The following is a 57,671-nucleotide window of genomic DNA, read 5'->3' as shown; positions in this document are numbered from 1 at the left end:
TGCCGACCGGACGGCTCCGCGCGGGAGGGGCGCTCCTCCGCGAACGCTCCCCGCCGTTCCTCCGAGCGGGGGACCTGCCACTGCCGCGGACCATCGTCCTCCTCGGACGCGGAAGTGGGATCGCCGCGGAAAGCGCCAGCGGGTTCCCGTGCCGACTCCTGGACGGCCGCGGTCTCCTCCTCCGCACTCGAAGCGGTTTCGCCCCGCTCCGGGAGAGCCGTCCAGGAATCCGCGCCCTCCTCGGCGAGGAGCTCGGGGTCCGTGACGCCCCGGCTCTCCAGCGGGGACTCCGGAACACGGTCACTCGACCGGACCGGATACCTGCGCCGCCAGTCGCTGTCGCCCTCGGTGGTGTCCGCGGTGCTCTCCTCCGGACGCAACCGGGAGTCGAACGCGGCCACGCAGTCCATGGCCATGCGCTCCACGGTTCCCCGCAGCTCCAGCTCGGCCATCCAGTCGACCGGCAGCGCCCCGACTCCCAGAGCGGCGCCGACGATGCTTCCGCATACCGCGCCCGCGGCGCTGCTGTTCCCCGAATGAGTGACCGCGGTCCGCAGGGCCGTCCGCACGTCCTCCGCGGTGAGGGCCGCGCACACGGCGATTCCGAGCGCCTCGTCGGCACGCCTGCCCTCGCCCAGCTGCTCGCCGAGCTCCTCGGGACCCGGGGGTCCGGAGGCGGCCAGTTCCGCCGCCCCCGCCAGAGCAGCGGTGGTGTCCTCGTGCCCCTGCCAGGTCTCCAGGACCTGCAGAGCCAGCCAGACCCCGTCGTCCAACCCCCTGCCGAGCACGACCTGCTGCACGATCACCGCGAGCGCCCCGGCGGGCAGGTAACCACTCGGGTGACCGTGCGTGAGCGTCGCGATCCGCACCCCCAGCTCGAAGACCTCGGCCGGTTCGGACGACCAGAACGCCGCCGGGGTGGCGCGCACCAGTGCTCCGCACCCCGTGGAGTTGTCCACCGGAGCGGACTGATCGGCGTGCCCCGAGCGCTCCCCGAAGGCCTCCAACTCCGCGTACACCGACGCACCCGGCGAGCGCGCGGCGAACAACTCGGGCTCCTCGACGAGCCAACCGTCGGGAGCGGGGTGGTCGACGCTCAGCTCGCCCACGGCCCACTGCCAGTCGACCCCCTGGGTGTACAGCCACCGCTGACTCGCCAAGCGCACCTCGCGGAAGGGGTCCGTCTCCCGAACCGAGCGCGCCTCGCGGGCGCGGATGAGCCCCTCGCAAGTGAACAACGTCGTCTGCGTCGCGGCCGTGGCCGCCCCGCGCGTTCCCGCGTACTCGGGCAGCCCGGTCGGACCGCGCGGGCCGTACCGCTCGACGATCTCCGCGGCCGAGGCCTCGGTCAGCCCCGCCCCCAGCGCGTCCCCCGTGGCGCTGCCGAGCAGGCAGCCCAGGATCCGCTCGGTCGCGGAAGGCACCTCGGCGGTGGACTCCTCCACCACCGCGTGCTCTCCCCCGGTTCCGGCGGACGCCGCCACGGGCTGCTCCTCCGCCCGCGGCGCCGGCTCCTGCTCCTGCGACTCCTCCTCCCCGTCGACGAGCCGTTCCACGGCCCCGCTCTCCATGTACGGGACCGAGGCGAACGGCTCGAAGGTGATCGGCAGGGGTGTGTCCTCAGCGCGGGAGCGGGCCCGTTCGACGGGGTCCTCGCTGCGCTCCCCGAGAGCCGCCGTCGAGCCCGCCTGCTGCTCGTCCTCCGCGCCGGGGGCCGTTTCCGCCGCTCCTCGATGCGGACGGTGCTCCGGCAGCGGAGGGAGCTCGTCGATCCCGGGAAGCTTGATGCGGGGCGGCTCGCCGTTCTCCCCGTTCGATTCCCCGGCGGAGTGCCAGCCCGGGGGCGCGGTGACGACTCCGAAGATCTCGCCGCCCTCCCCGCGCTGCACGCGCGGTTGCCGGGAGTCCTCCTGCTCGGGTTCGCCGGCGGAGTCGCCGCTGTCGGTCCCGCTTTCCGCGGAACCGCTCTCCCAGCCGCCCTCTCCCCGCGCGGAATCCCTCCGCGGGTGAATTTCCTCCGCGAACTCCTCCTCCGGAGCGCCCTCCGGAACGGCCTCCGACGCCGGGGGCTCGCCAGGTTCGGCGGCCGCGAAACCGAAGTCCTCGGGCAGCCCCTCCTCGCCCTGAATACGTCCCGGGGAGGAGGACGCGGGTTCGTCCCCTTCTCCCTCCGGAGCCGAGCGCCCCTCGGAAGGAGCAGGAACTTCACCCCCGCCCGCTGCGGTGACTTCCTCCCCGCCGGCGGGCCGGCTCAACGACGTGGTCCGCACCAGCATGATCCGATCGGTGTCCTGCCCGGTCTCCTCCGGTTCGGACTCCCGGTGCTGCTCCGCGGACTCAGCACCGGACTCCGCTGCCGGGGAGCCGCCGAACCGGCGGGGCTCGTCCCCTTCGGGAGCGGAGCTCTCCGTCTGCTCGCGCTCCCACGGGGCGGCCACTCCGCCCGCGAAGGGGACCTCGCCGCGCGGCTCGGCGTCGGCGGGTTCGGCTCGTTCGGGTTCGGCGGCGTCGCCGACGGGGGTGCTCTCCGCCGGCTCCGGCCCGCCGGACGGCTCGGCACGGGTCCCGGAAGCCTCCGCATCGTCGACCACGGCGGGCAGCACCTGGGTCGGCGGGGGTGCTTCCTCAGCGGGACCGACCTCCTCCGCCCTGCCGGTGAAAGCACCGCCACCGGCCTCCACGGTCCAGTCGGGCGAGTTCAGCTCGCGCCGTCCCCGTCCGCCCTCGGCGACGTAGCGGCGCGCCCACCTCGGTGGCGGCGGTGGCGCGAAGGCCTCCGCGGCGTCGAAGGCCAGCGTCTCCAACACCTCGCGGAGCTCGAGCTCGGCCATCCAGCGCCCCGGGATCGCCTCCGGGCCGTGAACGGCTCCGGCGAGCTGCCCGGCGAGGGCACCGGCCACAGCGCTGTCCGCCGAGTGATTCACCGCGGTGATCACGGCATCGGTGAAGTTGCCGGCCGAAGCCACTGCGGAGAAGGCGATGCCGAGCTCGCCCAGGCCTTCGGACGGGCAGAACTCGATGTCCAGCATGCGCGGGTCGGGTGGCTGTCCCTGCTGCGCGATGAACATGGCGGCGTGCACGGCCCGCAGCACGGCCGCGGGAGGTGTGCCGTTCTCCAGGTGCGAGCGGTTGACCTCCCAGGAACGCACCGCTTCCCAGAGCGGCAAACCGTTGAGCAGTCCGCCCAGCACGTCCGCGTGCAGCGCGCCCGCGGCCCGCGTCTCGTAGCGCGTGGTCAGCAACCGCGGAACGCGGGAGGCCACCCCGGCGACCCGGCGGGGGTCACCGCTCCAGACCATCAGCGGGGCGGTCCACACGAGACAGTCCGCGAAGGCGCGTTCCCCCGCGGGGGCGTCCTGAGCCGGGTGCGCTCCCGGGTCCCCCGGAACCCGGTCGACCAGGGTGGACAGCAGCCGCAGGGCGTTGCCGCCCGGATTGCGCGTGGAGAACAGTTCGGGCCGCCGCAGCAGCCAACCCGTGGGTTCGGGGTGGCTGCGCCAGTACCCGGCCATCGCGTAGGGCCAGGGAACGCCCTGGGTGTGCAGCCAGGCGAGGTGGTTCGAGCGGATGACCGGCAGCGGGTCCTGCTCCCCGGTGGCTCGCGCCCGCAGCAGGGCGTCCATGGTGAACACGGTCAGCTGCGACAGGTCCGACACGGCGCCCCTGCGCCCGAAAACCGGCAGGAAGTCCAGCACACCACGCCCGCCGAGCCACTGGCGGACAGCGGACAGACTCCACCCCCGCACACCGGATCCGAGCACGTCGCCCACCGCGCCGCCGAGCAGCGCGCCACGCAGTCGATCGGACCAGCTCAACGGCCGGGAAGCGGCGAAACCGCCGCCCACCTCGCCCGTACGGGACCGGTTGTCACTCATCGGTGGTCTCTCCTGATCGGTTCGGCACTACCGGACCGGAACCCGGAAAAGCGCGGCACGCCCCCGGTGTGCCGAGGCCGAGCGAACGTGTGCGGGCCGCCCGGCGCTCGTGCGATCACACAGGCCGTCCCCGGGGAGGCTCACCCGTTCCCGCCGTTCGTTCCGTGCGGGGCAGAGAGTACCAACCGTCGGTGCTCCGGGAGGATCACTCGGGAGGCCGGGAATCCCGCCGCGGAGGTTGCGCCCGCGAGGTGATGGCCAACCTGTTCCAGGTGTTGATGGTCGTGGCCGCCCAGACGAGCCCGGCCAGTTCCGTCTCGGAGAACACCTCGCCGGCCCGCCGCCACGTCTCGTCCGACACACCGTCCCCGTGGATGAGGGTGACCTCCTCGGACAGGGCTAGCGCGGCGCGCTCCCGCTCCGAGTACAGCTCCATCTCCCGCCAGGCGGCCAGCACGTCCAGGCGCTGCTCGTCCACACCGGACTTCCTGGCATCCTCCAGATGCATGTCCAGGCAGAAACCGCACCCGTTGAGTTGCGAGGCCCGGATCTTGACCAGCTCGTAAACCTCCTTCTCGACCCCGGCCTCGCTCAGTTCGGTGGCGACGGCCTCCTCCAGGCGCTTCATCTCCCGGTAGACCCGCGGAGTCAGCGCGGCCAGATCCATGCGTTGTTGCGTCATGGCTCCAAGCTAGCGACGACGGCGGCCGGTATATGCTCCAGTTCGATGTCCACGAACGAGTCCAGTTCGTACCGCTCCGGCTCGCTCGGACTCGACCTGCACCTGGAACTGCCCGCCCGCCCGGGAGCTCTCCGGTTGGCGTCCGCGCTCAGGGACGCCGTGCGGAAGGGCAGGCTTCCCGCGGGCAGCAGAGTTCCGTCCACCAGGGCCCTGGCCACCGACCTGGGAATCTCCCGGGGAGCGGTCACCCGCGCCCACGAGCTCCTCGCCGCCGAGGGGTACCTGGTCATCCGGCAGGGCTCTCCCACCACGGTCGCCCCCGGCCCCTTCCACGCACCGGAACCCACCGATCTGCCCGCCACCCGCAGGGGCACCGAACTGCGCTGGGACCTGCTTCCCGGGAAACCGGACCTCGGCACGTTCCCCCGCCAGGACTGGGCCGCGGCACAGCACCGCGCGCTGCGCGCGGCACCTGCGGCGGAACTCGACTACGGCAACCCCCGCGGCCACCCCGCGCTGCGCACCGCGCTCGCCGAATACCTGGGGCGTGTGCGCGGGGTGCGCACCACGCCGGAGCAGGTCGTCGTCTGCGAGGGCCACCACCGCGCGCTCCACCTGCTGAGCACCGTGCTGCGGCAGCGTGGCACGCGCTCCGTCGACTACGAAGACCCGACGCTGCCAAAACTGCGCGGGATCCCCCGCGCGGCCGGTCTGGAAGTGCGCGCCGTCCCGGTGGACGCGGAAGGCATCGACGTCACCGGGCTCGAAAGCCCGGCCGCGGTGGTCACCCCCGCGCACCAGTACCCGCTCGGATCGACCATGTCCGAGCGCCGCAGGAAGGCGCTGTGCGAAACGGCCACGTCCGAACAACGATTGATCATCGAGGACGACTACGACGGAGAGTTCCGCTTCGACCGCGAACCCGTCGGAGCCCTGCAGCGGATCGCTCCGCGCAACGTCGTCTACGCGGGCACGGCGAGCAAAACCCTCGCCCCCGGCCTGCGACTCTCCTGGTTGGTGCTGCCTCCGGCCCTGGTGGGACCGGTGGGGGAAGTCAAAGCGCACACGGACAGCAGTCCTGCGGTGTTCGATCAACTCACCCTGGCCGAAATGCTCCGCTCGGGCAGCTATGATCAACACGTGCGGCGCTGTCGCGCGATCTACCGGCGCCGAAGGCAGCAGCTCGTTTCCGCCATTCGCGAGTCGGACACGCGGCACGAGCTCTACCCCGCCGGTATCGCGGCCGGTTTGCACCTGACGCTACGCCTCGATCCGGACGGTCCCTCGGAGGAACGGATGTTGGAGCGTATGCGACGGCATTCGGTGGCGCTGGAAGGACTGGCCGAACACTGGATCGACGAAAGGCGGCGCCAGGACGGCTTGGTGATCGGCTACGCCGCCCCACCGGGGCACGCCTTCGAGAACTCCCTGCGCGCACTGTTGCGGGGCCTGGCGCAACCCCGGAACCGCGGCGCCCCCCGGGAAGCGTGACCCCCGGTCGGGTTCGTCAACGGCGTGCCGCCGCGCACGGGACTTTCGGAACAGGTGATCCGTCCCGACCTTTTTCCCTCGGTGTGATTCGAGAGAGGAACAGTGAACGAACAACAGGACACATCCGCCGACCAGTCCGTGACCGAGCAGACGGTCGAGCAAAACCCTTCCGGGACGAACTCCTCCGAGCCAACCCCGTCCGAGCAGCAGCCCGCGGGCAACACCGCCCAGAGCGGTAACGGCGGTTCGGAGGAGCAGTCGACGCAGAAGAAGACCAAGGGGCGCAAGCAGAGCTCCGCGCGCAAGACGCGCTCGGTCGAGCTCACCCTGACGGTCAGCGGCACCGCCGAAGGAGAGTGGCAGGCCGATCTGACCCACGGGGGCAAGAAGATCGTGCAGGGGCTGCCCATCTCGTCCTCCTCCGTCTCCAAGGCGGCGGGCGAGCTGCACGACGACATCTCCGAGGCGATCGAGTCGGTGATCACCGAGGCCAGGCAGCAGCACGAGGCCAGGCTGGCCGAGCTGGAGGCCGAACTTCAGCGGGTGCGCAAGACGCTGGAGGACTTGGAGAGCTGACCCCGGTCCCCTCCGCGCCGATCCCCGCCGCGGCTCACGTCTCCGCCACCGGGCCTGCCCGGCTCGCGGGGACGCACGAGAAGGGGCTCCCTGCTCTGAGGAGACGAGCAGGGAGCCCCGGCGGGTAAGAACGCGATCACGGGGCGAACCGAGCTCAGCCGGTTCGCCCCGTCCCGCCTCAGCGGTAGTCGCGTCCGAAGTCGAAGTCGTCCAACGGGACCGCGGCACCGGTTCCGGGACCGAACACGTCCGGCGCGTAGTACCCGTCGTCGTAGGACGGGATCGCGTAGGCGGCCGCACGTGCTTCCTCAGTCGGCTGAACCTGGATGTTGCGGTACTTGTTGATGCCGGTACCCGCCGGGATCAACTTACCGATGATGACGTTCTCCTTCAGGCCGATCAGCTTGTCGCTGGCGCCCTCGATCGCGGCGTTGGTCAGGATCCTGGTGGTCTCCTGGAAGGAGGCCGCCGACAGCCACGACTCGGTGGCCAACGAGGCCTTCGTGATGCCCATCAGGACCGGACGGCCGGATGCGGGGTCGCCGCCCTCGGACACGACGCGGCGGTTCTCCGACTCGAACTGGGAACGCTCCACCGGAGATCCGGGGAGGAACTCGGTCGCGCCGGAGTCGATGATGATGACCCGCCGCAGCATCTGCCGGACGATGACCTCGACGTGCTTGTCGTGGATACCGACGCCCTGGGAGCGGTACACCTCCTGCACCTCGCGGACCAGGTGCAGCTGGGCCTCCCGCGGCCCGAGAACCCGCAGGATCTCGTGCGGGTCGACAGCACCCTCCATGAGGCGCTGGCCGACCTCGACGTGGTCGCCGTCCTCCAGCTGACGCTCGGTGCCACCGACGTTGATCACCGCGAGCCGCTGCCGCTTGGACAGCTTGTCGTAGGTGATCTCGTCGCTGCCGTCGTCCGGCGTCAGCGTCATCTTCCAGTAGCGGTCGTTGTCCTCCAGGCGGATCCGTCCGGAGGCGTCGGCGATCGGGGCCTTGCCCTTCGGCAGCCTTGCCTCGAACAGCTCCTGGACACGCGGCAGACCGGCGGTGATGTCGTCGCCACCGACACCGCCCTGGTGGAAGGTACGCATGGTCAGCTGCGTACCGGGCTCACCGATGGACTGCGCCGCGACGATGCCGACGGCCTCGCCGACGTCGACCAGCTTGCCGCTGGCCATCGAACGCCCGTAGCAGTAGGAGCAGACACCGGAACCGGATTCGCAGGTGAGCACGCTGCGGACCCGCACGGTGCTCACGCCTGCCGCGAGCAGGCTCTCGATGGCCGGGTCACCCAGATCGGCGCCACGACTGAGCAGGATGTTGCCCTCGGAGTCCTTGACGTCCTCGGCGGTCATCCGCGCGTAGACGCTGGTCTCCACGTTCTTCTCGCGGATGAGCTTGCCGTCCGGGGTGGTCTCCCCGATCGGCATGCGGATACCGCGGTCGGTTCCGCAGTCCAGCTCGCGCACGATGACGTCCTGCGAGACGTCCACCAGGCGCCGGGTCAGGTAGCCCGAGTCGGCGGTACGCAGCGCGGTGTCGGCCAGACCCTTGCGGGCACCGTGGTTGGAGATGAAGTACTCCAGCACCGACAGACCTTCCCGGAAGTTGGTCTTGATCGGGCGCGGGATGTACTCACCCTTCGGGTTGGAGACCAGACCACGCATGCCGGCGAGCTGGACGATCTGGGACATGTTCCCGGCCGCGCCGGAGCGCACGATCATGCTGATCGAGTTGTCGTCCGGGAAGTTGTTCTCCATCGCCTCGGACACGTCGTCCTTGGCCGCGTTCCAGACCTTGACCAGCTCGGCGTTGCGCTCCTCGTGGGAGAGGGCACCGCGCCGGTACCTCTTCTCGACCTGGTCGGCCTTGGACTCGTAGGAGTCCAGGATCTCCTTCTTGTTCGGCGGAACGAGCACGTCGGAGATCGCGGTGGTGACACCCGAACGCGTCGCCCAGTAGAAGCCCGCGTCCTTGAGCTTGTCCAGCGTCTGCGCGACCGAGACCATCGGGTAGCGCTCGGCGAGATCGTTCACGATCGCACCCTGCGCCTTCTTGCCCAACATCTTGTTGACGAAGGGGTAGTCCTCGGGCAGGAGCTCGTTGAACATCACCCGGCCGAGGGTGGTCTCCATCGTTATCGACTGGCCGGACTCCCAGCCCTCCGGAGTGTCCTCCTTGGCCGGGACGATGTCGCGCATCCGGATCTTGATCCTGGCCTGCAGGTCCAGCGAACCGTGGTCGTGGGCCATGATCGCCTCGTCGTACGAGGAGTAGGCGTGGCCCTCTCCGGTCGCGCCCTCCTTCTCCCGGGTCAGGTAGTACAACCCGGTGACCATGTCCAGCCGCGGCATCGCCAGCGGACGCCCGGAGGCGGGCGAGAGGATGTTGTTGCTGGACAGCATCAGCACCCTCGCCTCGGCCTGCGCCTCGGCGGACAGCGGGAGGTGCACGGCCATCTGGTCACCGTCGAAGTCGGCGTTGAACGCCTCGCAGACCAGCGGGTGCAGCTGCACCGCCTTGCCCTCGACCAGCTGGGGCTCGAAGGCCTGAATACCCAGCCTGTGCAGCGTGGGAGCACGGTTGAGCAGCACCGGGTGCTCGGAGATGACCTCTTCGAGCACGTCCCAGACCTGCGGGCGCTGCCGCTCGACCATCCGCTTCGCGGACTTGATGTTCTGGGCGTGGTTCAGGTCGACCAGCCGTTTCATGACGAACGGCTTGAACAGCTCGACCGCCATCTCCTTCGGCAGCCCGCACTGGTGCAGCTTCAGCTGCGGACCGACGATGATCACCGAACGGCCCGAGTAGTCCACACGCTTACCGAGCAGGTTCTGCCTGAAGCGGCCCTGCTTGCCCTTGAGCAGGTCGGACAGCGACTTCAGCGGACGGTTGCCCGGGCCGCTGACCGGGCGGCCGCGCCTGCCGTTGTCGAACAGCGCGTCCACCGACTCCTGCAACATCCGCTTCTCGTTGTTGATGATGATCTCGGGCGCACCGAGGTCGATCAGTCGCTTGAGCCGGTTGTTGCGGTTGATGACCCTGCGGTACAGGTCGTTGAGGTCGGAGGTCGCGAAGCGGCCACCGTCGAGCTGGACCATCGGGCGCAGGTCCGGCGGAATCACCGGGATCGCACCGAGCACCATGCCCTGCGGGCTGTTCTTGGTGGTCTGGAAGGCCGCCACGACCTTGAGCCGCTTGAGGGCACGCAGCTTCTTCTGGCCCTTGCCGTTGCGGATGACCTCGCGCAGGCTCTCGGCCTCGGCGTCGATGTCGAAGTTGGCCAGCAGCGCATCGATGGACTCGGCACCCATGCCGCCGGTGAAGTACTCGCCGTAGCGGTCGTAGAGCTCGCGGTACAGCGACTCGTCCGAGATCAGCTGCCTCGGCTCGAGCTTGGTGAAGGTCTCCCAGATCTCGTCGAGCCTGTCGATGTCGCGCTGCGCGCGCTCGCGGATCTGGCGCATCTCGCGCTCGCCGCTCTCCTTGACCCTGCGGCGAACGTCGCTCTTGGCGCCCTCGTTCTCGAGCTCCGCGAGATCGGACTCCAGCTTCTGCGCCCGCGACTCCAGGTCCGAGTCGCGCTGGTCGGCGATGTTCTTGCGCTCGACCCCGATCTCGCTCTCCAGGGTCGGCATGTCGTTGTGCCTCATCTCGGTGTTGACCGAGGTGATCACGTACGACGCGAAGTAGATGATCTTCTCGAGGTCCTTGGGCGCCAGATCGAGCAGGTAGCCCAGGCGGCTGGGCACGCCCTTGAAGTACCAGATGTGGGTGACCGCGGCGGCCAGCTCGATGTGGCCCATCCGCTCACGCCGGACCTTGGCACGAGTCACCTCGACACCGCAGCGCTCACAGATGATGCCCTTGAACCGGACACGCTTGTACTTACCGCAGTAGCACTCCCAGTCCCGGGTAGGGCCGAAGATCTTCTCGCAGAACAGCCCGTCCTTCTCCGGCTTCAGCGTGCGGTAGTTGATGGTCTCCGGTTTTTTGACCTCGCCGTACGACCACTGGCGGATCTCATCGGCGGTCGCCAGTCCGATACGGAGTTCGTCGAAGAAGTTGACGTCAAGCACGTCGGGTCTTCTCCCTTGGTTGGGTGTGTGCCGGGTGGACGTGGGGCCGGTTCGCGGGGACCACGCGGGATCCCCGCGAACCGGCGACGAGGTCAGTTGACAACGTCGTCGACCGAGGGGGCCTCGTTCTTGGACAGGTTGATGCCGAGGTTGGCAGCTGCCCTCTCGAGGTCCTCGTCGTCACCATCGCGCATCTCGATGGCGGCGCCGTCACTGGAGAGCACCTCGACGTTCAGGCACAGCGACTGCAGCTCCTTGAGCAACACCTTGAACGACTCCGGAATACCCGGCTCGGGAATGTTCTCGCCCTTGACGACCGCCTCGTAGACCTTGACGCGCCCGAGCACGTCATCGGACTTGATCGTAAGCAGTTCCTGCAGCGTGTAGGCGGCGCCGTAGGCCTGCATGGCCCAGCACTCCATCTCACCGAAGCGCTGGCCGCCGAACTGGGCCTTACCGCCCAGCGGCTGCTGGGTGATCATCGAGTAGGGCCCGGTCGACCGTGCGTGGATCTTGTCATCCACCAGGTGCAGCAGCTTGAGGATGTACATGTAGCCGACCGCGACGCGGTGCGGGTACGGCTCCCCGCTGCGTCCGTCGATCAACATCGCCTTGCCGTCGCCGTCCACGATCTGCTCACCGTCGCGGTTCGGCTTCGTGGACCCCAACAGCCCGGTGATCTCCTCCTCGCGGGCACCGTCGAACACCGGGCTGGCCGTCTTGGTTCCCGGCTCCACCTCGTAGAGCTCCTCCGGGATCTTCGAGGCCCAGTCCGGATCGCCCTCGATCGACCACCCCTGCGAGGCGATCCAGCCGAGGTGGGTCTCCAGCACCTGGCCGATGTTCATACGACGCGGCACACCGTGGGTGTTGAGGATGAGGTCCAGCGGGGTGCCGTCCTTGGTGAACGGCATGTCCTCGATCGGCAGGATCTTGCCGATAACACCCTTGTTGCCGTGCCTGCCCGCGAGCTTGTCACCGTCCTGGATCTTGCTCTTCTGAGCCACGTAGACCCGGACGAGCTCGTTGACCCCCGGCGGGAGCTCGTCGTCCTCCTCGCGGTTGAACACGCGGACGCCGATGACCTTGCCGGTCTCGCCGTGCGGAACCTTCAGCGAGGTGTCCCGGACCTCCCTGGCCTTCTCACCGAAGATGGCCCGGAGCAACCGCTCCTCCGGGGTCAGCTCGGTCTCACCCTTGGGCGTGACCTTGCCGACCAGGATGTCGCCGCCCTGGACCTCGGCACCGATGCGGACGATGCCGCGCTCGTCGAGGTCGGAGAGCACGTCCTCGGAGACGTTCGGGATGTCCCTGGTGATCTCCTCGGAACCGAGCTTGGTGTCCCTGGCGTCGACCTCGTGCTCCTCGATGTGGATCGAGGTCAGCACGTCGTCCTGCACCAACCGCTCGGAGAGGATGATCGCGTCCTCGTAGTTGTGGCCCTCCCAGGGCATGATGCCCGTCAAGAGGTTCTTGCCCAGGGCCATCTCGCCGTTCTCGGTGGAGGGGCCGTCGGCGATGACCTGGCCCGCCTCCACCCGGTCGCCCTCGTCGACGATCGGCTTCTGATTGATGGAGGTTCCGTGGTTGGACCGCGCGAACTTCTGCAACCGGTACGTGCGCCGGTTGCCGTCGTCGGCCATGACCGTGATGTAGTCGGCGCAGGAGTCCTCGATCACCCCGGCCTTCTCCGCGGTGATCACCATGCCCGCGTCCACGGCCGCACGCAGCTCCATGCCGGTTCCGACCAGCGGGGAGTCGCTCTTCAGCAGCGGCACCGCCTGGCGCTGCATGTTGGCGCCCATCAACGCACGGTTGGCGTCGTCGTGCTCGAGGAACGGCAGCATCGCCGTGGCCGCCGAGACCATCTGCCGCGGCGAGACGTCCATGTACTCGATCTCGGTCGGAGCGAGCAGCTCGACCTCGCCGCCCTTGCGCCTGCCGAGCACGCGGTCCTCGAGGAAGTTCCCGTTCTCGTCGATCGGCGTGTTCGCCTGCGCCTTGGTGTAGCGGTCCTCCTCGTCGGCGGTGAGGTAGTCCACCTGCTCGGTGACCACACCGTCCACGACCTTGCGGTACGGGGTCTCGATGAACCCGAAGGGATTGACCCGCCCGAAGGTGGCCAGCGAACCGATGAGGCCGATGTTCGGCCCCTCCGGCGTCTCGATCGGACACATCCGACCGTAGTGCGAGGGGTGCACGTCGCGGACCTCGACGCCGGCACGCTCCCTGGAGAGACCACCCGGCCCGAGCGCGGAGAGCCGCCGCTTGTGCGTCAGCCCGGCCAGCGGGTTGGTCTGGTCCATGAACTGGGACAGCTGCGAGGTGCCGAAGAATTCCTTGATCGCCGCGACCACCGGCCGAATGTTGATCAGCGTCTGCGGTGTGATGGCCTCGACGTCCTGGGTGGTCATCCGTTCCCGGACGACCCGTTCCATCCGGGAGAGCCCCACGCGCACCTGGTTCTGGATCAGCTCACCGACGGTGCGGAGCCTCCGGTTGCCGAAGTGGTCGATGTCGTCGAGCTCGACCGGGACCTCGTTGCCCTCCTGGCCCATCGAGCTCTCACCCGCGTGCAGCCGCACCAGGTACTCGATGGTGGTGGCGATGTCGTCCTCGGTGAGCACGCCCGTCGTGAAGGGCAGCTCCAGACCGAGCTTCTTGTTGACCTTGTACCGGCCGACCCGGGCCATGTCGTAGCGCTTCTCCTTGAAGAAGAGGTTCTCCAGGAGGGTCTGCGCACTTTCCTTGGTCGGCGGCTCGCCCGGACGAAGCTTGCGGTAGATGTCCAGCAGGGCCTCGTCCTGACCGGCGGTGTGGTCCTTCTCCAGGGTCGAGAGCATGGTCTCGGAGAAACCGAACCGCTCGCGGATGCCCTCCGCCGTCCAACCGAGCGCCTTGAGCAGCACGGTGACCGGCTGACGACGCTTGCGGTCGATCCGCACACCGACGGTGTCACGCTTGTCGACGTCGAACTCGAGCCAGGCGCCCCGGCTCGGGATGATCTTCGCGCTGTAGACGTCCTTGTCCGTCGACTTGTCGACGGTCTGATCGAAGTAAACGCCGGGGGAGCGAACCAGCTGGGAAACGACGACACGCTCCGTGCCGTTGATGATGAACGTTCCCTTGTCGCTCATCACGGGGAAGTCCCCCATGAAGACGGTCTGGCTCTTGATCTCGCCGGTCGTCTGGTTTATGAACTCCGCTGTGACGAACAGCGGAGCCGCGTAGGTCATGTCCTTGTCTTTGCACTCCTCGATGGAGGCCTTGACCTCGTCGAAACGCGGGTCGGAAAAGGACAGCGACATGGAGCCCGAGAAGTCCTCGATCGGGGAGATCTCGCTCAGAACCTCTTCCAGCCCGCCGACGGGCGCTTCCTCGCCGGCATCGACCCGGCGCTGGAACCAGGCCTCGTCACCGACGAGCCATTCGAAGGATTGTACCTGCAGATCCAGTAGGTCGGGTACTTCCAGCGGCTCACGGATCTTCTCGAATGAGACGCGCCTGGGGGCCCCAGGGATCCCCCTCGTGAAGTTGGAAGCTGCAGAGACCTTGGTCGCGCGGGAGACTGCCAAGATGCGTCCTTCCGGGACTCTGAACTGGCTGCAACCGCCTTCGGACCCGGTGGTCCGAGTAGCACGGCTGTCAAGGGTGCAATGGCGCCCACGTTCCAAAGCCCCAGCTCAGGATCACCAATGATTGGTCCTCGAGCGGGGAACAGGGAAAGCGGGCAGCGCAACGTAGTAGTCTAGCTCGCGTATAGCTCGCTGTCGAGAGGGGGCCTTCAGCATCCCTCTCCGCGGTCACCGCATCGCCCGCTTGGTCTTCCGCTTCAGCGTGTTCGCGAATAAGCCTGACCGTCCCGCGCCCGTGAGTCAAGGGATCAAAGTTGCTTCACCCTCGTGGTGGAGAACACGGTCACCCGCAGTGACTGCCCACCACGCCGTGCGCTCCTGTCGTTACTCTACGCCCCCGAACGGCGATCCGCTCACGGAGTTCGTGTGCCCCTCGCCACGAAAGCGCGGCCGCCCTCGCCCACCCGCGGTCGCGCGCACCGGACGTACGGTGTTGGCGAACTACGGACGTCGCGCGCGGATTTTCCACCGATACCCCGGCGAGCCGCCGGAGGGCGCTCGTATCGTCTCCCCCGAGCCGGTGAAGATCCGCGAGCGCGGACCGAACGCGGGGTCACGATCTTACGCGACACCGGCTGCCACCCTCGAAGAGCCAGCCTCGGTTCCGCACCAGCGGTGACACGGGAGAACAAGGATGGACAACCAGGTGCACCAGCAGAATCAGCCGTTCCACGGGAGCGATCAACCCTCCGGACCACCTCCCGAGCACTCCGCGGGCACCGGCAACAGCTGGTTCAACAACGTGGAGGAGACCGCACCCGTGCGGACCGACCAGCCCGGTCCCCCCGCCCCCGAGAGCCGGCCCACTCCCGAGGAGCAGACCCCCGAGCAGCGCTACGCCGACGCGCTGGCCGCGCTCAACCACATGATGGCCACCTTCGACTTCAAGGCGCTGTCCTGGGTGACCGAGGTGCTGCGCGCCACGGCCGGCGCGCTGCCGGAAAACGACCCCTCCCGGCCGAGCGTGCTCAACAACCTGGGCAGCGCCGCCCAGCTCGCCCACCTGGCCTCCGGCGACCTGGCCCACCTCGAGGACGCCGTCGCGTACTACCGCTCGGCGGCGGACTCCGCGCGCCGCGACGACCCCGACGCGGTGCTCTACCTGTGCAACCTCGCGCTGGCGCATACGGACTGCGCCACCCGCAAGGGCTCCGCCGAGCAGGCCGCCGACGCCGTGCGGGCCGCCAGGCGCGCCACGGAGCGCCTGGACCGGATCCCCACCACCGGCGGGGACACCGAGGGCAACGGACGGCACCGCACCACGGCGCTGGTGCGCCTGGGCAACGCGCTCAAGGCGCACGCACGGCTGGCCTCCGACAGCAACTCGGACGACGAGTCGGTCGACGCCTTCCGCGCGGCGCTGCGCGAAACGGCCGGCGGGGACGGCGCCCAGCGCGGCGGAGACCCGGAGCTGCTGGTCAGCCTGGGCACGGCTCTGCTGCGCAGGCACGAGCGCAACGCCGAACCCAGCGACCTCGACGAGGGGATCAAGTACCTGAGCAACGGCGTGGAGTCGCTGCCGGACGGACAGCACCGGAGGTCCACGCTGCTGCGCTTCGCCGAGGCGCTGCGACTGCGCTACCGCCAACGCGGTGACCTGAACGACCTGCAGTCGGCCGTCGACGAGCTCTTCGGCACGCTCGACGCCCTGGACCCGGGCAACCCGCTGCTGGGCAAGCTGGTCTGGAACCTCGCCTCGGCCACCGTGGAGCACCTGGACAGCAGCGGGGAGCCCGACAATCTCTACCGGGCGCTCCGGGTGATCAGCCCGTGGATGCGCGACCTCGCGGGCGACGACCCGAACCGCGCCGTGGCGCTGGCGGGGTACGGGGCGCTCGCCCGCCGCCACTACCTGCACGGCGGCAACACGGCGGCGCTGGACACGGCCGTGGCCGCGGGCGAGGCGGCGACGGAGGCCGAAGTCCCGGAACCGAAGCAGTGCGCGGTGCTGAACTCGCTGGCTTCCACGCTCATCACCAGGTTCGAGCGCGCGAACGAGCAGGAGGACCTCGACCGCGCCACCCAAACGGCGCAGCAGGCGCTGAACGCCTCCGAGGCCCGCACCGCCCCGCAGTACACCGCCTACGCCCAGCTGGGTGTGGTCGCGGTCCACAGGAACCGGGTCAGCGGCCGCAACGAGGATCTGGAAACGGCCATCGAGATGTTCGACCGGGCGCTGATCGCCATGCCCGATTCGGCTCCGGAACGGGTGTCGGTGTCCACGCACCTGGGGCGCGCGCTGCAGACCCTCTACCGCCGCACCGGCAGACGGAAGCTCTACCGCTGGGCGCGCAGGACGTTGACCGAGGCGGCGACCCTTCCCACCGGACCCGCCGATCAGCGGCTCCGGGCGGCCAACCTGTGCGGGAGGTTGGCGGCCCACGCCCACCGCTGGTCGGAAGCCCTCGAGTCGTTCACGCTCGCGGTGGAACTGCTCCCGCTGGTCACCCAGGGCAAGCGGACGGTGGCCACCTCGGGCGTGCAGCGCCGCTGGGCCCACGTGACCGCCGACGCGGCCGCGTGCGCGCTGGAGGTCGGCAAACCGGAGCGGGCCGTCGAGCTGCTGGAGCACGGTCGCGCTGCGCTGTTCTCCGAGCTGCTCCCCGGCAGCGGGGAGCTCGGCAGGCTGAACCACGCCCACCCGGAGCTGGCCACCGACGCCGTGCGCCTGCGCAGGTTGCTGGACCGCCCGAACGAGGAGCCCGTCCTGAGCGGGCCGGACATCGTCGAGGACGTGGAGCGGCGACGCTGGTTGGCCGAGACCTGGGACGACCTCCTGCAGGAGATCCACGCCGAACCCGGCCACGAGCGGACCATGACCCCGCTGCCCTTCTCCAGGCTGGCCGAGGCCACCGATCAGGGCGCGGTGGTGCTGCTCAACCTGAGCAAGTACCGCTCGGACGCCATCGTCGTCTTCGGCGGGCGCGCCCTGGTGGTCGGCCTGCCCGCGGTCTCACCCGAGCTGGCGGAAAGGCACGCCGAGACGATACTGAACTCCACGCAGCAGGGACAGCGCAGCGCGGAGAGCGAGAACGCCCTCTCCGAGGCCCTGGACTGGCTGTGGCGGAACGTCACCCGCCCCGTGCTCGAGCGCATGGGCTACACCCGCACTCCCGCGCAGGGGGTGCGCTGGCCGCGGCTCTGGTGGAGCCCGCAGGGCGCGGCCGCCTTCCTGCCGCTGCACGCGGCCACCTCCTCCGAGGGCGAGTCGGCGCTGGACAGGGTCGTCTCCTCCTACACCCCGGGACTGCGCACCCTGCTGGACACCGAGCAGCGGGAGGAGCTCGACAACGGCCCGGGACTCATCGTGGGACCACCCGATCAGCACGCCCCCGAGCACCCGACCAGGATCCCGGCGCGCCACTGGCCGTCGGCACCCGTGCTGTCCAGCGGGGAGCACCCCACCGAGACTGCGCTCACCGCGATGCAGCAGCACCCCTGGATGCACATCTGCGAACCCAGCACCCAGAACGCCGCGCAACCCGCGGCGAGCCTGGTGCTGGACCGGGAGGACCGCGAGCGGTCCCTGGGGCTGCTCGAGCTGGGGCAGCACGACTTCGGCAAGGCGCGGTTCGCCTGCCTGGCCCGCTGCCGCACCAGGGAGACCCCCTCGGCAGCCACCTTCACGCTGGCCGACGCGTTCGCCTTCATCGGTTTCGCCCACGTGGTCGGCACCCTCTGGGCCGTTCACCGCGGGGCCTCCGAGGACGTGATCTCGGCCCTGTACACGGAGATCTCCCAGGACGGGAAGTTCAACGCCACGTGGACCCCCGCTGTGCTCAACTCGCTCGTCAGACGGCTGCGGCGCCGCTACCCGGACACCCCGACGCTGTGGGCGGGATACGTTCACGCGGGGAGTTGAGCCACGCGGAACGGACGAGCGCCCCGCCTCCCGCGCGGGGGCAGCGGGGGCAACGGCACACGGGAGACGACACGTGAACACTGCAGATCCGCGGGACCGAGCAGCGGGGCTGCTGCTCGGCGCGGCGCTGGGGGACTCCCTGGGATCCCGGTTCGAGGGCATGTCCGCGGTGCGCGCCGACCAGCTGGACGAGGTCGAGACCTCCGAGGGGGAGCTGCGCTACACCGACGACACCGTGCTGACCCTCGTGCTGGCCGAGCACTTCGCCGAGCGCTCCCCCGGGAGCGGGATCCAGCAGCAGGACCTGGCGCTCGGCTTCGCGCGGGCCTGGCGCGCCGAACCGGGTCGGGGGTGGGGCGGCGGGATCGGCGACGTCTTCTGCGCGGTGCTGTCCGGCTCGGAGTGGAGCAGCGCCGCCCGGAACTCCTTCGGCGGGCAGGGCTCCTACGGCAACGGCGCGGCCATGCGCGTCTCCCCGGTGGCGCTCGCGGCTCCGACCCAGCCGGAGGCAGCCACCCTGGGACTCCGCAGCGGAGAGGTCACCCACGCCCACCCGGACGGTGCGCACGCCGCCGCCGTGCAGGGGTGCGCCGTCCACCTCGCGCTGTCCACGCCCGCCGACACCGCTCTCGACCCGGACCGGTTCCTCGACCGGGTGGCCGGCTGCTGCCCGGGCTCGCGCTGGATATCCCTGCTGGAGCGGACGCGCGCGGTCCCGCGTTCCAGCCCACCCGCCGAGGCGGCCGAGCGGCTCGGCAACGACGTGACCGCCCCGGGTTCGGTTCCGCTGGCCCTGTTCTCCTTCCTGCGCCACCCGGACTCCCCTCGGGAGGCCGTCCGCTTCGCCATAGCCGCGGGCGGGGACACCGACACCATCGGCAGCATGGCCGGTGCGCTGGCCGGGGCGCGTTGTGGCGCCACGGCGCTGCCCCCGGAGCCGCTGCGGCGCCTGGAGGGCGCGGGCCGGTTGCGGGAGCTGGGGACGCTGCTCGCGGGCTGACGGCCGGTGGCACGGCCGCGCCGTGCCTCCCCGGGGGGCGCTCCCGCGGTGACGCCCTCCCGCCCGGATCGCCCAGCGGGAGGTCTCCGCTCCGGCCACCCGCGCGGACCGGGCCGCCGGAGCTCTCCGCTACCGGGCGAACTGCGACATGCCGGAGATCTTCCACTCCCCGGAGCGCTTCTCGGCCTGCACCGTCAACTGGGCGGGGTACATGCCGCCCTCGTCGCTCTTGGCGCTCGTGGCCTCCTGGTTGACGAACACCAGGACCTCGGCGCGGTCCCCCTCGAGCAGGGTCACCCCCGACCTGGCGACGGTGCTGGTGAGCTTCATCTTCTGCTTGGGCGCCTGCTCGCGCACCGTTTTGAACATCTTGTCGTACTGCTCCACGGCCTCGCCCACCAGCAGGTTCTCGGCCGCCTTGTCGGTCTTGCCCACGTTGGAGTAGTCGTAGGAGAACAGCTTTTCCACCGCGCTGCCGATCTGCCCCTTGACCTCACTGGTGGTGGCCTCGTCCACGAGCGCCGCGTTCGCGGAGGGGCCTTCGTGCCGCAGCGCGTGGGCCGTCTGGTGGAACCAGTACGCGAGCCCGCCGAAGCCGAGGGCGAGCACCAGCAGCACCGCCGTCAGCACGGTCCTCACGTGTCCGGAGGAGAGTCCGGACCGGCTCCCGGAGTCCGAGGCGCGCCTCCACGAGCGCCTGCCCCGCCCACCGGAGGACTCGGCTGGAGAAGCCGCGGGCTCCCGCTGTCCGTCCGCGCTGCCGGTAGCACCGGAACCCCGCCCCGGTGCGACTTCGCCACGGGACCGTTCCGGTTCCTCGCCCCGTTCGGAGTCCTCGTCGGAACCATCGTCAACGGTGCTCGTGCTCTCGGCGGTGTCGGCCTCCGCAGTGCCGACCTCCGCAGCGCCGGCCTCCGCAGCGCCGGCCTCCGCAGCGCTGTCCTGCTCCGATGGGCCGTCCTCACCCGAAGCCGGACCCCCCGTGGTCGCGTCCTCCGCCGCATCCGCTGCCGCGGCGGTCGCAGGCTCGGTCCCGTCCACCGCCCCGGCTTCCGCTGCCCCGGTCTCCTCCGCGGCGGTCTCCGCGGAATCCTGCCCGGCGACCGTGCTCGTGTCCTGACCGGCGTCCTGCTCGGCCGGCGCGTCCGCCCGCGGGGACGCGCCCGCGGCAGTGCTCGCGCGGTTCCTCGTCCCGGCGACACGCGGCTTGCGTGCCGGGGAACCACTCTGGCGGCGGCGTGGAGTACTGCGGGAAACGCTCACGACGCTCTCCTTCTGACCGACCGGTTGCGCGAAGTTCTGCTGCGAGATTGCGTGGACTGGTTTGCGCGTGGCCCGTTCCTCGGGGAGCTCTCACCTGAGCCCGCTCCGGGTGGGTACGATGTCGAGTGGCGGCGTTCGCCGCGGGCACCACCAGCGCTAGATAGCGGTGGGCTTCATCCGGCTCATCTTCCACCCCTGCCCGGTTCTGGTGAGCTCGGTGCGAACCCGCCAGCTGGTGGTGGACGGTTTCCCGTCCTTGGACTCCTTGGTGATCTTGTAGCTCGCGATCATCCGCGCCTTGCCCTCGCGGGTGTTCAGCTCGGTCAGCGCCGAGTCCATCACCTCCGCCCGCATGACCACCTTGTTCTTGGTGATTCGCTCGATCCGCTGGTCGCGGCTCCCCTCCAGCACGTCGTGCAGCGGACCGGTGGTCCCGTCGAGGGCCTGGTCCACGTCCTGCTGCGCCTGCCGGTGGTCGATCGAGTTGTAGTTGATCACCGCCTGTCGGCCCGCGCTCAGCACCCGATCCCGGGTAGCGGCCAGCTCCACGGAGGGATCGTTGGCCGCCAGCGCCCAGGAAACACCGAATCCCCCTGCCGCGAGCACGCTCGCGGCCAGCAGCACGGACGCGGTCACCAGCGGCCACCTGCGCCCGGAACGATTCCGCTTCACACCTGCCGTGTTCATGACGATTCCCCACACCCCCGACAACTCGGACGCAAAATTTCACTCACCCTGACCACCCGGAGCGCCCCGACCGCCCGGAGCGTTCCGGCTCCCGCGCACCGCGGTCGGGCTGTCCTCGGGCACCTCGCAGCGCGCGTCGCTGTTCAACGGAACCGGAGTCAGCTCGTCGCCCGCTCTTCGCTCGGTGCCCTCGTACACGCAGGGCATCGGGTCGAAGGCGTTGAGCACCAGGCCGAAGTGCGCCGAACCGTCCCCCGGGGCCACGGTGAAGCCCCCCGCGGACACGGCCGGGTAGGTCACGAACATCTGCTCCAGCCCGGCCGCGTTGTCCTCCAGCGCGCGGGCCGTCGGTATCCCGTTGGCCATGAGCGAGGAGAGCTTCGGCCCGGTCCGCCGCAGCGCACCACCGACCTCCTCGGCAGCCGGGGCGCCGCGGTCCAGGACCGCTCGGATGTCGCCGTCGGACTTCTCGAGCTGCTCGGCGACCAGCCGGAGGTCCGCGCTGAACGACCGCACGGCCGAGGCCTGGTCGTTCTGGGTGTCGAGCACGGTGGTGGTGTCCGCGAGCAGTTTCCTGGTCTGGGGCAGGTGCTCCGCGGCCTCCGCGGTGAACTCGTCGGTGGTGTCCAGCACCCGCTGGAGCTCGTCACCGTTGCCCTCGAAGGCGGTGCCCAGCTCGCGCACCACCGTGCGCAGCGAGTCCTCGGGAACGGACTCGACGAGGTCGTTCACGTTGCCCAGCAGGTCCTCGACGGGCAGCGGAGTGGTGGTGTCCGGCTTCCGCACCACCGAGCCGTCGTGCAGGTACGGCCCGCCGGAGCTCTTCGGGCGCAGGTCCACGTACTGCTCGCCGACGACCGAGCGGTTGGCCACGACGGCCCGCACGTCGGCGGGGATCCGCGGAGCGGACGGTTCGATGTCCAGGGGGACCTCGACCCCCTCCCGGGTCAGTTCGAGTTCGCCGACCCGCCCCACCTGGACGCCCCGGTAGGTCACCTCGGCGTTGGGGAAGATCCCGCCCGAGCTGGCCAGCTGGACCGTGACCACGTACCCCCTGGGGCCGAACAACCGGTCCAGCCCCGCGTACCTGGCCCCGGCGTAGCTGACCCCGACCAGCGCCACGGCGAGGAAGGCCGCGATCTGCACGCGAACTTTGCGGGTGAGCATCAGTCACCTCCGAACAGGAAGCCGAGCGGGCCTCCGTCGTCGGACGAACCGTCCTCGGACGAGGAGCCCTCCTCCGGCCGGTCGTTCGCCCCGCCACCGGATCCGCTCCCGGATCCCTCGGGAGCGACGGGGTCGGGTGGATCGCCCCCGGAAAGCGGCAGGGGCAGGTCGGGCAGCTGCGAGCTCTCGGACTCGTTCGGCAGGTCGAGCAGGGGCTGCCTGCTGCGCCCCAGGTTCTCGGTCACCCGACTCAGGTTCAGATCGGCGTCGATGTGCAGGTTGGTGTAGTCGCCCTTGATGCCTTCGACCGCCCCGTCCGTGAACGGATAGGTGAACAGGATCTCCAGCGACTTCGGCAGGTCCGAACCGGCCGCGGCGAGGTTGCGCAGCACTGGTTGCAGGTTCCGGAGGTTGTGCAGGACGTCCTTCCTGGTGCTGTTGACCACCTCGGTGGCCACCCCGGAGAGCTCGTCCAGCGACTCCAGCATCGTCACCAGCTGCTCCCGCTGGTCGTTCAGCACTCTCAGCCCGGGTTCCAGGTCGCTCAGCGCCGTGTCGATGTTCGCGCGCTGCCGGCGCAGCTCGGCGCTGAGCTCGTTGACGCTGTCCAGGGCGGACGTGATCTCGTCCTTGCTCCCGTCGAGCTCGGACACCAGGTGATCCATTCTGGACAGCAGGTCGCGCACCTCGCCCTCCCTGCCGTCCAGCGCCTTGTTGAGCTCTTCGGCTATGTTCTGCACCTTCCCGATCGCACCGCCGTTGAGCAGCATGGAAAGCGCCCCCAGGACCTCCTCCACCTCGGGACCGCGCCCCGTGCGCTCCAGCGGGATCAGATCTCCCCCGCCCAGGCGTTCCGCGGAGGCCTCCGATTCCGGGGGCTTGTACAGCTCCACGTACTTCTCCCCGAGCAGGCTGGACTGCTCGATCTTGGCCAGGGCGTTGCGCGGCAGGTCCACCTCGTCGTTGACGACCATGGTCACCTCCGCCTGCCAGGACTCGTCGGTGAGCTCGACGTTCGAGACCCGGCCCACCGGCACGTCGTTGACCCGCACGCCGGCGTTCGGGACGAGGTCAGTCACGTCGTCGAACCGCGCCTTGACCGTGTAGGGCTGCTCGCCCACATCCGCCCCGCCGGGCAGCGGAAGGCCGTGCACGCCTTTGAAGCCGCCCAGCCCGCATCCCGCGGTGAGCAGCAGCGTGCCGAACAGCGCCAGCAGCACCCCGGGGAGCCGGCGGCGCGCGGAGGTTCGCCCGCGCTCGTGGCTCGCCCGTGCGATTCCATCGGTTCCCGACATCAGCCCTGTCCCCCCGATCCGGACCCGTCCGAGCCGCCGAAGACCCGGTCACTGCTGGTTTTCAGCGGAACCGGGAGATCGGGGCGCTGGCCGCGCTGCAGCTTGGAGATCGTCTCCGCCGGGTCGGGCAGCTGCCCTCCCGCGTCCAGGAAGTTCCGCACGGACTCGCAACCGGAACGCAGCCCCGCCGGCGCATCGGTCCGCTGCGAGGGACCGTTCCCGCTGCCGGGGCGGGCCTGCTCGAGCAGCTTGCACAGCAGCACCAGCGGAGGCTGGCGCAGCTCGTTGAGATTCGCCCTGGTGTCCAGGGTTCCCGAGGCGGCGTTGTACGAGTTCTGCAGGTTGCCCAGGGCCAGCGGCGCGTTGGTCAGGGTCTCGCGCAACGCCTCGTTCTGCCGGGCGACCACCTTGGCTATCGAGTCGAGCTGTTCGACGTTGCTGTGCAGCTTGTCCTCGTTGGTGCGCACGAAGTTCTTCACCTTCCGCAGCGCCAGGGCCAACTCGGACAGCGCGGTGTCGAGGTCGTCCCGCTGGGAGGCGAGCAGGTCGTTGATCTCGCGCATCCGGCTGTTGAAGCGGCGCACCTCGCCGTCGTTCTCGGCCAGGTTCGAGGTGACCTTCTGCAGTTTGTCCACAGTGGCGAACAGGTCCTCGCTGCTCCCGGACAGCGTGCTGCCCGCCTCGCCCAGGTCGCGCAGCGTGCGCGAGATCAGCTCCCCGTTGCCCTCGAGGTTCCGCGCTCCGGTGTCGAGCAGTTCGCTCAGCTCGCCGTCGGAGTTGGCCCCCTTCGGACCGAGCGCCTCGGACAGCTCGTTGAGGCTGTTGTAGACCTCGTCGATCTCCACCGGGGTCACGGTGCGCCCCTTCGGGATGACCGCCCCGCTCTCCAGCGTCGGCCCGCCCTCGTAAACCGGGGTCAGCTGCACGAACCGCCCGCTGACCACGCTGGGCGAGATCACGGCCGCCCCCGCGTTCGCCGGGATCTTCAGCTCGCGCCGCACGCTCATCTCCACGCGGACGCGCTCCGGCTGCGGTGTGACCGCGTCGACGCTGCCCACCTTCACCCCGAGCACCCGGACCTCACCGCCCTCGTACAGGCCGACCGCGTCGTCGAAGTAGGCGACGACGCGGCGCTGGTCCGCTCCGAGGAACACCCACCAGACCCCGACGCTGACCAGGAGGACGAGCACGCTGCCCAGCGCCAGCCCGCGGGTGAACGGAGGTTTGCCCAATCGTCGGCTCATGGCAGACACCCCTCCTGGTTGACCGGACCGACGGCGGGTGGAAGCAAGCCGCAGAGGTAGACGTCGAACCAGCGCCCGCTGCCGAGCACGTTGGAGAACAACCTGGTGAACGGGGCCATCCGCTCGATGCTCTTGCCCAGGTTCTCCTGGTTGTCGCGCAGCAGCTCGGTGACCTGGTCCAGCTGTTCCAGCGCGGGGCGGAGCTGCTGCTCGTTGTCCTCGACCAGACCGGTCAGCTGCCTGGACAGCTCCGTCACCCCGTCGAGCAAGGACTTGATCGCGTCCCTGCGCTGTCTCAGCTCCCGCAGCAGCCGGTTGCTGTCCCGCAGCAGCTTCTCGATCTCGGTGTTGCGCTCGGCCAGCGTTCCCGCGACCCTGTTCGCCCTGTCGAGCAGCTCCTTCAGCTGCCGATCGCGCTCGGAGATGGTGTTGGACAGCCTGGACAGGCCCTGCAGCGTGCCGCGCATCTCCTCCCGCGTCCCGGAGAAGGTCTCCGACAGCGTCCGGAAGCTCTCGGCCATCTTCCCGGTGTCGACCTCACCGACCGTGTCGGACAGCTGCTCGAAGGTCTCGATCACGTCGTAGGGCGACATGGTGCGCTGCAGCGGGATGGGTTCCGACCGGTTCTGCTCCCGCTCGCCGCGCGTGTCCAGGGCGAGGTACTTCTTGCCGAGCAACGTCCCGACCTTGATCGCCGCATGCGTGCGGTCGCCCACCCAGGCGTCCTCGACATCGAAGGTGACCTTCACGTGCCCGCTCTCCAGCTCGACCCCGGTGACCGAGCCGACCTGGACACCGGCTATCCGCACGGTGTCCCCCTCGGCCAGCCCGCCCGCCTCGCTGAAGTTGGCCGTGTAGGTCGTCCCCGACACGAACGGCAGGCTCTTGTAGTTCATCGCGAGCAGGATTCCGAGGGTCAGCACCAGCAACCCGGCCACGCCGATCCTGAGCGGATCCCGCTTCTGGAAGGACTTCATGGGCGACACCTCGGCTGGGTGACCGGCATCAACGGCAGCGGGAGCTCGGCATCGCCGACGCCGACCTTTCCGGAGACCCCGCACACGTAGAAGTTGAACCAGGAGCCGTAGCTGGCCGTCCTGGTGATCGTTTCGAGCTTGCCCGGCATGTTCTGCAGGAACTCGCGCACGTCGCTCTTGTTCCGGTTGAGGTTCGCCGACACCTCGCGCAGCCCGGCGATGTCCTGCTTCAGCGGTTCGCGGGCGTCCGCGGTGAACCCGGCCGTGGTGTTGGTCAGCTCGTCCATGGCCGTGATGGCGCTGCCCACGGACTGCCGGTCGGCGGCCAGCCCGGACACCAGTTCCTGCAGCTGGGTGACCAACCCGGACAGTTCGCTGCGCCGCTCGTCGACGGTGCGCAGCACGCTGTTGAGGTTGGACACCACCTGGCCGATGACCTTGTCCTTCTCGGCGATGGTCCTGGTCAGCGAGGCCGTGTGCGACAGCAGGCTCTCCACCGTCCCGGACTCGCCCTGCAGCACCTGGATGATCTCGTGGGAGAGCTTGTTGACCTCGTCCGCCGAGAGCGCCCGGAACAGGGGCTGGAACCCGCCGAGCAGGGCGTTGAGATCCAGGGGCGGACTGGTCCGCTCCAGCGGGATGGTCGCTCCGCTCTCCAGCTGCTCGTCGACGGCTCCGGTGCCCTGCTCCAGCGCCACGTAGCGTTCGCCGATGAGGTTGCGCCACTTGACCGCGGCCTCGGTCGAGCTGGGCAGCCGTCGTTGGGAAACGGTGAACTCGACCTCGGCCGTGCCGCGGTCGACCAGGTCGATGCTTTCCACCTGCCCGACCCGGACCCCGGAGATGCGCACGTCGTCGCCCTCCTTCAGCCCCGTCACGTCGGTGAACAGCGCGGAGTACGACTCCGAGCTGCGCAGGCTCTGGTTGGCGATGGTCAGCACCAGCACCCCGGTGGCCAGCACGGTGACGAGCACGAAGACCGTGAACTTGACCAGGGGGCCGGTGACCGAGCGTCCGTTCATCGGTAGCTCACCTCAGTTCCACGCAGCAGCGGACCGACCAGCAGCGAGCTCCAGTCCGGCACTTCCCCCGGGGGAACCCCCATGCTCGGTGCGAGCACGGTGGAGATGAACTCCTGCTCGGCTTCGGAGTTCGCCAGTTCGCCGGTCCTGCCCGCGGCCTGCGGGGAGGTGCCCGCCGCCCCCTGCTCGGAGGTCTCCCGGTTCCGCGGGTACTGCTCCCCTCCGGACGGCGGGTTGACTCCCTCGTTGGAGGTCCGCGCCGGCGGCGGCTTGTACGAGCCGTCCTTGACCGGCCCGTCCGGCGGGTACTGCGGGAAGGGGCTCGGCGCGTTCTCGAAGTTGTAGCACCGGGGCCCGCGCTCGTCCCGGTAGGTCGGCTCGTCCCGCCCCGGCACGTACTTCCCGCGGTCGGAGGTGACCTCCAGGGTGATGTGCAGCCCCGGCTCGTCGGTTCCCTTGCCGAAGGCGCGATCGATCCTGGGGACGAACTCGGCCATGTCGCGCAGGAAGCACCGGTACTCCGGGGCGTACTTGGCCAGCACGTCCGTGGTGGGGCGCGCGGACGAGTTCAGCGTGATCAGGTTCTTGCGGTTCCGCTCCAGGAAACCGCGCAGGTCGTCGGAGGTGCGCGTGGTCCGCTCGGTGAGCTCCGCCAGCGCCTCGCGCTGCTCGACCAGGGTTTTCGAAGTGGTGGTCAGGTGATCCAGCGCGTTGAGCACGTCGGGGGCGGCCTTCTCGTAGGTCTCGGCGACCCCGACCAGTTCGCGCAGGTTGCGCTTGAGGTCGGGGATGGCCGGGTTGAACCCCTTCAGGTAGCCGTTGAGCCGGGAGAGGGTCTCGCCCAGGTCGTCGCCGCGCCCCTCCAGAGCGGTGCTCAGCGCGTTGAGCGTGGACGACAGCTCCGAGGGCTTCACCGCACGCAGCACTTCCAAGGTGTCGGAGAGCACGTTCTGCAGCTCCACGGAGGCCGCGGTGCGGTCCTGGGTGATCACGTCCCCTTCGGACAGGTGCGTTCCGGACGGGTTCTCCGGCAGCCGCAGGGAGACGTAGCGCGAGCCGAACAGCGACTTCGGCAGCAGCAGCGCGCTCACGTTGGACGGGATCTTGTCGACCTCCTCCGGGTCGAGCGCCAGCCGCAGCAGCGCCCCGTCTCCGTTCGCGCTGACCCGGCGCACCTCGCCGACGAGCATGCCCCGCACCTTCACGTCCGAGCGCGGGCGCAGCTGGTTGCCCGCCGAGGCCGCGCGCAGCTCGACCTCGACCACCGGTTTGAAGGCCTTCTGGTAGATGGCCACGGTCAGGCTGACGAACAGCACCATGCACATCAGCAGCGCCAGCCCCATGAAGCGCCGCTTGACCGTGCTCGCCCTGCCGCGCGCGCTCATCCGGCGATCCGCACGGTCGTCGAGGAGCCCCAGATCGCCAGGCTCAGCAGCAGGTCGAGAACCGCCGTGGACACGATCGCCGTGCGCACGGCACGGCCGACGGCGATCCCGACACCGGCTGGTCCACCGCTCGCCCGGTAGCCGAAGTAGCAGTGCGTCATGATCACCACCACGCTGAATACGAGCACTTTTCCGAAGGACCACAGGACGTCCCCCGGAGGCAGGAACAGGTTGAAGTACTTGTCGTAGGTGCCGGGGGGTTGTCCGTAGACGAAGATCGTGACCGCTCTGGAGGCCAGGTAGGAGCTGAGCAGCCCGAGGACGTACAGCGGGATGACGGCCACGAAACCGGCGACGACCCTGGTGCTGACCAGGTAGGGCAGGCTGGGGATGCCCATGACCTCCAGCGCGTCGATCTCGTCGGAGATCCGCATCGCGCCCAGCTGGGCGGTGAAGCCGGAGCCGACCGTGGCCGACAGCGCGAGCCCGGCCACCAGCGGAGCGATCTCGCGGGTGTTGAAGTACGCGGACACGAAGCCGGAGAAGGCCGCGGTGCCGAGCTGGTTGAGCGCGGCGTAGCCCTGCAGACCGACCACCACGCCGGTGAACATGGTCAGCCCGATCATCACGCCGACCGTGCCGCCGATGACCGCGAGAGCACCGCTGCCGAAGCTCACCTCGGCGAGCAGCCGCAGCACCTCCCTGAAGTACCGCAGCACGGCCTTGGGTATCCAGACCAGCGTCCTGACGTAGAACGACATCTGGTCCCCCAGGTCGTCCAGAGTCCGCAGTGGACGACCGGCGATCCTGCGCACCCGTCGGGAAATCGTGGCCATTCCCTCACAACCTCTGTGCCGGGAAGATCTGCAGGTACAGCAGCGTGATGATGAAGTTCACCGCGAACAGCAGCAGGAAGGTGACCACCACCGACTGGTTGACGGCCTCGCCGACGCCCTTCGGCCCCGGCGGCGGGTTGAGACCGCGGTACGCGGCGACCACCCCCGCGATGAACCCGAAGATCAGCGCCTTGAACTCGCCGATCCACACGTCGGAAAGCCGCGCCAGGGCGCCGAAACTGGCCATGTAGGCACCCGGGGTCCCGCCCTGCAGGATCACGTTGAAGAAGTAGCCGCCGAGCACACCGACGACGCTGACCATGCCGTTGAGCAGCACCGCGACCAGCATCGCCGAGAGCACCCGCGGCACCACGAGACGCTGCACCGGGGAGACGCCGAGCACTTCCATCGCGTCGATCTCGTCACGGATCTTGCGCGAACCGAGGTCGGCGCAGATCGCCGATCCACCCGCTCCGGAGATGAGCAGCGCGGTGACGATGGGGCTGGCCTGCTGGATGATCGCCAGCACGCTGGCCGCGCCGGTGAATGACTGGGCACCGAGCTGTTCGGTCAACGAGCCCAGCTGCAGCGCGATGACCGCGCCGAAGGGGATGGCCACCAGGGCGGTCGGCATGATCGTGACCCCGGCGATGAACCAGCACTGCTGGATGAACTCGCGGAACTGGAAGGGGCGCTTCGGCAGCAGGCGGATCACGTCCAGCCCGAGGGCGAACAGCCTGCCGGTCTCCCGCAGCGCGCCCGCCCCCGGAAAGTTCGTTCGGGTGGGTGCGCTCACCGCTCACCCCGCTTACGGGAGAACCAGCGCCGCTTGCGGCCCGGCGCGGTCTCCGGCTCGGCGTTCGCCCCGGAGTCCCCGGCGGACTCCTCGGCGGAGTCCTCCGGGGCGGCGCGGGGGTGCGGGGTGGGACGGGGTCGCTCCGGTGCGGAGACGGACCGCCGAGCTCCGGGCGCGGCACCCTCCGGGGAGGTGTCTGCTGTGGACTGCTGCGGCAGCGTCGCGATCCGGTCCGTCGGCAGGTCGTCGGCGAGCAGGTCGTCGGCGGGCAGGGCCCCGGAGTCGGTCCCCGCGCCGACACCGCCGCAAGCTGCGCTCGGTTCGTCCACCCCGTAGCGCTCCCGCTCCCGCGGAGTGAGGCTGTTGACCACGGCCTGCCTGGCCCCGGGATCCAGCGTGCCCAGGTTGGCCATCACCCTGTCCTGGCGGCGCCACACCGCGGCCCGCTCCGGCACCCCCGGCGAGATCCCCAGCTGCGGAATGATCTCCGGGACTCCCCTGTCCTCGCCGAGCTCGGCCAGCTCGGCTGCGGTCTGTCCGGAGTCCTTCTCCTCGCTCATGCCGATGGGCCCGGCTCGGCGTCCGTTGAGGAACTGCTCCACGGCGGGTTCGGTGGAGGTCAGCAGCATCTCGCGCGGGCCGAACATGGCCAGGTGCCTGCGGTAGAGCATGCCGATGTTGTCCGGGACCGTCCGCGCGGTGTTGATGTCGTGGGTGACGATCAGGAACGTCGCGTCGGTCTGGGCGTTGAGGTCGACGATCAGCTGGTTGAGGTAGGCGGTGCGCACCGGGTCGAGCCCGGAGTCCGGTTCGTCGAACAGGATGATCTCGGGGTCGAGCACCAGGGCGCGGGCCAGGCCTGCGCGCTTCTTCATGCCACCGGAGATCTCGCCGGGAAGCTTGGTCTCGGAGCCGACCAGCCCGACCATCTCCATCTTCTCGCCCACGATGCGCCGGACCTCGGCCTCGCCCTTGCGCGTGTGCTCGCGCAGCGGGAAGGCGATGTTGTCGTAGAGGTTCATCGAACCGAACAGCGCGCCGTCCTGGAACAGCACCCCGAACAGCTTGCGCACCTCGTAGAGCTCGCTCTCCGAGCAGTCGCAGACGTCGACCCCGTTGATCAGGACCTTGCCGTGCTCAGGGGAGAGCAGCCCGACCAGCGCCTTCAGGAACACCGACTTCCCGGTCCCGGAGGGACCGAGCAGCACGCTGATCTCGCCGGTGGGCAGCGTCAGCGTGACGTCGGACCAGATGTTCTGCGACCCGAAGGACTTGGACAGCCCCTCGACGGCCACTTCGACACCCATCCGCACCTCCACGTCGCTCATCGGCGCCCGTACCGGGGCATCGCTCGGTGTCGGGCTCAGGCCCGAGCTCCACGCCCCGAACCCGAACGCGTGACGCAGCTAACCCGAGTAGCGCGCGTCACACCCCCAACGAGGCCAGAGTGACGAGGGTTACTCCTGAGTTTCGAAGCACTTTCGGTGGGTGATCCAGTTTTGCCCAAAACTGGGAGTCGTCCACAGCCACCGGAGGGACTCCACAGTCACTGGAGGGACGATGAACGACTCGCGCTCCCGATTCCTGACGCAGCTGATCCTCCCCTTCGGGGTGGGCATCGTCGTGGCGCTGCTCCACCGCTGGGGGCCACAGCGGAATGGCCGCTCGGTTCGGCGACCGAACCGGCTCCGGCGATGCTCTTCGGAGCGCTCTGCGGGCTGGTCCTGCTCGGCGTCCGGAAGAAACGCGCACCCCGCAGGCACCACGGCAGCGGGCAAGCACCCGAGCGCTAGGTCAGGACATCGACGCCCCTCCCGTGCCGACCCTGCCGGCACAGGTCGCTCCGGTTCACCGCCGCTTCGCCACCGGAGAATCCTGATCAGCGTGAGAACGTCGGAGCTGGCGACCGCGCATCCACTGCGCCTGCGCGAGGCAACCGAACATCACCAGCTGGACCACCGCGCCCCGGAGAGGAGCCTGCCGAAACCACAGCAGGTACAACTGCAACAGCAGCGCGCACCCGGCCAGCCCCCACAGGGCCAGCTGCGTCCCGCTCCTCCGCGGCTCCCGAATCGAACGGACCTCCGCACCTCGCGCGCCGCGGGAACCGCGCGGGCGAACTTTCCGTCGACGGGAATTCGACGACCGACTCGCCTCGTTACCCCGCGGGGCCCTCGGACGGTTGACGTAGTGACAAAACCCATCGCCACCGTACCGAAGGAGCGGATAGCATACCCTAGGCATCGGCACAACGGCACGGAGGGAAATACGCTGCCCACGCACGTTCCAGCACAGCGTCCCGCTCGGCGAGGCACACCGTTGGCGGTCACGCACGGTGTCCTCTCGGACACGTCCCGCGGTACGGAGTCGTCGAAACATTGAGCGATATCCACCAGAACGACGTGGCCGTGGGACTGCACCTGGTCGTCACGACGCGAACGATGGCCGATGCCTCCAGGGAGTTCGGCCCCCTGCTGTCGAAACTCGAACCGAAGCGCTGCGCGTTGCACCGCTCCTCCGAACACGGGCATCACGAGTTCGATCTGCTGACCGGCACGACGGGGTCGGCGACGCGGCGAACGCTGCGCGACATGGAGACCTGGAGCGACCGCGTGCTCACCAGCCTCGGCCTGGCCTCGGACTACCACATCCTCTTCGACCCGGACGAAGGCTGGACCGTCGAGGACTGCTCGAAAAGCCCGGAGGAAGCGGCGTTGATCCACCCCTCGTGCATCCACTACCACCTGCGCACCACCATCGGATTCGATCCGTGGGATGTCGATAGCCGATGACCGCCCACCACGAGGAACCGGAGTTCCACGGTCGCCCCTCGCCGGAGGAGGACTCGCCGGTAGCGGTGACGATCCTGATCCTCACGCTCGCCGTTGAGGACTTCGGCGCGGCCATGGACGAGTGCCGGACGCTGCTCGAGAGGTTCGACCCCGCCGACTTCGAGATCGAGGCCGTCGAGCAGGCGCACGGCCGGGGCTTCCGGGTGCGGCTCGTCCGCTACGACGGCTACGACCCGAGCGTCGAGCAGGGCTACGACGCCTGCCTGCGCACCGCGTCCGCACGACTGGCCGCTCTCGGGGTCTCCACCGAGGGCGCGGCACCGGCCGCCTCCCCGGACGGGGCCGTCCGCGTGGAGGCACCGCTGACCGGGCACGAGAACGTGCTTCCCCCCTCCACCGAGGAGCACGAGCTGGCGGTGCACGAGCGCGACTGGCGGCAGGGCCCCGAGGAGCTCGAATTCGAGGAGGCGGTCTTCGAGGAGGAGTTCGAGTACTCGGCCGAGGAGCTCGACGAGATCACGGCGCGGCACACCGAGGCCTCCCGGGGCGTGCGGGAGGACTGCAGGATGCTGCTCCGGATCGAGACCAGCGGGTGCGACGGCGCCCGCGCTCACGAGCACGCGAACAAGCTCGCGACCCTGCTGAGCAAGCTCTGGTGGAGCGAGGTCGGCACCGTGAAGGTCGACAAGCCCGCGCTGCTCGACAACGGGACGGTGCGGGTCGACGTCGAGATCTGGCGGACCAACCACACCCCGGACTCGGCCACCTTCCAGCTGATGGAGCTGTTCCACGGCGGCACGTGGACCAGGCCCGTCCACATGGACGAGGAGGGCTCCCCCCGAGTCACCGCCACCTGGTACAGCGCCGACCCCGCTGCGGACGGCCCCTCCAGGATCGAGCTCTGGTGTCAGGCCACCGTGGCGCGGTGAGCCAGCCACCGCTCACCCACTGGTCATCCACCGTGCTCCCCGGGAGCACGGCACCGAGCGCCGACACCAACACTGCCGGGCTCCGAGCCACCGAGGCCGCGTGGCAGGGGCGATGCGGCGGCCGCCACCGGGCCGCCCCGTCCGATCCCTCCGGATGACTCGGGAGTTCACAGCTCCGGAAGCGGGTCCGGGGGCCGCCCCTCTCCCCCGGAGAGCTCGGCGTCGGCGGCATTGATCACCGCCACGTACTCGTCGTCCACGTGGTAGTGCACTCCGTAGAAGGTGAACCACGGGGTGGTGTTGGTGTCCACCGGCCCGATCCGGGCCCCGCGCGGGTTCCGGGACAGCACTCTCTTCGGCCGGTCCTGCCGCAGGGCGGTGGTGGAAAGCACCACCGTCGCCCGGTCGGAGATCACGAAAACGACGTCGGGTAGCAAACTGCCGACGAGCTCGGCCGGGAAGACGTAGCGAATCTCCTCGCCCGGTTCCAGGAGTTCGCGAACACGCTCCCGGAAGTTCGCCGAGATCGGCATGCCGACATGCTAGGCGGCTCGTTCCGGTGCGGGCCACCCCTTCCTCGCTGAGGTGGCGGAAGCCGAGCACGAGGACGCCCCGTCCGATCCCTCCGGATGACTCGGGAGTTCACAGCTCCGGAAGCGGGTCCGGGGGCCGCCCCTCTCCCCCGGAGAGCTCGGCGTCGGCGGGACCGCGGTCAGCCGCTGCCCGCTCAGCCCGCCGGGGTGCCGGGGTGGGCGGCACGGGCCGCTTCGACGATCTCCTCCAGCCCCCTGGAGTGCGCCCCGCGCCAGTAGACCCTCCCGCACGAGCGACAGCGGGCGAACGCGTCGTAGCACCTGCGGGTTCCGGACTCCAGTCGTGCCGAGACCTCCTCCTTGCTCGTCGCCTCCAACGAGCCGTTGCAGGACACGCATCTGCTCCACGGTTCCAGCGGCGGGGCGAACCGGTGCAGCACCTCGTGGAGCTGCTCGTCGGGCCGGGAGGAGTAGACGAAGGCCCCTTCCCGGAGCTTCCTGCGGCGCAGCAGTCCCCGGTCCCTGGTGAGCAGCACGCGCCGCTGCCGCGCGGCCTGCTCGATCAGCTCGTCGTCGGCGGCGTCGTTGCGGTAGGCGGTGTCCAGTCCCAGCAGGCGGAGTCTGCGCGCCAGGGTGCCGAGGTGGACGTCCAGCACGAAGCGCCGCCGCACGTGTTCGGGCCAGTCGAGCGGCCCCACCTCCAGTAGGCTTCCGGCGGTCGGCCTGTCCTCGGCGGTGGTGGCAACGCCGTCGAGGGACAGCTCGCCCACCTCGGTCAGCGGCACCCCCAGCGACTGGACCACGTGCCCGACCGAGGCCGTCCCGTCGTGGGGCAACCGCAGCCACTCCCGCCGGTTCCGCGGGGCAGCGAACAAGCGCAGCTCGGCGGCGAGCCGGACGAGCACGACCTCGGGAACCGCTCCTCCCGCGCTGCGCTCCGCCATCACGACCATGGTGGTCCAACCTGCAAGTGCCCTCGGGCCGCCCAGGGGCACACGCGCGAGGGTCCCCGGCGAGGCTCTTCCGCCGGGGACCCTCGCGGGATCGTCCGTCCACGCCACGCTCAACGACTCATCGCGGCCCTGTCCTCGCCGGCCCGCGGCCGCGGCGGTTGTGACTGCGGCCGCGACTGCGATTGCGGCTGCGGTGATCTCCGGGGGCGAACCAGCTCCGCGCGCTCGGTGGCGGGTTCGAACACCGGCCTGCTCCCGTAGGTGAACCGGGCGGCCAGTCCCAGGGCCTCCAACGGGCGGTCCACCGCTCGCACACCGGTGACCAGGGAGAGACGCTTCCCGGAGAGGTGTGCGCGCAGGTCCAGCTGCGCCAGCATCTTGATCGCCTCGACTCCGAGGAACGTCACGCCGGTCAGGTCCAGCACGATCACTGGGGCCGAGGAATCCACCCGCTGCTGAACGATTTCCGTGAACCGGGGGACGGTGACCATGTCCAGGTCACCGAACACGCTGATCACGATCACACCGCGCCGCGGTCGCTCCGTGCTCAACCGAAACGCGACGTTGTCGTTGCTCTCCTCGACAGCTCGCGCGTAGTCCACGACGTAGTCGCTTCCCCGAACCGATGTTTCAGTCATATGATCCACCTTTTGGGTTCACCAAGGTGGCGCAGAGCCGACGTCTCGCTCTTGATCGGATAATCGCGCCACGACGCGTCACATTCGTCGAATGCGACCTTTTCGGGGGTTCCCTTTATTTCGTGCAACCCGACGTCACCGACGACTGTAGTCAGCCCGCACAACGCGCGCCAAGAGAAACAGCTCACAGTTGAAAAGAGTTCACCCTGCGCACGCACGCTGTGTCACCGGCGGCCATGAATTCGATCAATGACGGGCACGAACACGCGGAGCGCCCTTTTCCGAACGACCACGGTATGTGCCCGCCCGGTTTTCCCTCTCAGAATTATTTCAGGAAACGCTCAGCGCGCCGGGAAATGATTTACACATTCTGTTCATACAGAAACACCCGTTCAGGTGATAAAGCACCGGAGGCAGGTACGCAGCGCGCTGTCGTCCGCCCTGGACGAGAAAAGGGGCGACCACCCGGTGGGTGGCCGCCCCTCGAAGGAACCGAGAGATCACTTGAGGGTGATCTTGGCACCGGACTCCTCGAGCTTGCCCTTGACCTCGTTGGCACGCTCCTTGTCGACCTTCTCGACAACCGGCTTCGGAGCGTTCTCGACCATCTCCTTGGCCTCCTTCAGGCCCAGGCCGGAGACGATCTCGCGAACAGCCTTGATGACCTTGATCTTCTCCTCGCCGGGGTCGTCGAGCATGACGTCGAACTCGTCCTGCTCTTCCTCCTCCTCGGCAGCGGCGCCACCGGCAGCCGGGGCTGCGGCGACGGCGGCCGGGGCGGCGGCGGAAACGTCGAAGGTCTCCTCGAACTGCTTCACGAACTCGGAGAGCTCGAGCAGGGTCATCTCCTTGAAGACGTCCAGCAGCTCTTCGTTGCTCATCTTGGCCATGGTGGTGTTCCTTTCACATCAGCATCGCGCCGACGCGCGGCGCACGGGTGTTGCTCGCGGAGGAGGAGTCGAACCGCACGCGCGGTTCCGGTTCACTCTTCCTTCTTGGACTTCAAGTCCTCGGTCATCCGCGCGACCTGGGACGCGGGAGCGGCGAACATGACAGCGGCCTGGTTCATCTTCGCCTTCAACGCACCGGCCAGCTTGCCCAGCGTGACCTCGCGCGAGTCCAGATCCGCGATCCGCTCGACCTCGTCGGCCGAGATCGGACCGCCGTCCATGTAGCCGCCCTTGATCTGAAGGGCCTTGTGGTCCTTGGCGAAGTCACGCAGTGTCTTCGCCGCCTCCACCGGCTCGCCCTTGATGAAGGTGAGCGCGGTGGGACCCTGGATCAGCTCGTCGATGCCCTCGACGCCTGCCTGCTCGGTCGCGCGCCGAACCAACGTGTTCTTCGCGACGCGGTAGGTCGCGTCCTCACCGAGGTTACGACGGAGCTCCTTGAGCTGGCCCGTCGTCAGCCCGCGGTACTCGGTAACGACGGTGGCGGTCGAGTTACTGAAGTTCTCCGAGAGCTCATTGACCGCGTCAACCTTTTCGGGCCTCGCCATGTCGCCTCCTCTCTAGTGCCTCGCGACTGTGTGCCGGTCGCCAAGAGCCCTGAGACGACAAAACGCCCCGGCGCATTCGGCACGGGGCGTGAAGATTCACCGCGCGCAGCACGCGCTGCGCTAGCCTCGTCCTCCTGCGCGGGTCGCCCGTCTCTACGGGACCTTCGTTCTCCCCGGTGCACGGCGCCGATACCGGCACCCCACCGGCGGAAAAGACCAGCGGTCTCTGGTGGAACCTCCCCCACGGTACGACACGACCTGCGGGAACGGGAACCCGCCCCCTTCCGGAGGGGTGCGCCCCCGGCGCGGCCGTACGCGCGCGACTTGCCCGGCACGGCATGATGTCCCCGTGGCCGATCATCGAGATCCCTCGGAGCACGCCGAGTCCCCGGATCGGGAGTCCGCCTCAGCCGCGAACCCTCCCGAGATCGTCGACGCCGAAGTGGTCCCCACCCCGGAGGAGTCCCGGAGTGAGCCACCGCGCCGCGAGGAACCGCCCACCGGACCGGCCGGCTCCGACGACGAGGAGGCCTTCCGCGAGTACCAGCAGTTCCTCGAGTTCCGGCGCTTCCAGGAGTGGCAGCGCCGCTACGGCGACGCCCCTCCCCCCGCCACGACGGGCGGCTCACCCGAGGGTGCGCGGAAGCGGCCGTGGTACCGCAGAGCGCTCGGACTGCTGCGCTTCAAGGCCGTGCGCAGGCTGCTGTACCTGCTGGTGATCGTGCTGGTGCTGATGTATCTGTACAGCAGCATGTTCGGCGGCGGGGGGCGCGAGGCACCGCAGGGAGCTTCGGGAGGCGCTGGAGGTGGCGGCGGCAGCAGTTCGCCCGTGCTGCAGAGCTCCCCGCGCGGGGCTGTCATCTCCGCCTACGATCTGCTGGCCAGCGACTCCCCCGAGGACGTGTGCCTGCTGTTCACCGACGTGGCCGCGAGCGATTTCGCCGCGGCCCGCGGGGCGGAGAACTGCGATGCGGCCGCGAAGGCGATCGGCGAGGAGATCACCGACAAGTACTCCTACAAGAACCCGGGCATCGCCCGCGACGCCGCGGACGAGGTCGGCAACCGCGCGACGTTGTCCTCCTGCGACCTGCAGGTCAGCGGTGGCCCCAGACTCGGCGAGTTCGGCATGACCCGGCAGGGCTCCGGCGGATGGAAGATCAGTGGTTACAGCCCCGCGGAGTGCGGGGGTTAGTTCGGAGGCCGATGGCACGGCCCGCCCGACGAGACTCCGGGAAACGGTGCGGGCCGAACCGTCGACGCCCGACACCAGCGGGGCTTCCCGCTGACCGGCTCACGAACGGCCCGGTCCCGTAGGGGTGCTACGGCGTGACCTCATCGACTTTCCTGAAGCAGCGGGCCGTGTGCGGCCCCAGGCTGCTCAGGATCAGCACGGGGTGGAGAGCTCCTCGACGGCATCCCGCGACGAGCGCGGGCACGAATCGCTCCCCGACAGCCGCGGCGTCGTCCTCCGGAGCACCGAGGACGACTCTCTCCAGAGCCTCGAAGACCTTCGCCCTGGTCGATCGGTCGATCTCGTGGAAGCCGCGGACGAATGCGGAGGCCATGTTCTCCACCCGGTGCTCGAGTTCGCAGCCGGGATCCGCATCCAGCGCTTCCGCTGACGTGTTCAGCAGTCGGTCATCGGCGCTCGCCAGAAGATCGCAGGAATCCCGCAGCAGCGCCGTGGCAGCACCCGCGGATTGTGGTTCGGGAGGATCCCGGAAGGTCATCCAGTAGGGGACCGCTGCTGCCGTCCGCGTGTTCCACAGTTTGATGTAGTGCCGAGACTCCGCGCCGAGTTCGTGCCAGATGGTCGCCAGGTCGAAGACCCCGCGATCGTGGGCACCGACGAGGGCTTCGAGAAATCCGGTGGCCACAGCGTTGCGCTCGTGTTCGGGACCGGAAACGAGCACCTCGTCCAGGCGTTCGAGCAACTGCGCCCGCTGCCGGGCGCCCATCCGGTTCACCCGAGCGGCGAACGAGGAACCGAGCGCGGCCAGGCGCAGCAGCACCGGGTAGTCGCCCTCCTCTTCGGCGTCCTCCGAAGCACTGTCCACTCCATCCGCGTGCCAGTCGTCCACGGCCGCGCTGTCAGCGGCAGCCAGTTCGGGACTGATACCGGGCAGTTCCGCCCACAGATGTGAAATCGATGCCATGTGTCTCCAACACAGCCGGGACGTGGTCACGTCCGGATCCACGAAAGCCCCGAAAGAACTTCCGGAATCTGCTGTCGAGAGCGTTCTCGGCTCGGCCGGCGCCGTTCCTCGGTTCGGACTACTCGCTCGTCCTGGCGTTGTCCAAGGTTCGCTTCAGGAGCACCTGCGCCACCGCCCCGGTCACCACCGCCACGGGAATCAGCACGACAAGCCCTCCGGCCAGGGTCCGTGCCCCGCCCAGCTCGACAGTGACGAGCTGCGCCCAAGCGAGCACGACCACCGCGCTCAGCACCGCGAAGTACCGCAGAAAACCTCGCGTGCACGCACCACGCAGCACCACGACCAGCGAGAACACGCACAGTCCCGTGCCGAGGAGCAGGGCGATCACCAGGTCGGCACTCGACGAGGACCACAACGCACCCGCCATCAGCAGCAGCACGGAGCAGAGGTCGAAAACAGCGACGGCCAGCACCGTCCTGAACGCGGCCACCGACAGCGCAACACCCCGACTACGTTCCAACCACACTCCTTCGACACCACCCCGTCACGGGCGGAACCACCACACCGTCCACAGCGGACCGTAGTTCCCCGGGGCCCCATCGCGCGAAGGGTTATTCCGATCCGATACTCGAACTCCCCCGGCTCGTGACCCCGCAGCCCGAAGCAGCTCCATCCCGCCCGGAAAACACACCGGACCACCGCCTACCTGCGCAACAGCAGGGCCTTCAGGATGTCCGCTCGACATCCCGAAGGCCCCAGCCGACCGATGAAACTCCGCTACTCCACCACCCGGATGTTCAAACCGTGCATCCTGTGCATGTCCTCCGCGAACTCCCGACGCAACCACTCCATCTCGGCGAAACCATTGAGCACCGGATCGTTCAACGCCTCCTCAAGCGTGTCCCGGTCCTCGAGGTCGTGGTCGTACTCGAACTGATCCTCGTCATAGCCCTGCTCACACGAGGAGACGAAATCCTGCCAATTCCCCAACACGTCCTCGGGACCGGATATCTTCCACTCCCCGCCCGATGCCGGCGTGCGCTTACTCTTCTTCGAGCAGTACGTCCCATCGCCATCGGCCTGCGGAGGATCTGAGCGGCCCGTGAAAGGCTCAACTCCTAACCTTTACTGAACTTCGTTCATGATCCAGCACCTGCTCAGGCTGGCAAGGGCTCATGGATCCAAACGCCCGGACAGCGCAAACCATGGGCGGTGCCCCACTGCCTGAGGTAGCGCGACGCAGCAGACTCGAATCAGGTTGCTGAGGCGGTGAACCCTGAACTTGGCAAGGCGGTGCATCCTCTCGATTTCGGCAGCTCGCGGCAAGTCGAGCGAAAGCTCGCAAGGACATCACGAACGCGATCGGGACACTGGTGACCGCCGTGGTCGTGCTCACCGTTGCGTTCGGGGTCCACCTCGGATCCAAGGACAAGCTCGCATCCCTGTGGACCCCGAAGGATGTCGATGGTAATCCACTGACGACCATGCTCACTGGCTACGGCCGGAAGGATCAAGACGACAGCAGTGAGGATGCCGGACGGATTCGCAGAAACCTCTGACGGTCAACGTGGACGACGTGATGGAGCTGTCTCAGAGCCACTGAGACACGATGACAGCCCCCTCCCGGTTATTCCGCAAGGCCGTTGGGAGCGGATTTTACGCAAATTTCCTGATTCACACCAGGAAGAACACACGATGGGATGATCTTGAGTCGCTACCGAAAATGTTTGCTTGACCGACTATTTCTGCAACACCTAACCTCTCCTTGTTATCAGTCCCGAACAGCCAAGGGGAAAATGAGCTTCATTGACGACCTTTACCACACTGTTGACCGTGCTTGCGGCCACATAGTGGACCCCATTGCGAGGAAGCTTGCCCACCGCGCCGACGGGAGCGACGTCGATCCCACTTCCCCGCAGGACACTGTGGGCACTTCCATCTCCGAGGACACGATGGACCAGTACGCTGAGCAGGTCCTCACGGAAAACCGAGAGGAGTTCAAGGAAGCAATCAAGAAGCATCTCGCTGAAAAGTTGTCAACCAACTCCGGTGTTACCCAGAACGCCGTTTCGGAGAACTAACCAAACCGGGAACTCACACCCCTCCTCATACCTTTCCGAGGCAGAGGAGGGGTTTTTCGTGTTCTTTCCGATATTGAATGCAGAAGGTTGTACAGGTAGATCATTCCTGGGGTGACGATACGAAGGAAACTGTTTTTCCAGTACGATGTTCTTCGACAAAGAGCACATGCACGCCAGGAAAAACCGTTGCGATATCAGATTGTCACGGGGCGGAGTGGGGACCAGTTGTGCTGGTTGGCCGGGCGAGTCGACGACCATATTCGGTGGGATCCGAGGAACACATTGTCGGTGTTCATGGCTCTGGTGGTGACACTGGAGTCCTGCCGGAGGAAATCTGACCCAGAAACAACTGGCGGCGTTCCGGAACACGAGTCAGTCGACGATCTCGCGGGTGCTGCGTCGGATCGAGCCCGTCCTGGCCGAGATCGTGGACGAGATACACGCCCCGCTTGAGGAGTTCCACGGACGAGTCACCCTCGTCGACGGTGCACTCCTCCCCCACGGGAAACCGTCGTGCCCAGGAGAGACCGCACTCCGGAAAACATCGGCACTACGGCGTGCGCCTGTACGTCATCACCGACGTCCACGGGCAACTTCTTGCCTGTTCGGAGGTGATGAGTATCCGAGTCGAAGGTGAAGATGGGCATCGTGGTGGTCGCCCAGCGCGGTGCTGTCAGCGTTCGGCAGCAACAGCTCGACCCCGAGTACGGGTACTGGTTCGGGCAGTAACGCTCCCGCGGGAAGCAACCGCACCCCGCAGCACCACCCCCTCGAACAAGAAAAACCGGGCCGTCCCCCGCGGGGGACGGCCCGGTCTCATCCGGAACTAGAGCCGAGGAAAGGCCTCAGGCGCTCGCCTCGGTCATGTTGCGGGTCCGGTTCGCATCGACCGTGATGCCCGGGCCCATCGTGGTGGTGAAGCTGACCTTCTTGAGGTAGCGGCCCTTCGAGGTGGCCGGCTTGGAACGCAGCACCTCGTCCAGCGCGGTGGCGTAGTTCTCCAGCAGCGCCTCGTCGGAGAACGAGGCCTTGCCGATGACGAAGTGCAGGTTGGCCTGCTTGTCCACCCGGAAGCTGATCTTACCGCCCTTGATGTCCTGGACGGCCTTGGTGATGTTGGGCGTCACCGTGCCGGTCTTCGGGTTGGGCATCAGACCACGCGGGCCCAGCACCCGAGCGATCTTGCCGACCTTGGCCATCTGGTCCGGGGTGGCCACAGCCGCGTCGAAATCGAGCCAGCCGCCCTGGATACGCTCGATCAAATCGTCGGAGCCGACGGCGTCGGCCCCGGCGGCCTCCGCCTCGGCCGCCTTCTCACCGGAGGTGAACACGACGACGCGGGCGGTTTTGCCTGTACCGTGCGGCAGGTTCACGGTCCCGCGGACCATCTGATCCGCCTTGCGCGGATCCACACCAAGCCGCAGGGCCACCTCGACGGTGGGGTCCATGCTGGTGGTCTTGGCGGTCTTCTTGGCCAGCTCGACAGCTTCCTTCGGGGAGTAAACCCGGTTGCGGTCGACCAGCTCCGCTATCTGCTTGTATGCCTTGCTGCGCTTTGCCATGTCTGTTCCTGTTCAACGGATCAGTTGTGGTGTCAGGGCCGCGCCCCGGCCCTCCCACACTCGGTGGAGGTAACACCCGTCCACGATCGCGGAGAAACCGTCGATCGCGCGGTGCGGGGACTTCAGTCCTGGATGCGGAGACCCATCGAGCGGGCGGTTCCCGCGATGATCTTCTCCGCCTCGTCCATCGAGTTGGAGTTCAGGTCGACCCACTTGGTCTGGGCGATCTCGCGGACCTGCTCGGTGGTCACCGAACCGACCTTGGTCTTGTGCGGCTCACCACTGCCCTTCTGGACACTGGCTGCCTTCATCAGCAGCTTCGCTGCCGGCGGCGTCTTGAGCTTGAAGTCGAAGGACCGGTCCTCGAACACCGAGATCTCGACCGGCACGACGTCGCCACGCTGGTGCTCCGTGGCGGCGTTGTAGGCCTTGCAGAACTCCATGATGTTGACGCCGTGCTGACCCAGCGCCGGACCGACCGGCGGCGCGGGGTTGGCCTGACCAGCGGAGATCTGCAGCTTGACGATAGCTGCAAGTCGCTTCTTCTTGGGCGGCATTTCGTTCTTCCTGTCTTCGTTACCTGTCGTCCGCGCCGGACACGTCACCGCGCCCGACAACGGTCACGGGCGGCTCGAGGCCCGAACCGCCCGCCGAAGATCCGCGACGAGTCCCTGCCGACCGCCGCGGCCACCGCGTTCCCCGCGGGGAACGGGTTAGATCTTGGAGACCTGGTCGAAGGACAACTCGACCGGTGTCTCGCGGCCGAAGATCGAGACGAGAACCTTGAGCTTCTGCGCCTCGCCGTTGACCTCGCTGATGGTGGCGGGCAGCGTCGCGAACGGACCGTCCATCACGGTCACCGACTCGCCCACCGAGAACTCCACCTCGACGGCCTTGCCCGACTCCTGCTTGGAAGAGGCGGCGGACTTCTTCTCCTCCGCCTGCTTCGCCTCCCGCTCGGCCTGCGGAGCGAGGAACTTCAGCACCTCCTCGATGCTGAGCGGCGAAGGCTTGGAGGTGGCCCCGACGAAACCCGTGACGCCCGGCGTGTTGCGCACCGCCGACCACGAGGCGTCGTTGAGCTCCATCCGCACGAGGACATAGCTCGGAAGCACTTTGCGCTGAACGAACTTGCGCTGGTTGTTCTTGATCTCGGTGACCTCTTCGGTGGGCACCTCGACCTGGAAGATGTAGTCCTCGACGTCCAGCGTCTGCGCGCGGTGCTCGAGGTTGTTCTTCACCTTGTTCTCGTAGCCGGCGTAGGAGTGCACGACGTACCACTCACCCGGTGCGCGCTTGAGCATGGCACGCAGCTCTTCCACCGGGTCGCTCTCGGCTTCCTCCGCGCTCTCCTCGGAAGCCGACGCACTGTCCTCTGCCTCGTCGGTGACCGCGTCGCTGTCCTGATCGCCCGCAGCGGACCGCTCGGGCTGCTCGGACGCCTCCGAACCCGCCGCGGGCTCCTCCGCGGACTCCTCGGTCCGGGTGTCCTGCTCTTCGGACAGGCCGGTCAAATCCTGGCCGTCGTAGGAGGTCACAGTGGGTCTCGCTTCCTCTCGTGCGTTGCGTGCCCGGTGGATGGCATCCGCCACCGCACGTTCGTGCGGGCGCCTTAGCTGCCCATGGTCGAGCCTCACTCGCCGAACAGTCGGAGCACGCCCTGCGCGAAGAGCAGATCCAGTCCGGCGATGAACGCGACCATGATGCTGACGAACACCAGCACCACCGCAGTATAAGTCAATAGCTGCCTACGCGTCGGCCAGATGACCTTGCGAAGCTCTGCGACCACCTCACGGAGGAAGCGACCGATCTTCCGGAACAGCGAAACCCGTTCCTTCCGGCCGTCCCGGGAGGGAGTCGGCTTGCCCTTCGGAGCGGTCGAGTCCTTCGAATCGGCTCCACTCGCCTCTTTACGAGCGCTCGAACGCCTTGAGGCTCGGCGCCCGCGGCGCGCGGCGGCACTGCTCGGGCGAGACTCCTGCTCGCGATCCTCACCCGAATCCTGCTCGCGGTCCTCGCTCACGCCCCCTCCTAGCTGGCGCTCGTCGGACGCGTGAGCCTGGCTGTGGAGGCCACCGAGCGGGTGCGCGGCGCTACCGTCCACATCCTGCTAGCTCACCGTCTACATCGACGCAGGGGTGACAGGACTCGAACCCGCAACCTGCGGTTTTGGAGACCGCTGCTCTGCCCATTGAGCTACACCCCTTCGTGACCGGATCACCGACCACTCGGCGGTACACCCTACCGACCCGATCTGCCCACCGAAAGAGCGGGGGGCAAAGAGCCGCCGGGTGTCCCGGTTGAGTAAGTGTACTTCACCGGTGAAGTCGATTTCCAACCGCACCCCCACAAGCCCGTTATCGGTGGGCACGGGTCATCGAGACCGCGAGTTCGTCTGAGACGATGCCCACATGGGCGCACCCGAGACATCAACAGCCTCCACCGAAACGCGCGTCTCCGCACGCGTCGACGCGATCGCCGAGTCGGCCACCCTGGCCGTGGACGCCAAGGCCAAGGCACTCAAGGCCGAGGGGCGTCCGGTGATCGGGTTCGGCGCGGGCGAACCGGACTTCGCCACCCCGGAGCCGATCGTGCGCGCGGCCCAGGAAGCCTGCGCCGACACGCGCAACCACCGCTACAGCCCCGCGGCGGGACTCCCCGAGCTGCGCGAGGCGATCGCCACCAAGACCGCCAGGGACTCCGACCACGTCGTCCAGCCGAGCCAGGTGCTGGTCACCAACGGCGGGAAGCAAGCCGTTTACCAGACCTTCGCCACGCTGCTCGATCCCGGCGACGAAGTGCTGCTGCCCGCGCCGTACTGGACCACCTACCCCGAGGCGATCTCCCTCGCCGGCGGGTCCGCCGTCGAGATCCCCACCGACGAGTCGACCGGCTACCTGGTCACCCTGGAACAGCTCGAGGCGGCCCGCACCCCGCGCACCAAGGTGCTGCTGTTCAACTCCCCCTCCAACCCGACCGGGGCGGTGTATCCCCCCGAGCGCATCGCGGAGATCGGCCGCTGGGCGGTCGAGCACGGCATCTGGGTGGTCACCGACGAGATCTACGAGCACCTCGTCTACGGCGACGCCAGGCACGTCTCCATGCCGGTGGTCGTGCCCGAGCTCGCCGAGCGCTGCGTGGTGCTCAACGGCGTCGCCAAGACCTACGCCATGACCGGGTGGCGGATCGGCTGGATGATCGGCCCGAACGACGTGATCAAGGCGGCCACGAACCTGCAGTCGCACCTGAGCTCCAACGTGGCCAACATCTCCCAACGAGCCGCCCTCGAAGCGGTCAGCGGCTCCCTGGACGCGGTTGCCGAGATGCGCGCCGCCTTCGACCGGCGCAGGCGCACGATCGTGGAACACCTCTCGGCCATCCCCGGGGTCAACTGCCCCGAGCCGCAGGGCGCCTTCTACGTCTACCCCTCGGTCAAGGAGCTGCTCGGCAAGGAGATCCGCGGAACCCGCCCGCGGACCAGCGCCGAGCTCGCCGAGGTCGTCCTCGAGCACGCCGAGGTGGCCGTGGTCCCGGGTGAGGCCTTCGGCACACCGGGCTACTTCCGCATGTCCTACGCCCTCGGGGACGAGGACCTCGCCGAAGGTGTTCGGAGGATGAGCGAGCTTCTCTCCGAAGCAGAGTAGGAGAGTGCACGGGTCGGCCTGAGTAGGTGGTTGCTTGGCGGAACCTCTCGCGGGCTCTCGCTCCGGGGAGGCCCGACATCGGGTAGCGACCTACACAACGTCGGGCCTTCCTCGCGAGAGCACCACGAGAGAACCCGCGGCGGTGCCGACTGCTCGGGCTCACAGCGCTCGCGTTGGCGTGGGCCCCCTTGAGTGGGAGTGCCTATCCGGGTGCTCTGCGCACTTCAGATGGAAGGCTCCGTTCCACGCAAGTGCTTCAGCCTGACCAGGAGGAGAAGATCCGGTGCGTGAGTCGGATGCATTGCACGGCCGGGCCGCTCGCCGCGTAGGTCGCTACTCAAGAGCGGCCCAACACAGCAAGGCGCCGACTCACGTGCCGGCTACCCAACCACCCAAGCAAAAGGCACCGCCGAAAGAGCTCAAGAAAGGTGCACCAGGGCGTAGGCACCCCCGAGCACTCCCTGACCGGCGCACTTGGCGGTGAGGTTGAGCTTGGCCGTGCCCTCCTCCTCGTCCACGGAGGCGACCTTCCCGGAGAGGTCCACCCGCGCGCCGTGCTCGTCGTCGGGCACCACGACCGGGCGGGTGAACCGGACTCCGTGCTCGATGATCCGCCCCGGATCACCCAACCAGTCGGTGACCAGTCGAGTGGCGAGCGCCATGGTGAGCATGCCGTGGGCGATCACGTCCGGCAGCCCCACCTCCTGCGCGAAGGCCCCGCTGTAGTGGATCGGGTTGAAGTCCCCCGAAGCCCCCGCGTAGCGCACCAGATCACCCCTGGTGACCGAAATGCTCAGCTCCGGCAGCTGGTCACCCTTGCTCACCTGCGACGATGTCGACATCACGCCTGTTCTCCCTCCTCGGCGGTCCCCCTGGCCACCAGGGTGGACGTGGCCGTGCAGACGGGCTCTCCCTCCACGGTGCCGATCTCGGCACGCACCGTGAGGAAGTCATTGCCCGCGCGGGCCTTGATGTCGTCCACGTGCACGACGGTGACCAGCACGTCCCCGGCGTGGATCGGCCGGTGGTGCCGGAAGGCCTGGTGCCCGTGCACCACCCGGCTGTAGTCCAGACCGAGCTGCTCGTCGCCCACGACCACGTCCTGGGCGGTCATGGCCAATCGCATCGCGAACGTCGGCGGAGCAATCACGTCCGGGTACCCCGCGGACTTGGCCGATTCGGCGTCGCGGTACAGCGAAGAATCGTCCTTGACCGCGTCCGCGAACTCGCGGATCTTCTCCCTGGCGACCTCGTACGGACTGCTTGGCGGATACTCACGTCCGATGAAACCTTCGTCGAGCGGCACGCCGGGTAGAATATCGCAACACAAGAAAGGACCCGCCCCGGCCGTGGCCGGAGCGGGTCCTCTCGGGAAAGCTTGTCTTCAGTTCCGCCCGGAGTCCCCCGTGAAGGCCTCCGGAGCGGTTGCCCGCCGAACAGGTCTCAGCGGGTCTCCTTGTGCGCGCGGTGCGCGTTGCAACGCGGGCAGTGCTTCTTCAACGACATCCGGTCCGGGTCGTTGCGCCTGTTCTTCTTGGTGATGTAGTTGCGCTCCTTGCACTCTTCACACGCAAGAGTGATCTTGGGGCGAACATCGGTGGGCGTCTTAGCCACGGGAGACCTCTCTTCTCGTGTCTGGAACCGGGCAATCGCGTTGTCCGGCGCGCTGTCCGGTTCACTCCACGTGGATGCCGCCCCGGGCCGGGCGACATCGCAGCCGCAGGAGTAGCGGTGGCCGGATTCGAACCGGCGACACAACGATTATGAGCCGTTTGCTCTGCCCCTGAGCTACACCGCCTCGCGGACATTCCGCGCGGGTACACAGCGTACCCCTCACAAGACAGCCGCAGCACTCAGCATACCGAGTGCCGCGGCTTGCCCTGCAGAGCCCCAATACGGACTCGAACCGTAGACCTTCGCCTTACCATGGCGACGCTCTGCCGACTGAGCTATTGGGGCGTGCCCTTGCGGAGCGACTACTACTCTACACAACATCCACGCACCGCTTTCAACGGGGGCCCCATCGCGCGTATTCCCAGCTCATCGGGCTCAGCAGCGGGATCCGGCACGCCGAGGGCGCCGCGCCCCCGCGCAGCCCCCGGCAAGCAACCGCCGGGGACGGGCGAGCTCCCGAACGGGAGACACCGCTTCAGTTCACCCGGAGGACCGTCTCCCCGGAGGGGGCACCGCACTCCCCCGGAGCCACCTTGCTCGTGCGCGCCCACAACCACGCCTCGAACCGTTCCTCGGAGAGGGGACGCGAGATCAGGTAGCCCTGCGCGGTGTCGCAGTTCATCCCCACGAGCTGGTCCCGCGCGGCGTCGTCCTCGACCCCCTCGGCCACCACGCTCAGCTCCAGGGAATGCCCGAGCTCGACGATCGAGCGCACCACGGCCATATCGCTGAGGTCGGTTCCCATGCCGAGCACGAAGCTCTTGTCGATCTTGACCTCGTCTATGGGCAGCTGCCGCAGGTAGGCCAGCGAGGAGTACCCGGTGCCGAAGTCGTCCACCGCGAGCACGACCCCGAGCGCGCGGAGCCTGCGCAGCACCGGCAGCGAACGGTCCGGATCGGCCATGACGCTCGACTCGGTGAGTTCGAAGGTCAGCAGCCCCGGCGGGACCTCGTGGCGGTCGAAGGCCTCGCTCACGCGATCGGGGAAGGTCTCGTCCGCCAGATTCCGAACCGAGAGGTTCACCGCGACCGAGAGGCGCAGCCCGCGGTCCAGCCAGTTCCTGATGCGGCCGAGCGCGCGCTCCAGCACGAAGGAGGTGAGGGCATCCACCAGCCCGGTGGCCTCCACCACGGGGACGAACTCGTCCGGGGACAGCCGCCCGTACTCCGGATGGGACCAGCGAACCAGCGCCTCGGAACCGACCACGTTCCTGCTCGGCAACGCGACCTTGGGCTGGTAGTGCACCTCTATCTGCCCGCACTCCAGCGCCTGCCGGAACTGGGTCACCAGCTGGAAGCGCCGCAGGAATATCTGGCCCATGCTCGGGACGTAGCCGCGCACCCCGTCCTCGCCGCTGCGGGCCGCCCGGACGGCCACGTCGGCGCGCTGCAGCAGCACGTCCACGTCGCCCGCCGAGTCCTCCTCGGCGGGAACCGAGGAGACGTAGCCGACCACGGCCGTCGCCTCCACGACCAGCCTGTCCAACGGGTAGGGCTCGGCGATGACCTCGCGCAGGGCCGTGGCGATCTCCGCGGCCTGCTCCTCCGTGTGCCCGTGCAGCAGCACCGCGAACGAGTTGGCCTCCAGCCGCGCGACGGGCACGTGCGAGCCGAGGTACTCGCGCATCCTCCTGCCCGCAGCGACGATCATCCGGTCGCCCCAGGCGTAGCCGAGGGCCTCGCTGACCGTGGTGAGCAGCTCGAGGTCCACGCGCAGCACCACTGCGGCGTCCTCGTGCAGCGCCTCCGCGGTCATCTCCCTGAAGCCGGTCCTGTTGAGCAGCCCCGTCAGCGGATCGTGGTAGGCGTCGTGCCGCAGCCTGGCCAGCAACCTGCGGTTGTCCATCGCGGTGGCCAGGTGGCTGGCCAGGGTGTGCAGCAACCGGACGTCCGCCCGTCCGAAACCGCGCCAGCGACTCACCCTGTCGTGCACCTCGATGGCCCCGAGCAGCTGATTCGTCCCGCGCAGCGGGACAACCAGGGCCTCGTGGGCTCCCCTGACGCGCAGCGAGCGGCGGATCTCCTCCGGTGCGTCGATCAACCGGAACGAGCGCACGTGGGTGCCGGGGAGCTGCAGCAGCGGGCACTCCCGCAGCAGCGCGGCTCCGTCCTCGGTCATCTCCCCCGGTTGCGCGGTCCCGGAGACCAGGGTGCGCACCTCGCCGCGCGGATCCAGTGAGATCCGCAGCACCACGCGAGTGGCGTTCAGCTGCTCGCGGATGCGCTCGGCCACGGGTTCCCACTCCTCGACCGAGACCTGCTCCCCGATGGCGCTGACGGCCGGAGCGTCCGAATCGGACAGCGCACGGGCCGCGTGCTGGCCGGAGCGGGCCACGCGCAGGCTCACGTCGCTGAGCGCCTCCAGGTCCCGTTGTTCCCGCAGCAGCCCGGAGTAGGCCCGGTACAGCGCGAGCACCCCGACCGCGAGCACGGTGACCAGCGTCCACCCCCAGCGGGTGTTGGTCGCGAGCTCGTAGCCGACGAGGCCGATCGAGGTGTTGAGCAGCCCAACCACGAAAGTGCGCCCGCCGAGCAGCAGTCCGGCCGAGACCCGCATCCCGTTGCCCAGGGCGTGCAGGGCGGCCACCGCGCAACCGCAACTGATCAGCGAGGAGCTGACCGCGCCCACGCCGGCGCAGAACCACAGGGGCACGGTCGAGCCGAGCAGATCGTTGCACCCCGCGGCCACCAGGAAGGGAACGGCGATCTCCCAGCACAGCACGCCGGCGTTGTAGGAGACGTGGGTGGCGGCCCGCTTGCCGACCTGGGCCGCGAGCCCCGCCACGAGGTTGGCCGCCAGCACCACCTCGAAGGGCGCCGTCAGCAACCCCAGCAGCAGCGGGATCTCGGTGAACGAGATCGTCCACCCCACCCGCTTGGCGTCCACGTCGATCGTGAGCTGCTCGACCAGCAGGAAGCCTGCGGCCAGCAACGGTCCGATGACCAGCAGGTCCGGGTCGTAGTGGAAGGGCAGCGCCCACGCCGCGGCCGCGGCGACGAGGACTCCGGTGAACAGCACGGCCAGTGAGAAGCCGTTGAAGATGCGGCGGCGCCGCGGGGAGACTTCCGAGCGCACCGGAGGACGCGGGACCTCGGTGTCCACCGTCGCTCCCGAAGAGCGGTGATGCTCGATCATCCACGCTCCTCCCACCAAGCGACCCGACGAGTCGCGCTACTCAGCGTCGATCGTGACGCACGATCGCCCTGGTTGACCAGCTTCGGATTGGTGCCATCGTGGACGACACTCCGGACAGATTACTAGAGGCGGCCACTCGCCGTGTTCATCGAATTCTTCCGCTCTCCCCGCCACAGGTGGCCGGTCGGCGCAACCTCCCGGCCGCTCTCACCGCGAGCGCCTCGTCACCGGACAGGTGTCCCGAGCCCACCAATCACTCGTCCGGACGAACGTCGGGCGAGCACCGTCACCCGAAACCGACCACGGGAAAAGGTTTTCGCACGGGTGCACCACGGAACCGAAACAGGAACGGGTAACGCGGAGCAACCACCGGCCACTGTGAACATTGCCGCAACAACCCGACGGGGCGAGCACGGTACGTGTCGCGTGAGCACCCAGCGTGTCGAACGGTCAGTGCGGGATCCGGAACTCCTCGAGGAAGTCACGCACCGAGCGGTCCAGTTCGGCCAGCCCCGCCTCCTCGCTCGGCAGGTGGCCGGAGCGCACCAGCGAAACAGCTCTCCTCGGGGCGGCCAGCCGCTCGAAGAAGCGCTCCGAATAGGTCCCCGGGGTCCAGCGGTCCTCCTCGGGACGCACCAGCAGCACCGGCGGGCCGGTGAACCGCTCGGGATCGACAGCGGGGCGCAGCCGCAGGTAGGAGCGGAACAGCTCCAGCGGGATCCTGCGCGCACCCCCCAACTCGTCGGAGGCGAAGGCGGCGGCGAAGCGCGCGTGGTTGGAGACCGCGGTGACGTCGAGCAACCACCGCAGCGGGACTTCGTGCAGCGGAGGCAGGAGCGGCACCCCGGCGAACACCTCGGACAGCAGCCCGGCCCCCGGATTCGCGGCCAAACCGTCCCGCACTCCCGCCAACCCCGGGTCTGCCAGCCCGGTGACCAGCAGAGCAGCGATGCGGTCGGGAACGCGGGCGGCGACCTGGTAGGCCAGCCAACCACCCGTGCCCACCCCGAACAGGACGACCGGCCTGCGGTCACGGGCCCGCTCGGCGGCCAGCAGGTCGATCACGAAGTCCACCCACTGCCGATAACCGACCGCGAACCCGGCCGAGCTCAACCCGTGCCCGGGAAGATCCGGCGCCAGGTACTCCAGGTCGGCCAGCGCGGGCAACCTGGAGTAGGAAGCCAGCATCCTTCCGTAACCGCCGATACCGTGCAGCACCAGGAGCTTGCAGGGCGCGCCGTCCCTACGGACGACGTCCAGGTGCACGGCGGTCCCCCGCCAGGACCACCACCGCTCCTCCGGGGCGTCGCCCGGGAGCACCTGCAGAGCCCCCGGGAAGAACTCCTGGTAACGCGTCCAGTACGAACGCCGCTCGTAGCTGGGCGCGGCCTCGGGGCCGCGAACGGGGAATGTTGGCCGCGAACCGGAAGACACATTACGAACATACGGAGCGAATCGCCACATGCGCATCGACCGACAGCAGGCAACGGGGCTGCTCGAACGGGCCCGCGTCGCACGGTTGGCCACGGTGGGCCACGGCGCCCAACCCCACCAGGTCCCGGTGACCTTCGCCGTGGCCCGCGGGGGCGAGCGCATCGTCACCGCGGTGGATCACAAGCCCAAGACCACCACCTCGCTGCGCAGGCTGCGCAACATCGAGCAGAACCCCCTGGTGTCGGTGCTGGTCGACCACTACGAGGAGGACTGGGGAGCGCTGTGGTGGGTGCGCGCGGACGGGGCCGCGGAGGTGGTCGCCGCCGAACAGCACCCGGAGCTCGTGCGGGCGCTGGCCGACAAGTACGAGCAGTACGCCGAGCACCCGCCGCGGGCGAGCCTGATCGTGATCGAGGTGCGGCGGGTCACCGGCTGGTCGGCCGGTGAGTGACCCGGCAGCGAAGAACCACCCCGAACGGGAGAGCGCCCCGCGCTCGACCGGCCTGGGGGTCACCGGGAGCGCGGGGCGCGCCATCGACACTACGGACGGGGTGGATCCGCTGTCGAGTCCTCGGGAGCATGCCGACGCTCACTTTTCCGATTCCGAGCCGCTCGCCCGCGGACGCAGTCGGATCGGCCGTTCCGCGGGGTCGTCTCCCACGCCCTCGCCCGCGTGCCTGTCGTCCTCCTTGGCGACGGCGACCCACTCGGCCCGCTCCAGCCGGTACTTGCTGCCCGCGTCGAACAGGCCGTCCACCCCGGTCACCGCGTCCCCCCTGCTCTCGGAGCGACGCGTGCGGGTCTCCCTGCGGGCTTGTCTGCGTCTGGCGCGCTCGACACGATCGATGCTCACCGCACCATTCTAGGTAGCCGACCGCCCCGCGGACCACGAATCGGAATCATCGGGCGCACCCCGGGGAATCCAGTGAGAAACGTCACCGCAGCCGCGCGCTCGTCCGGTGATCCCGCGCCGACTTCGTAGGGTTTCGGTGTGCAGCAGGATCCCCATCAGGTGCGGGTGTCGACCGACCGGCTTTCCCCGTTGGAACGGGCGCTGGACGTGGTCGACCAGCACGCCGAGCTCAACCACCGCTACCGCAAGCTCATCCACGACTCGCGGGAGATGCTCGCGGCCTCCGACGTCCGGCTGACGCAGGCGCGGGGCATGGCCAAGAAGCTCATGGTGCTCGTGCGCGCGGCGGGCGAGGGTTTCCGCGACACGCTCTCGCCCGAGCAGCGCGCGGAGCTGGAGGCCGGGCTGACGCAGGCCGACGACCTCGTCTACGGCGACACCTCGGAGCGCGACGCCGCGGAGCGGTGAGCTCCCCGGCGAAGCCGCCCGGAGTCCGGGAAGTTCCTCCGGACCGGACGTCGAGGCGGCGACGAGCACGCTGTCGAGCAGGCGGGCGGGCTCGCCGGGCCGTGACGGCTCGGCGCGGACGGCGCCGGGCACCACCGGCGCCTCCCGCGCCGAGGAGCTCCCGCGGAACGGATCCACCCGACCGGTCGGGGATCGTTCGAGGGGCGGGTGCCCCGGACGCGGTGATCCAGCTCATCGTTCGGAACCACCGGGCCCGTTCCTCACCCGGCCGGGGCGCCCGCGACCGGATCAGCGGAGGATCCCGCTGGAGCGAGCACCCCGACGACCGAGGCGGAAGAGCTCCGTCAGGCGCTGCGACCCGAGGCCACCCACTTGCTCATCGCGTACTCGACCAGCGAGATCAGCGCCTCCTTCGTCGATGCCTGATCCCGCGCGTCGCAGCTGAGCAGCGGGACGTCGGAGCCGACCGCGAGCGCCTCGCGCACCTCCTCGAGGTTGTGCTGCAGCCTTCCGTCGAAGCAGTTCACCCCGATGACGTACGGCGTTCCCCGGTCCTCGAAGAAATCGATCGCGGAGAAGCAGTCGGCCAACCTGCGGGTGTCCACCAGCACGACGGCTCCGATCGCACCACGTACCAGGTCGTCCCACATGAACCAGAAACGCTGCTGCCCCGGAGTTCCGAACAGGTAGAGGATCAAGTCCTCGTCCAGCGACAACCGGCCGAAGTCCATCGCCACCGTGGTGGAGTTCTTGCCCGGTGTGGCAGCCAGATCGTCGATTCCCTGGCTGGCCTCCGTCATGACCGCTTCCGTGGTGAGCGGGACGATCTCGGAAACCGAGCCGACGAAGGTCGTCTTACCCACCCCGAATCCACCCGCGACCACGATCTTGGCCGAGCTCGTGGACGATTTTCCGGTCTGCTGGGGCGCCTTAAAGCCGGCGGAGTCCACTCAACACCCTTTCCATCAACATCATGTGCGGTTCACTGCCGCTGTCGGTCACGGTCTGATGGACGTCGACCAGCCCCTGTTCGGCCATGTCCGCCAACAGAACCTTGGCCACACCGAATGGCACACCGAGCAGCGCCCCGACCTCGGCTACCGACCGGGGATGGCCGCACAGTTGCACCACTGATTGGTACTCCTGCCGCAACGGCGCACCCGGACGGTAGTTCGCGCCGGTGGAAACCAGAGTCTCCAGTTCGAGTTCCACATTGGTCTTGGTCCTGCCCCCCGTCCAGGCATACGAGCGAATGCTGGCCGCGGGAGTGTCCCCCGGGTCGACGCCCCCCGCATCAACCTCTTCCCGAGGCTGGGACGAGGAGGGTTCCGGGGCAGGACGCTCAGGGGGCCGCTGGGGCTCCTGCTGCGAACTATCCGACTTCCGCTCCTCGTCCGAGCGGCGCTTCTTCCGACCGCGCTTGCTGCCGAAACTCAGTCCACTGTAGACGTCCGCGAAAGTCGCCTCGTCGAAGTCCTGCCCGTCGTCCCGCCCGTACCGTCGCCCGGCTTCGTCCTCGGGACGTTCACCGTAGCCGGAATTCCTGCTCATGGTGGCCTCACACCAGTTGCTCTGACACGGAATTACCCGCACCCTGCAAATGCGAACGCAATTCGGGCGTGAGGATCCGACCGACGCGTTCGACCAGCATCGCCATCTCGTAGGCGATCAAACCCATATCACACTGCGGTGCCGCCAACACCGTCAAGCAGGAACCGTCACTTATGGACATCTGCAGCATCATGCCGCGGTCCATCTCGACGATGGTCTCCTTGACCTGCCCCGCTTCGAAGCAACGAGCGGCCCCCTGGGTGAGGCTTAACAGACCCGAAGCCACCGCCGCGAGCTGTTCGGCCCTGTCCTGCGGCAGCTTGGCCGAAGACGTCAGCAGCAGCCCGTCCGCCGACACGACGACCGCGTGCGCGACTCCGCTGACACGTTCGGTGAAGTCGGTGATCAACCAATTGAACTGGTCGATCTTCGCCTGCTGGGTTGACATCGCGCCTCCTTCGATAGATCCGGCAGTGAGCGAGCGGGCGTAACTCGACTCCGCCTGCTGCTACTCCCCAGCGCTGTGCCTGCCCCTGCGCACACCCTGCTGGAAGCTGGACAACCGACCCCGCGTCTCGTCCGGTGCCGGCGTGTTCTGCTGCCCCGAGTTCCCCCCGTCCGAGGACGGTGCGGCGCTTCCCGGAGCCAGGTGTTGTTTGGGAACCCTCCGCGGCAAGCCCGCGGAGGTGTAATCCGTGGGCTTCGGATCCGAGGCTGCCGCGGCTGCCCCTTGGGACTGATCGCTCGAGAAGTTCCAGGGGGAGGACTCGTTCACCGGCGACTCCGATCGAGTTTCTCCACCCGTCGTGCCGGGCGACGGGTGCTGCCGTCCGTCTGGCTGCTGAGCTGCCCCGCGCGGACCCCCGGAGGGCTCGTCACCGGCCTGGCGAGGTTTGCCCGGCCTGCGCTGCGGCAGCCCCGTGTCCGACAGGCCGCTCGCACGACCGCCCCCTGCCGGAGGAGCGCCGAAATCGCTCCGCTCGTTCTCGTGCTGCCCGCCGCCCCGGGCGGCGGACGACCCCTCCGACTCCTGGAGGGTCGCTTCCTCCATCCAGCTCATTCCGCTGCGTCCACCGGACGCGCCCCCGGTCGAACTCGTGCCCGCCGTACCGTCCAACTCCGTGCGCGGGGTTCGACGCGGCAGCCCCGAACTGGTGTAACCGCTGGGCTCGCTGCGCGGAGCGGGGCCCACCGAACCGTCGACCTGCTGGTGCTCGCTCCGCTGGGGCCCGCCCGGAGCGGCCGGGAAGGCGGCGGAGGCACCGGAGGAAGTCCCCGCCTCGGAGAAGTCCTCGTCGCTCGGCCACTGCCACTGCTCGGCCCCGTCCGACGGGACGTCCCCGGACTGATACCGCGCGTTCTCCGGCGCGGGGTGGAACCACGGCGGGGCGGAGTCGGCCGAGTTCGCCTCGGTACCCGGTCCAGGAGTGCCCACACCCGGCGGGATCGACTGGACGACCGTCGGGGCGCTGTCCGAGAAGCGCTGCTCCGGAGCACCCGTGCCCGCGAACCCGTCGAAGTACAGGTTGCCCTCGTCCGCGGCGAGGCTGTTCTCCTCCTCGCTCTCCTCGTACTCCTGCCCCTCGGGGGGCTCGAACAGACCCCGGACACGTCCCTCGGGCTCCAGCTCGGGAGCGGGCGCTGCCTGCTCCTCCCGCGGAGCGGGCTCCGGCGGGGTGGATTCCGGCGGGGTGGGTTCCGCACGCGGGGCGGGATCCGGTTCCGGAGCGGGTTCCGCCGGACGCACGCGCTCGATCTGCTCGGTCCACTCGTCCTGCTGCGGGGACCGGGGCTGCTGCGTGGAACGGGTGTCCCGCTCCCGCGCCGGAGCGGCGGACTGCTCCCGCAGATCGAACCCGGGTAAACCGCCCTCCAGGATCTGGCGC

The 57,671-nt window shown here is 68.7% G+C and carries 49 protein-coding genes and 3 tRNA genes (2 of these 52 running past the window's edge); 12 read left to right on the top strand and 40 right to left on the bottom strand.

Annotated elements, in window-relative coordinates:
• Both G9Q41_RS05930 and G9Q41_RS05925 read right to left on the bottom strand, forming a co-directional pair.
• Positions 1-3,875, bottom strand: the 5' portion of a protein-coding gene (locus tag G9Q41_RS05930; protein ID WP_165631853.1) for an ADP-ribosylglycohydrolase family protein. The gene continues 574 nt to the left of window position 1, outside the view; the window shows 3,875 of its 4,449 coding nt (coding positions 1-3,875); its start codon is at positions 3,873-3,875; its stop codon lies beyond the left edge, outside the window.
• A 205-nt stretch (positions 3,876-4,080) separates the two neighbouring features.
• Positions 4,081-4,557 (bottom strand): carboxymuconolactone decarboxylase family protein, encoded by a 477-nt coding sequence (locus G9Q41_RS05925; RefSeq protein ID WP_092525960.1) that lies wholly within the window; start codon positions 4,555-4,557, stop codon positions 4,081-4,083.
• Positions 4,558-4,602: 45 nt separating this feature from the next.
• Here G9Q41_RS05925 and G9Q41_RS05920 point away from each other — a divergent pair, with 45 nt between their 5' ends.
• On the top strand, positions 4,603-6,048 hold the full coding sequence (locus tag G9Q41_RS05920; protein WP_092525958.1) for a PLP-dependent aminotransferase family protein: 1,446 nt from the start codon (positions 4,603-4,605) through the stop codon (positions 6,046-6,048).
• Positions 6,049-6,150: 102 nt separating this feature from the next.
• Entirely contained in the window at positions 6,151-6,624 is a 474-nt protein-coding gene (locus tag G9Q41_RS21805; RefSeq protein WP_347567460.1) for a DUF6319 family protein, read from the top strand.
• A 178-nt stretch (positions 6,625-6,802) separates the two neighbouring features.
• Here the strand turns inward: G9Q41_RS21805 and G9Q41_RS05910 are convergent, their stop codons facing one another.
• Together G9Q41_RS05910 and rpoB are read right to left on the bottom strand one after the other, a co-directional pair.
• Positions 6,803-10,714, bottom strand: a complete 3,912-nt coding sequence (locus G9Q41_RS05910; protein ID WP_165631854.1) for a DNA-directed RNA polymerase subunit beta' — start codon at positions 10,712-10,714, stop codon at positions 6,803-6,805.
• 92 nt (positions 10,715-10,806) lie between these two features.
• On the bottom strand, positions 10,807-14,289 hold the full coding sequence (gene rpoB, locus G9Q41_RS05905) for a DNA-directed RNA polymerase subunit beta (RefSeq protein WP_092525954.1): 3,483 nt from the start codon (positions 14,287-14,289) through the stop codon (positions 10,807-10,809).
• Positions 14,290-14,983: 694 nt separating this feature from the next.
• On the opposite strand from rpoB, the gene G9Q41_RS05900 reads away from it, so the two are divergent.
• Together G9Q41_RS05900 and G9Q41_RS05895 are read left to right on the top strand one after the other, a co-directional pair.
• Positions 14,984-18,211, top strand: coding sequence for a CHAT domain-containing protein (locus tag G9Q41_RS05900; RefSeq protein WP_165631855.1), 3,228 nt, complete (start codon positions 14,984-14,986; stop codon positions 18,209-18,211).
• A 73-nt stretch (positions 18,212-18,284) separates the two neighbouring features.
• Positions 18,285-19,211: an ADP-ribosylglycohydrolase family protein gene (locus tag G9Q41_RS05895; RefSeq protein ID WP_165631856.1), complete on the top strand. Its 927-nt coding sequence runs from the start codon at positions 18,285-18,287 to the stop codon at positions 19,209-19,211.
• Positions 19,212-19,340: 129 nt separating this feature from the next.
• Here G9Q41_RS05895 and G9Q41_RS05890 read toward each other — a convergent pair whose 3' ends face one another.
• The 11 genes from G9Q41_RS05890 to G9Q41_RS05840 form a co-directional block, all read right to left on the bottom strand.
• A complete protein-coding gene (locus G9Q41_RS05890; RefSeq protein ID WP_165631857.1) occupies positions 19,341-20,474 on the bottom strand; it encodes a hypothetical protein in 1,134 nt (377 codons plus the stop codon).
• A 156-nt stretch (positions 20,475-20,630) separates the two neighbouring features.
• Positions 20,631-21,161 carry a hypothetical protein gene (locus G9Q41_RS05885; protein ID WP_207630553.1) on the bottom strand — a complete coding sequence of 177 codons (531 nt, stop codon included), beginning with the start codon at positions 21,159-21,161 and terminating at the stop codon, positions 20,631-20,633.
• A gap of 39 nt (positions 21,162-21,200) precedes the next feature.
• Positions 21,201-22,328: an MlaD family protein gene (locus G9Q41_RS05880; protein ID WP_165631859.1), complete on the bottom strand. Its 1,128-nt coding sequence runs from the start codon at positions 22,326-22,328 to the stop codon at positions 21,201-21,203.
• Positions 22,328-23,623 (bottom strand): MCE family protein, encoded by a 1,296-nt coding sequence (locus G9Q41_RS05875; protein ID WP_165631860.1) that lies wholly within the window; start codon positions 23,621-23,623, stop codon positions 22,328-22,330. The genes G9Q41_RS05880 and G9Q41_RS05875 overlap by 1 nt, the downstream gene beginning before the upstream one ends.
• Entirely contained in the window at positions 23,623-24,867 is a 1,245-nt protein-coding gene (locus G9Q41_RS05870) for an MCE family protein (RefSeq protein ID WP_165631861.1), read from the bottom strand. The genes G9Q41_RS05875 and G9Q41_RS05870 overlap by 1 nt, the downstream gene beginning before the upstream one ends.
• Positions 24,864-25,844, bottom strand: coding sequence for an MCE family protein (locus G9Q41_RS05865; RefSeq protein WP_165631862.1), 981 nt, complete (start codon positions 25,842-25,844; stop codon positions 24,864-24,866). The genes G9Q41_RS05870 and G9Q41_RS05865 overlap by 4 nt, the downstream gene beginning before the upstream one ends.
• Positions 25,841-26,866, bottom strand: a complete 1,026-nt coding sequence (locus tag G9Q41_RS05860; RefSeq protein WP_165631863.1) for an MCE family protein — start codon at positions 26,864-26,866, stop codon at positions 25,841-25,843. Before G9Q41_RS05860 ends, G9Q41_RS05865 begins: the two co-directional genes overlap by 4 nt.
• Positions 26,863-28,251 carry an MCE family protein gene (locus tag G9Q41_RS05855; protein ID WP_165631864.1) on the bottom strand — a complete coding sequence of 463 codons (1,389 nt, stop codon included), beginning with the start codon at positions 28,249-28,251 and terminating at the stop codon, positions 26,863-26,865. The genes G9Q41_RS05860 and G9Q41_RS05855 overlap by 4 nt, the downstream gene beginning before the upstream one ends.
• Complete coding sequence (locus tag G9Q41_RS05850; protein ID WP_092525930.1) at positions 28,248-29,087, bottom strand: ABC transporter permease; 840 nt, start codon at positions 29,085-29,087, stop codon at positions 28,248-28,250. Before G9Q41_RS05850 ends, G9Q41_RS05855 begins: the two co-directional genes overlap by 4 nt.
• Before the next feature lie 4 nt (positions 29,088-29,091).
• Positions 29,092-29,883: an ABC transporter permease gene (locus G9Q41_RS05845; RefSeq protein ID WP_165631865.1), complete on the bottom strand. Its 792-nt coding sequence runs from the start codon at positions 29,881-29,883 to the stop codon at positions 29,092-29,094.
• Complete coding sequence (locus tag G9Q41_RS05840) at positions 29,880-31,190, bottom strand: ABC transporter ATP-binding protein (protein ID WP_165632105.1); 1,311 nt, start codon at positions 31,188-31,190, stop codon at positions 29,880-29,882. The genes G9Q41_RS05845 and G9Q41_RS05840 overlap by 4 nt, the downstream gene beginning before the upstream one ends.
• Positions 31,191-32,261: 1,071 nt before the next feature.
• Between G9Q41_RS05840 and G9Q41_RS05835 the strand changes: the two genes are divergently transcribed.
• Together G9Q41_RS05835 and G9Q41_RS05830 are read left to right on the top strand one after the other, a co-directional pair.
• Positions 32,262-32,675, top strand: a complete 414-nt coding sequence (locus G9Q41_RS05835; RefSeq protein WP_092525926.1) for a hypothetical protein — start codon at positions 32,262-32,264, stop codon at positions 32,673-32,675.
• Positions 32,672-33,604, top strand: a complete 933-nt coding sequence (locus tag G9Q41_RS05830; RefSeq protein WP_165631866.1) for a hypothetical protein — start codon at positions 32,672-32,674, stop codon at positions 33,602-33,604. The genes G9Q41_RS05835 and G9Q41_RS05830 overlap by 4 nt, the downstream gene beginning before the upstream one ends.
• A gap of 167 nt (positions 33,605-33,771) precedes the next feature.
• On the opposite strand, the gene G9Q41_RS05825 is transcribed toward G9Q41_RS05830, so the two are convergent.
• From G9Q41_RS05825 to rplJ, 5 genes are all read right to left on the bottom strand, one after another.
• Positions 33,772-34,137, bottom strand: a complete 366-nt coding sequence (locus G9Q41_RS05825) for a hypothetical protein (protein ID WP_165631867.1) — start codon at positions 34,135-34,137, stop codon at positions 33,772-33,774.
• Between the two features lie 194 nt (positions 34,138-34,331).
• Positions 34,332-35,090, bottom strand: a complete 759-nt coding sequence (locus G9Q41_RS05820; RefSeq protein WP_165631868.1) for a Mut7-C RNAse domain-containing protein — start codon at positions 35,088-35,090, stop codon at positions 34,332-34,334.
• Between the two features lie 110 nt (positions 35,091-35,200).
• Complete coding sequence (locus G9Q41_RS05815; protein ID WP_165631869.1) at positions 35,201-35,728, bottom strand: STAS domain-containing protein; 528 nt, start codon at positions 35,726-35,728, stop codon at positions 35,201-35,203.
• 500 nt (positions 35,729-36,228) lie between these two features.
• Entirely contained in the window at positions 36,229-36,618 is a 390-nt protein-coding gene (rplL, locus tag G9Q41_RS05810) for a 50S ribosomal protein L7/L12 (protein ID WP_092525918.1), read from the bottom strand.
• Between the two features lie 92 nt (positions 36,619-36,710).
• Positions 36,711-37,226 (bottom strand): 50S ribosomal protein L10, encoded by a 516-nt coding sequence (gene rplJ, locus G9Q41_RS05805; protein WP_092525916.1) that lies wholly within the window; start codon positions 37,224-37,226, stop codon positions 36,711-36,713.
• Positions 37,227-37,575: 349 nt separating this feature from the next.
• Here rplJ and G9Q41_RS05800 point away from each other — a divergent pair, with 349 nt between their 5' ends.
• Positions 37,576-38,418, top strand: coding sequence for a hypothetical protein (locus G9Q41_RS05800; RefSeq protein ID WP_165631870.1), 843 nt, complete (start codon positions 37,576-37,578; stop codon positions 38,416-38,418).
• Positions 38,419-38,545: 127 nt separating this feature from the next.
• Here G9Q41_RS05800 and G9Q41_RS05795 read toward each other — a convergent pair whose 3' ends face one another.
• The 3 genes from G9Q41_RS05795 to G9Q41_RS05785 all read right to left on the bottom strand — a co-directional run bounded on the left by G9Q41_RS05795 (position 38,546) and on the right by G9Q41_RS05785 (position 40,372).
• On the bottom strand, positions 38,546-39,382 hold the full coding sequence (locus G9Q41_RS05795) for a hypothetical protein (protein WP_165631871.1): 837 nt from the start codon (positions 39,380-39,382) through the stop codon (positions 38,546-38,548).
• A gap of 118 nt (positions 39,383-39,500) precedes the next feature.
• The gene (locus G9Q41_RS05790; protein WP_165631872.1) at positions 39,501-39,902 is read right to left on the bottom strand and encodes a hypothetical protein; all 402 of its coding nucleotides are present in this window, start codon (positions 39,900-39,902) and stop codon (positions 39,501-39,503) included.
• A 257-nt stretch (positions 39,903-40,159) separates the two neighbouring features.
• Complete coding sequence (locus G9Q41_RS05785; RefSeq protein WP_207630554.1) at positions 40,160-40,372, bottom strand: hypothetical protein; 213 nt, start codon at positions 40,370-40,372, stop codon at positions 40,160-40,162.
• 383 nt (positions 40,373-40,755) lie between these two features.
• Here G9Q41_RS05785 and G9Q41_RS05780 point away from each other — a divergent pair, with 383 nt between their 5' ends.
• Together G9Q41_RS05780 and G9Q41_RS05775 are read left to right on the top strand one after the other, a co-directional pair.
• A complete protein-coding gene (locus G9Q41_RS05780) occupies positions 40,756-40,941 on the top strand; it encodes a hypothetical protein (RefSeq protein WP_165631873.1) in 186 nt (61 codons plus the stop codon).
• Between the two features lie 237 nt (positions 40,942-41,178).
• Positions 41,179-41,463, top strand: coding sequence for a hypothetical protein (locus G9Q41_RS05775; RefSeq protein ID WP_165631874.1), 285 nt, complete (start codon positions 41,179-41,181; stop codon positions 41,461-41,463).
• 845 nt (positions 41,464-42,308) lie between these two features.
• On the opposite strand, the gene rplA is transcribed toward G9Q41_RS05775, so the two are convergent.
• The 5 genes from rplA to G9Q41_RS05750 form a co-directional block, all read right to left on the bottom strand.
• Positions 42,309-43,025: a 50S ribosomal protein L1 gene (gene rplA, locus G9Q41_RS05770; protein WP_092525904.1), complete on the bottom strand. Its 717-nt coding sequence runs from the start codon at positions 43,023-43,025 to the stop codon at positions 42,309-42,311.
• 122 nt (positions 43,026-43,147) lie between these two features.
• Positions 43,148-43,582 carry a 50S ribosomal protein L11 gene (gene rplK, locus G9Q41_RS05765; protein WP_092525902.1) on the bottom strand — a complete coding sequence of 145 codons (435 nt, stop codon included), beginning with the start codon at positions 43,580-43,582 and terminating at the stop codon, positions 43,148-43,150.
• A 156-nt stretch (positions 43,583-43,738) separates the two neighbouring features.
• Positions 43,739-44,563, bottom strand: coding sequence for a transcription termination/antitermination protein NusG (nusG, locus tag G9Q41_RS05760; RefSeq protein ID WP_092525900.1), 825 nt, complete (start codon positions 44,561-44,563; stop codon positions 43,739-43,741).
• A gap of 95 nt (positions 44,564-44,658) precedes the next feature.
• Positions 44,659-45,048 (bottom strand): preprotein translocase subunit SecE, encoded by a 390-nt coding sequence (secE, locus tag G9Q41_RS22615; protein ID WP_165631875.1) that lies wholly within the window; start codon positions 45,046-45,048, stop codon positions 44,659-44,661.
• Positions 45,049-45,158: 110 nt separating this feature from the next.
• Positions 45,159-45,231, bottom strand: a tRNA-Trp gene (locus G9Q41_RS05750).
• A gap of 205 nt (positions 45,232-45,436) precedes the next feature.
• On the opposite strand from G9Q41_RS05750, the gene G9Q41_RS05745 reads away from it, so the two are divergent.
• Complete coding sequence (locus G9Q41_RS05745) at positions 45,437-46,669, top strand: pyridoxal phosphate-dependent aminotransferase (protein ID WP_165631876.1); 1,233 nt, start codon at positions 45,437-45,439, stop codon at positions 46,667-46,669.
• Between the two features lie 419 nt (positions 46,670-47,088).
• Here the strand turns inward: G9Q41_RS05745 and G9Q41_RS05740 are convergent, their stop codons facing one another.
• The 7 genes from G9Q41_RS05740 to G9Q41_RS05710 all read right to left on the bottom strand — a co-directional run bounded on the left by G9Q41_RS05740 (position 47,089) and on the right by G9Q41_RS05710 (position 52,913).
• Positions 47,089-47,511 (bottom strand): MaoC family dehydratase, encoded by a 423-nt coding sequence (locus tag G9Q41_RS05740; RefSeq protein ID WP_165631877.1) that lies wholly within the window; start codon positions 47,509-47,511, stop codon positions 47,089-47,091.
• Entirely contained in the window at positions 47,511-47,975 is a 465-nt protein-coding gene (locus tag G9Q41_RS05735) for a MaoC family dehydratase N-terminal domain-containing protein (protein WP_092525841.1), read from the bottom strand. Before G9Q41_RS05735 ends, G9Q41_RS05740 begins: the two co-directional genes overlap by 1 nt.
• A 137-nt stretch (positions 47,976-48,112) precedes the next feature.
• On the bottom strand, positions 48,113-48,283 hold the full coding sequence (rpmG, locus tag G9Q41_RS05730; protein WP_083921655.1) for a 50S ribosomal protein L33: 171 nt from the start codon (positions 48,281-48,283) through the stop codon (positions 48,113-48,115).
• A gap of 112 nt (positions 48,284-48,395) precedes the next feature.
• Positions 48,396-48,467: transfer RNA gene (locus G9Q41_RS05725), tRNA-Met, on the bottom strand.
• A gap of 88 nt (positions 48,468-48,555) precedes the next feature.
• Positions 48,556-48,628 (bottom strand) — tRNA-Thr (locus G9Q41_RS05720).
• A gap of 190 nt (positions 48,629-48,818) precedes the next feature.
• Positions 48,819-51,479 carry an EAL domain-containing protein gene (locus G9Q41_RS05715; RefSeq protein ID WP_165631878.1) on the bottom strand — a complete coding sequence of 887 codons (2,661 nt, stop codon included), beginning with the start codon at positions 51,477-51,479 and terminating at the stop codon, positions 48,819-48,821.
• Between the two features lie 450 nt (positions 51,480-51,929).
• A complete protein-coding gene (locus G9Q41_RS05710; protein ID WP_347567461.1) occupies positions 51,930-52,913 on the bottom strand; it encodes an alpha/beta hydrolase in 984 nt (327 codons plus the stop codon).
• 28 nt (positions 52,914-52,941) lie between these two features.
• Here G9Q41_RS05710 and G9Q41_RS05705 point away from each other — a divergent pair, with 28 nt between their 5' ends.
• Positions 52,942-53,364, top strand: coding sequence for a TIGR03668 family PPOX class F420-dependent oxidoreductase (locus G9Q41_RS05705; RefSeq protein ID WP_165631879.1), 423 nt, complete (start codon positions 52,942-52,944; stop codon positions 53,362-53,364).
• 138 nt (positions 53,365-53,502) lie between these two features.
• Here G9Q41_RS05705 and G9Q41_RS05700 read toward each other — a convergent pair whose 3' ends face one another.
• The gene (locus G9Q41_RS05700) at positions 53,503-53,766 is read right to left on the bottom strand and encodes a hypothetical protein (protein WP_175455146.1); all 264 of its coding nucleotides are present in this window, start codon (positions 53,764-53,766) and stop codon (positions 53,503-53,505) included.
• Between the two features lie 138 nt (positions 53,767-53,904).
• Between G9Q41_RS05700 and G9Q41_RS05695 the strand changes: the two genes are divergently transcribed.
• Positions 53,905-54,234 carry a hypothetical protein gene (locus tag G9Q41_RS05695; RefSeq protein ID WP_165631880.1) on the top strand — a complete coding sequence of 110 codons (330 nt, stop codon included), beginning with the start codon at positions 53,905-53,907 and terminating at the stop codon, positions 54,232-54,234.
• 344 nt (positions 54,235-54,578) lie between these two features.
• Here G9Q41_RS05695 and G9Q41_RS05690 read toward each other — a convergent pair whose 3' ends face one another.
• The 4 genes in view from G9Q41_RS05690 to G9Q41_RS05675 are tightly spaced (at most 60 nt apart) and all read right to left on the bottom strand, a layout consistent with a single transcriptional unit that may run on beyond the window.
• The gene (locus tag G9Q41_RS05690) at positions 54,579-55,184 is read right to left on the bottom strand and encodes an ATP/GTP-binding protein (RefSeq protein WP_092525831.1); all 606 of its coding nucleotides are present in this window, start codon (positions 55,182-55,184) and stop codon (positions 54,579-54,581) included.
• Positions 55,165-55,785: a DUF742 domain-containing protein gene (locus G9Q41_RS05685; RefSeq protein WP_175455145.1), complete on the bottom strand. Its 621-nt coding sequence runs from the start codon at positions 55,783-55,785 to the stop codon at positions 55,165-55,167. Before G9Q41_RS05685 ends, G9Q41_RS05690 begins: the two co-directional genes overlap by 20 nt.
• 7 nt (positions 55,786-55,792) lie before the next feature.
• Positions 55,793-56,233 carry a roadblock/LC7 domain-containing protein gene (locus G9Q41_RS05680; RefSeq protein ID WP_017976863.1) on the bottom strand — a complete coding sequence of 147 codons (441 nt, stop codon included), beginning with the start codon at positions 56,231-56,233 and terminating at the stop codon, positions 55,793-55,795.
• A 60-nt stretch (positions 56,234-56,293) separates the two neighbouring features.
• A protein-coding gene (locus G9Q41_RS05675) for a nitrate- and nitrite sensing domain-containing protein (RefSeq protein ID WP_165631881.1) crosses the window boundary here: on the bottom strand, positions 56,294-57,671 show its end. Its footprint extends 2,165 nt past the window's final position; 1,378 of the gene's 3,543 nt are visible here — the last part of the coding sequence; its start codon lies off the right edge, out of view; the stop codon is at positions 56,294-56,296.

The sequence above is a fragment of the Actinopolyspora sp. BKK2 genome, assembly GCF_011291845.1.
GTDB lineage: Bacteria > Actinomycetota > Actinomycetes > Mycobacteriales > Pseudonocardiaceae > Actinopolyspora > Actinopolyspora saharensis.
This window is presented reverse-complemented; position numbering and strand designations above follow the sequence as displayed.

Coding starts and splice junctions, on each gene's coding strand:
- G9Q41_RS05925 (WP_092525960.1), bottom strand. CDS start 4,557: ATGACGCAACAACGCATGGATCTGGCCGCGCTGACTCCGCGGGTCTAC.
- G9Q41_RS05920 (WP_092525958.1), top strand. CDS start 4,603: ATGTCCACGAACGAGTCCAGTTCGTACCGCTCCGGCTCGCTCGGACTC.
- G9Q41_RS05900 (WP_165631855.1), top strand. CDS start 14,984: ATGGACAACCAGGTGCACCAGCAGAATCAGCCGTTCCACGGGAGCGAT.
- G9Q41_RS05885 (WP_207630553.1), bottom strand. CDS start 21,161: ATGAACACGGCAGGTGTGAAGCGGAATCGTTCCGGGCGCAGGTGGCCG.
- G9Q41_RS05880 (WP_165631859.1), bottom strand. CDS start 22,328: ATGCTCACCCGCAAAGTTCGCGTGCAGATCGCGGCCTTCCTCGCCGTG.
- G9Q41_RS05875 (WP_165631860.1), bottom strand. CDS start 23,623: ATGTCGGGAACCGATGGAATCGCACGGGCGAGCCACGAGCGCGGGCGA.
- G9Q41_RS05870 (WP_165631861.1), bottom strand. CDS start 24,867: ATGAGCCGACGATTGGGCAAACCTCCGTTCACCCGCGGGCTGGCGCTG.
- G9Q41_RS05865 (WP_165631862.1), bottom strand. CDS start 25,844: ATGAAGTCCTTCCAGAAGCGGGATCCGCTCAGGATCGGCGTGGCCGGG.
- G9Q41_RS05860 (WP_165631863.1), bottom strand. CDS start 26,866: ATGAACGGACGCTCGGTCACCGGCCCCCTGGTCAAGTTCACGGTCTTC.
- G9Q41_RS05855 (WP_165631864.1), bottom strand. CDS start 28,251: ATGAGCGCGCGCGGCAGGGCGAGCACGGTCAAGCGGCGCTTCATGGGG.
- G9Q41_RS05850 (WP_092525930.1), bottom strand. CDS start 29,087: ATGGCCACGATTTCCCGACGGGTGCGCAGGATCGCCGGTCGTCCACTG.
- G9Q41_RS05840 (WP_165632105.1), bottom strand. CDS start 31,190: ATGGGTGTCGAAGTGGCCGTCGAGGGGCTGTCCAAGTCCTTCGGGTCG.
- G9Q41_RS05830 (WP_165631866.1), top strand. CDS start 32,672: ATGACCGCCCACCACGAGGAACCGGAGTTCCACGGTCGCCCCTCGCCG.
- G9Q41_RS05825 (WP_165631867.1), bottom strand. CDS start 34,137: ATGCCGATCTCGGCGAACTTCCGGGAGCGTGTTCGCGAACTCCTGGAA.
- G9Q41_RS05820 (WP_165631868.1), bottom strand. CDS start 35,090: ATGGTCGTGATGGCGGAGCGCAGCGCGGGAGGAGCGGTTCCCGAGGTC.
- G9Q41_RS05815 (WP_165631869.1), bottom strand. CDS start 35,728: ATGACTGAAACATCGGTTCGGGGAAGCGACTACGTCGTGGACTACGCG.
- rplL (WP_092525918.1), bottom strand. CDS start 36,618: ATGGCCAAGATGAGCAACGAAGAGCTGCTGGACGTCTTCAAGGAGATG.
- rplJ (WP_092525916.1), bottom strand. CDS start 37,226: ATGGCGAGGCCCGAAAAGGTTGACGCGGTCAATGAGCTCTCGGAGAAC.
- G9Q41_RS05795 (WP_165631871.1), bottom strand. CDS start 39,382: ATGGCATCGATTTCACATCTGTGGGCGGAACTGCCCGGTATCAGTCCC.
- G9Q41_RS05775 (WP_165631874.1), top strand. CDS start 41,179: ATGAGCTTCATTGACGACCTTTACCACACTGTTGACCGTGCTTGCGGC.
- rplA (WP_092525904.1), bottom strand. CDS start 43,025: ATGGCAAAGCGCAGCAAGGCATACAAGCAGATAGCGGAGCTGGTCGAC.
- rplK (WP_092525902.1), bottom strand. CDS start 43,582: ATGCCGCCCAAGAAGAAGCGACTTGCAGCTATCGTCAAGCTGCAGATC.
- G9Q41_RS05745 (WP_165631876.1), top strand. CDS start 45,437: ATGGGCGCACCCGAGACATCAACAGCCTCCACCGAAACGCGCGTCTCC.
- G9Q41_RS05740 (WP_165631877.1), bottom strand. CDS start 47,511: ATGTCGACATCGTCGCAGGTGAGCAAGGGTGACCAGCTGCCGGAGCTG.
- G9Q41_RS05715 (WP_165631878.1), bottom strand. CDS start 51,479: ATGATCGAGCATCACCGCTCTTCGGGAGCGACGGTGGACACCGAGGTC.
- G9Q41_RS05705 (WP_165631879.1), top strand. CDS start 52,942: ATGCGCATCGACCGACAGCAGGCAACGGGGCTGCTCGAACGGGCCCGC.
- G9Q41_RS05685 (WP_175455145.1), bottom strand. CDS start 55,785: ATGAGCAGGAATTCCGGCTACGGTGAACGTCCCGAGGACGAAGCCGGG.
- G9Q41_RS05680 (WP_017976863.1), bottom strand. CDS start 56,233: ATGTCAACCCAGCAGGCGAAGATCGACCAGTTCAATTGGTTGATCACC.